Below are 57671 nucleotides of genomic sequence, written 5' to 3' on the forward strand. Positions count from 1 at the left end.
TGATGCAGACTGGTACATCAGGGTGATCAATGCGCAGCGGGAAATCAGCTCGCCCAGCAGTTGAGCCAGCACCTCGTTGCCCATGAGCTCGGCCATGCGCACGTGGAAGTCGCCCAGCAGTTCGGTGCGCTGGCCCACGTCATTGGCTTCCATGGCCTTTTTCTCGGCAGCCACATGCTGCTTGAGGGCGCGAATCTTGGCAGCGCTGCTTTGCTTGACAAAGCTGCGCACCATCTCGGCTTCGAGCATGCGGCGCACGGCAAACACCTGGCGCGCCTCGTCCACCGAAGGCGTGGCCACAAAGGCGCCGCGGGCGGGCTCGAGCCGGATGAGACGGTTTTGTGAAAGCTGAAACAAGGCCTGGCGCACCAGGGTGCGGGAAACTCCAAAGTGGTCGGCCAGCTTTTGCTCGGCCAGCTTGGTGCCGGGCATCAGGCGATGCTCGACGATGGCCTTGGTCAGGCTTTCGACAATGAAACTGGTGGTGGAAGTTTCCATAAATCCATCATAGCGGTTGAAGACAAGTTTTGTATACAGTTTCTGTTCACCAAACATGGTGTTTGTATCGATGTTCAGGCGCAGAAAGCTGTGCGCAAGCGCGCAAACCCAATGGGAGCAAGGGCTTGCAACATTGGTATTGCAAAGATCAGCAGTGTTGTGACTGGGGGGCCTCTGTAAGGGAAAAAAGCCCGAATGCACAATGCGCAGCTATGCAAGCACAGAATACATCCTCGCGCGCGCAGGCCGCGGCAACGCCTGTTCCCCAGCAAGACCCGGCTGGATTTCTGCGTCATCTGTATGACGTGGCAGTGCGCAATGCCCTGCCCATCGAGGGTCTGGCGCGTCATCTGCCCAAGCCGCCCAAGGGCCGCACGCTGGTCCTGGGCGCCGGCAAGGCCGGTGGCTCCATGGCGCAGGCGCTGGAAGCTCTGTGGCCGCAGGATGCCCCGCTGTCGGGTCTGGTGGTGACGCGCTACGCGCACATTCCCCCACGCCCCGAAGGGCTGGCCCAGCGCCTGGAGGTGGTGGAAGCTGCCCATCCGGTGCCGGACGCGGCCGGTCTGGCTGCGGCCGAGCGCATTCTGGCGCTGACCGAGGGGCTGACCGCCGACGATCTGGTGATCTGCCTCATCTCCGGCGGCGGCTCTTCCCTGTTGACATTGCCCGCCGAAGGCATCGACCTGGCCGAGAAGCAGCGCATCAACAAGGCGCTGCTGGAGAGCGGCGCGGCGATTGGCGAGATGAACTGCGTGCGCAAGCATCTCTCGCGCATCAAGGGCGGCCGTCTGGCCGCTGCCTGCCATCCCGCCAAGGTGGTGACGCTGACCATCAGCGATGTGCCCGGCGACGATCCTTCGGTGATCGCCAGCGGACCCACGGTGCCGGACGCGTCGACCTGTGCCGACGCACTGGCCATCCTGGACCGCTACCAGATCGGCATTCCCGAGTCCGTGCGCGCTGCGCTTCAAGCCGGCGAGCTGGAGACGCCCAAGCCCGGCGACGCCCGCTTTGAAGGCCATGAAGTGCATCTGATCGCCACACCCCAGCAGTCGCTGGAAGCCGCGGCCGCCGCAGCCCGCGCGGCAGGCATTGCCGTGCATGTGCTGTCCGATGAGATGGAAGGCGAGTCGCGCGAGGTGGGCAAGGTCCATGCGGCGCTGGCTCGTGCCGTGGCCAGGCATGACCAGCCTTTTGCCAAGCCCTGCGTGATTCTCTCGGGTGGCGAAACCACGGTGACCATCCGTCCGCGCCAACCCGGTGCGGCCAAGGGGCGCGGCGGCCGTGCCGGCGAGTTCTGCCTGGGTCTGGCCCAGGCCCTGCAAGGTCAGGAAAAGGTCTGGGCGCTGGCCGCGGACACCGACGGTATCGACGGTGTCGAGGACAACGCGGGAGCCCGTGTCTCGCCCTGCACGCTCAAGCGCGCGGCAGAGCTGAACCTGCGCATCAGCGATCACCTGGATCGCAACGATGCCTATGGCTATTTCTCGGCGCTGGGCGATCTGGTGATCACCGGCCCCACGCACACCAATGTCAACGACTTCCGCGCCATTCTGATTCTTTGAAATCATCAAATTGAATAGCTGCTTGCGCAGGCTATTCAACGGTTTTAAGTGGAAAAATATCTGCAGCTACCGCTTATAAAGCGGTAGCTGCTATTTTTTTTATATAGCTGTAGTGTAAAACTAGCGCTACCTATCCCAGTGCTCCGAGCAAGAGCTGCCTTGCGGCGAAGGAGCAGTCCCCCTCCGTTAGCGCGCAGCGCGTACAGAGAGGGGGAAGGCGCGAAGCGCCTCAGGGGGAGCTAGCCCCCTCTTGGCAGATCCTCCCACCAGGCATCGTCGAACTTGCCCTGAAGGAAGGCGATGAAGGACTGCACCTTCTGCGGCACCAGGCGTGGCGAGGGGTAGACGGCGTGGATCTCCTGCTCGGGCAGGCGGCAGGTCTTGAGCACTTCCACCACGCGGCCGTCCTTGAGCGAGTCCTGGGCCACATAGCGCGGCAGGGCCGCAATGCCCATGTGCGAGCGGGCAGCGGCCAGCAGGGCCGAGAGGTTGTTGGAGCGCAGCCGCCCCGTGACGGGAATCGACACCGGCTCGCCGCTGGCATTGCGCAGGCGCCAGATATCGTTGCCCTGCACGCTGCTGTAGATCAGCGTGGAATGCTCCTTGAGGTCCGAGGGGCGGCGCGGCGTGCCGTGCTTGCGCAGATAGGTGTTGGAGGCCACCAGCACCCAGGGATTGACGCCCAGCATGCGCGCGCCTAATGAGGAGTCGGCCAGCTTGCCCAGGCGCAGCGCCACGTCGATGCCGTTGGCTACCAGATCGGTGTAGCGGTCCTCGAAGCTCAGATCGACCTGCACCTGCGGGTTGTGCTTCATGAAATCCATGGCCAGCGGAATGAGTACACGGCGCCCGAAGGCCACCGAGCTGCCGATGCGCAGCTGACCCTGCACCTGGGTCTGGCGCACCTTGACCACGTTCTCCGCCTCGGCCACGTCGCTGACGATGATCTTGCATTTTTCGTAGTACAGCGCGCCGGCTTCGGTCAGGCTCACGCCGCGTGTATTGCGGTTGAGCAGGCGCACCTTGAGGCGCGCTTCCATGGCCGCGACCTGTTTGGTGACGGTGGGCTGGGTGGTGGCGAATTCCTGTGCGACCTTGGTGAAACTGCCGGTCTCCACCACGCGCACAAACATGTGCATCGCGTCGAGTCTGTCCATGGGTTTGTCTCCTATTTATTCTTGGGTGGAATAAATTTTATGGTCTGAGAGCGGCTTCCAGCAAGCAAGGGTCTTGACTAAAGTTCAACCAAGTTTTTAGGAGACCCTCATGGCCAAAATGAAAGCAATCGACGCCGCAGTCCTGGTGCTCGAAAAAGAAGGTGTAACCGTGACGTTTGGTGTGCCCGGCGCGGCCATCAACCCGCTGTACGCTGCAATGAAGAACCACGGCGGCATCGGTCACATTCTGGCCCGTCACGTGGAAGGCGCGAGCCACATGGCCGAAGGCTACACCCGCGCGGTGGCCGGCAATATCGGCGTGTGTATCGGCACCAGCGGCCCCGCCGGCACCGACATGATCACCGGTCTGTACTCGGCCAGCGCCGACTCCATTCCAATCCTGTGCATTACCGGTCAGGCTCCCCGCTCGCGTCTGCACAAGGAAGACTTCCAGGCCGTGGACATTGCCTCCATTGCCAAGCCCGTGACCAAGTGGGCCACCACCGTGCTGGAACCCGCCCAGGTGCCACGAGCCTTCCAGCAGGCTTTCCACCTGATGCGCTCCGGTCGTCCCGGCCCCGTGCTGATCGATCTGCCCATCGACGTGCAACTGGCCGAGATCGAATTCGACATCGACACCTACGAGCCCCTGCCTGCCTACAAGCCAGCTGCTTCGCGCAAGCAGGCCGAGAAGGCCATCGAGATGCTCAACGAATCCGAGCGTCCCCTGCTGGTCTCCGGCGGCGGTGTGATCAACGCCGATGCCTCCGATCTGATGGTCGAGCTGGCCGAGATCCTGAACGTGCCCGTGATCCCCACCCTGATGGGCTGGGGCACCATCCCTGACGACCACCCCCTGATGGTCGGCATGTGCGGTCTGCAGACCAGCCACCGCTACGGCAATGCCAACATGCTGGCTTCGGACTTCGTGTTCGGCATCGGCAACCGCTGGGCCAACCGCCACACCGGCTCGGTCGAGGTCTACACCAAGGGCCGCAAGTTCATCCACGTGGACATCGAGCCCACGCAGATCGGCCGCGTGTTCGCCCCCGACTACGGCATCGTCTCCGACGCCAAGGCGGCTCTGGAGCAATTCGTTGCCGTCGCCAAGGAGTGGAAGGCTGCCGGCAAGCTCAAGTGCCGCAAGGCCTGGGTGGCCGAGTGCCAGGGTCGCAAGAACAGCGTCGAGTACCTGCGCAAGACCAACTTCGACAACGTGCCGATGAAGCCCCAGCGCGTCTACCAGTGCATGAACCGCACCCTGGACCGCGACACCACCTATGTGTCCACCATCGGTCTGTCGCAGATCGCCGGCGCCCAGTTCCTGCACGTGTACAAGCCCCGCAACTGGATCAACTGCGGCCAGGCCGGTCCTCTGGGCTGGACCACTCCCGCCGCCCTGGGCGTGCGCGTGGCCGACCCCCAGCGCAAGATCGTGGCCCTGTCCGGCGACTACGACTTCCAGTTCATGATCGAAGAGCTGGCCGTGGGCGCGCAGTTCAAGCTGCCCTATGTTCACGTGCTGGTGAACAACAGCTATCTGGGTCTGATCCGTCAGGCACAGCGCGCTTTCTCGATCGACTATTGCGTGCAATTGGCGTTCGACAATATCAACATGGATGAGGGTGATGCGACCCGCGGCTACGGTGTTGACCATGTTAAGGTCGTTGAAGGTCTGGGTTGCAAGGCGATCCGCGTTCATCGCGCCGAAGACTTTGCCCCCGCCATGCAGCAGGCCGAAGCCTGGATGGCCGAGCACAAGACCCCTGTGGTGATCGAGTGCATCCTGGAGCGTGTGACCAACATCTCCATGGGCGCCGAAATCGACAACGTGGTCGAGTTCGAAGACCTGGCGACCGAAAAGGCCGACGCGCCCAGCGCACTGGCCCTGCTGGACTGATAGGAAAACTCCCCCGGAGCGGCTTTGCCGCTTCCCCCTCTCTGCGCGGGAGGGGGACGACGCCTTCGCTGCGGGGCAGCGCGGCCGGCTTAGGCCCTTGCTTGGCGTCTAGCGCCTGCAACTATTAACGATTACCGGAGACTTTTATCATGCCCCGTTTTGCAGCCAACCTGAGCATGTTGTTCACCGAGGTGCCTTTCCTCGAGCGTTTTGAGCGTGCCGCAAACGCAGGCTTTGAAGCCGTGGAGTTTCTCTTTCCCTACGCTCATACCGTGGAAGAGATCAAGGAGCGTCTGGACGCCACCGGCCTGAAGATTGTTCTGCACAACCTGCCCGCCGGCGACTGGGACGCGGGCGAACGTGGCATTGCCTGCGACCCCAAGCGCGTGGACGAGTTCCGCGCTGGCGTGGCCAAGGCCGTGACCTATGCCCACGCCCTGGGTGTGCCCCAGCTCAACTGCCTGGCCGGCAAGGTTCCTGCCGGTGTTGACGCTGCCGTGGTGCGCCGCACTTTCGTGGAAAACCTGCGTTTTGCTGCCGCCGCCCTGAGCGCCGCCAACATCCGCCTGCTGATCGAGCCGATCAACCCCTTCGACATCCCCGGCTTCTACCTGAACCGCACTGACGATGCCCTGTCCATCCTGGACGAAGTGGGTGCGCCCAACGCCTTTGTGCAGTACGACATCTACCACGCCCAGCGCGTGGAAGGCGAGCTGGCAGCCACCATGCAAAAGCAGCTGGGCCGCATCGGTCACATCCAGCTGGCCGACAACCCCGGTCGCAACGAACCCGGCACGGGCGAGATCAACTACCCCTTCCTGTTCGCACACCTGGATCGCATCGGCTACGACGGCTGGATCGGTTGCGAATACAAGCCCGCCAACGGCACCGAGTCCGGCCTGGGCTGGCTGCAGAAGATCGGCGGCTGGAACAAGGTTGCCGTGGCTGCATGAATGGATGACCCGGTCTGTGGCGCCGGCTCGCAAAGCGCCATTGGCCATCGAATTTGAGTATCAAGAAAACTGAGGAGTACAACCATGAACGCATCGTCTCTCAAGCTGGGCTTTATCGGTCTGGGCATCATGGGCGCGCCCATGTGCGGCCACCTGATTGCGGCCGGCCACCAACTGTTCGTCAACACCGTGGGCAAGGTGCCTGCCAACATCGCCGAAACCAGCGCCACCCAGTGCACCACTGCTCGCGGTGTGGCCGAGCGCGCCGACATCATCTTCATCATGGTGCCCGACACTCCCGACGTGGAGAAGGTGCTGTTCGGTGAAGACGGCGTGGCAGCCGGCCTCAAGGGCAGCTCCGGCAAGATCGTGGTCGACATGTCCTCCATCTCGCCCGTGGCCACCAAGGACTTTGCCAAGCGCATCGAAGCCGCTGGCGCCCAGTACCTGGACGCTCCCGTCTCCGGCGGTGAAGTCGGTGCCAAGAACGGCACCCTGTCCATCATGGTCGGCGGCCCCGATGCAGCCTTCGAACGCGTCAAGCCCCTGTTCGACAAGATGGGCAAGAACATCACCCTGGTGGGCGGCAACGGCGACGGCCAGACCGCCAAGGTGGCCAACCAGATCATCGTGGCTCTGAACATCGAAGCCGTGGCCGAAGCCCTGCTGTTTGCATCGCGCGCCGGTGCCGATCCAGCACGTGTGCGTGAAGCCCTGCTGGGCGGTTTTGCCTCTTCCAAGATCTTGGAAGTGCATGCCGAACGCATGATCAAGCGCACATTCGACCCTGGCTTCCGCATTGCCTTGCACCAGAAGGACCTGAATCTGGCCCTGTCCAGCGCTCGTCAGCTGGGCGTGTCCCTGCCCAACACCGCTCAGGCTCAAGAGCTGTTCAACAGCTGCGTGGCCCACGGCGGCGCTGCCTGGGATCACTCGGGCATGGTGCGCGCCCTGGAAATCCAGGCCAACTTCGAAATCGGTCAGAAGGCTGAATAAAGAGAGGTGGGGAGGGCGGCCACTGGCCAAGCGTACGGCCAGCAGCCGCCTCAAGTGAAAGCCGCGCTCGGGGGAGCGCGGCTTTTTTGTTCAGCGTCAGTAACCCATGGTCTTTCCGTCAGGGTTGCGCGGGTCCGAAGCGCCGCGCAGCAGGCCGTCGCGGATCTCGATGGTCTGCGTGCGGCCCATGGATGCCTTCAGTGCCACCTTGTGGCCCCATTGTCTGAGCAGGGCCAGCGTATCGGGGCTGAAGCCTTTTTCAACGCGCAACTCGTCTGGCGTCCACTGGTGATGAAAGCGCGGCGTGGCAGCCGCTTCGGCCGGGTTCATGCCGAAGTCGATGTGATTCACGACTTGCTGCAGCACCGTGGTGATGATGCGCGCTCCGCCCGGGCTGCCGGTGACGAGAACCGGCTTGCCGTCCTTGAGTACCAGGGTCGGTGTCATGGATGACAGCGGCCGCTTGCCGGCCTGCACGGCATTCGCGTCGCCGCCCACCAGACCATAGGCATTGGCCACGCCGGGCTTGGCCGAGAAATCGTCCATCTCGTTGTTGAGCAAAATCCCCGTGCCCCTGGCGACGATGCCGCTGCCGAAATTGGTGTTCAGCGTATAGGTCACGGCCACCGCGTTGCCGGCCTTGTCCACCACGGAGTAATGGGTGGTCTGGTCGCTTTCATAAGGCTGGGGCCTGCCGGGCCGGATGTCCTTGCCGGGCCTGGCCTGCTGGGGCTTGATGCTGGCGGCCAGCTCGCTGGCATAGCTCTTGGAGATCAGCCCCTTGAGCGGAATCTTCACAAAGTCCGGGTCGCCCAGATACTCGGAGCGGTCGGCATAGGCGAGCTTCATGGCCTCGGTCATGTAGTGCACGCTTTGCGCGCTGTCGGCACCCCATTGATTCATGGGCCAGCGCTCCATCATGTTCAGGATCTGAATCAGATGCGCGCCGCCCGAAGAGGGCGGAGGCATGGTCACGATCTGGTAGCCGCGATAGCTGCCGCGCACGGGCTCGCGCTCTGCAACCTTGTAGTCGCGCAGGTCCTGCAGGCTGAGGGCATTGGCGTGCGGTGCCATCTCCGTCACGATCTTCTGCGCGATCGCACCTTCGTAGAAGGCCTTGGCACCCTGCTGGCTGATCAGGCGCAGGGACTGCGCCAGATCCTTTTGCACCAGCCTCTCGCCGCTTTGCAGCGGAGCGCCGTTCTTCCAGAAAACGGCCTGGGTGGCGGGCCAGCGGCCCATGTTCTTTTTTTCCTGATCCAGAGTCTTGGCCAGGGTGACGCTGACGGGATAGCCCTTGTCCGCCAGCGCAATCGCCGGAGCCATGACCCTGGCCAGCGGCATGCTGCCCCAGCGCGAGAGCGCATGCGTCATGCCCGCCACGGTGCCGGGCACGCCTACGGCGTAATGCGTGTAGAGCGATTTGCCGTCGATGACCTTGCCGGCGGCATCCAGATACATATTGCGTGACGCGCCTTTGGGTGCCACTTCGCGGAAGTCCAGCGCAATGTCCTTGCCGCTCCGCGCGTCGTGCACCATCATGAAGCCGCCGCCGCCGATATTGCCGGCATTGGGCAAGGCCACGGCCAGTGCAAAACCCACGGCCACGGCGGCATCGACGGCATTGCCGCCCGCCTTGAGAATATCCACGCCGATCTGCGTGGCCAGCTCCTGCTCAGAGGCCACCATGCCGTTCTTGGCGATGACGGGGTGAAAGACATCCAGTTCGAAGTCATAGGCAGCAGCGGCTGCCTGGGCGGCGGCGGTCTGGGTGACGGCTGGCGCTGCGGCCTGAGCGGTGGCGTCGTTACGGATGGCCGCGCGTTCGTTGCTGGCGGGCTCTAGCGTGGCCGTGCTGCTGCAGGCGCTCAGGCCGGCCAGGGCGATGAGCAGGCTGGCTGCCAGGGCGGTGGTGCGCAATTGCATGCGTTGTCTCCTGTTCGCTTGATGAATCGGACCAGTGTATAGAGGCTTGCACAGATGCCAACCGGACAGAGCTGGCTATGTGCCTGAAAGTCAAGGCAGAAAAGCCTTTGATGGAGTACAGGAACTGTATACACTTTAGAGATCAAAGCGCTGCGCTCATGCGCGAGCAGACTTTGTGATGGCATAGATGTTTCAGGGCTTACGCAAACAGGAATGCAACAACGGTCTGCCTGAACCCGTTTTGCGTAAGTCGTGTGTTTGATACAACCAAGGGCAGTGGCAAACTGCCTGTGAGGAGATTTCCATGGGCCTGAGCACCCACGTTCTCGACACTATGAATGGCTGCCCCGCCGCAGGCATGGCTGTCGAGCTGTTTTCCACCGAAGGCGACAAGGCCACGTTGATCAAGAGCCTGGTGCTCAATCATGACGGCCGCACCGACGCGCCGCTGTTCGACAACAACACGCTCAAGGTCGGCACTTACCGCCTGACCTTTGATGTTGCGGCCTACTTCAAGGCCCGTGGCGTGCAACTGCCAGAACCCAGCTTTCTGAACAAGGTGAGCCTGGACTTCGGCGTGGCCAATGTGGAGCAGCACTACCACGTGCCTTTGCTGGTCAGCCCCTGGAGCTACTCCACCTATCGCGGCTCCTGAGCGGGACGTGAGTCTCTCGAAGCGGGAGACATGGCAAAAACAAGAGCGGCTTGCGCAGGTCATTTCAAGGTTTCAGCATTAAAAGGCATTGAAACCAAGATATGACAGGCGCAAGCCGCTCCTGTTTTTAAGGACTTATTTGCCCTTGGAATACGCCATGGCCACGACCAGGGCGCTCACGAAATAAAAGGCCTGCAGCTCCAGCGCCCAGCCGCCGGTGTTGTTGAGCATCAGAATCTGCCGGGTGTGCATCAGCGCAAATGCCACCACCATATTCACCGCAATCACCAGTGCGGCAGGCACCACCCACAGGCCCACCAGCAAAAGCAAAGGCGCGACCACTTCGCCCAGATAGACGGCATAGGCCAGAAATCCCGGCGCACCCAGGCTCTCGACCTTCGCCTCAATGCTGCCTATGCCATAACGAATCTTGGCCCAGCCGTGCAGCAGCATGAGCAAGGCCAGGGTGACACGCAGCACAACCAGAGCTGCCTTGGGGTGGTGAAAGTAATTCCAGAACTTCATGAACTTCCTGTCGTCCGCGCGATGCTTATATCAACAATGCTAGCGCCTGTTTCAGACAATTCGTCGGATTGCCTATGGATGGGGCCAAGTCTTGTCTTATGTTCATGTTGTAGGTCTTTTTCGACAACTGCTCTTGCCTTCTGTAGGCCAATGGCGCAAGCTGTAACCGCTGAGTTTTATCGGCAACGCTGCGCACTAGCATCGTGCCAACCCTGTTTCTGACAGCTTTGCATCGGGGGGATGTGCAAAAGCGACTCAATGTCGGACTGCAGGACCTTCTACCTCTGAAATGTGTCTGCACATTCATCCCATGAAAGGATATAGGTATGCGTCAAATTTCTCTGCGTTCTGTTGCGATGGCTGCTGCACTGGCTGCCGGTGCCATGACCATGACGGCCTGCACCACGACCAAGCCTGACACGGCATCGGCTCCCCGTGCCGATTCCACAACGGTCAATACCCGTGCCAATGCAGCTCTGGAGCGCCTGTACCAGACCGCACCAGGATCCAAGGAAATGGTGCAACGCGCCAAGGGGGTGCTGATCTTCCCGTCGGTGATTGGCGGCAGCTTTGTGGTCGGGGTGGAGCATGGCCGCGGCGTACTGCGCGTGGGCGGTCAAAACCGTGGTTTCTACAGCACGACAGCGGCCTCTATCGGATGGCAAGCTGGTGGTCAGTCCAAGGCTGTGATCTATGTGTTCAACACACAGGAGGCGCTGGACAAGTTCCTCAAGAGCGACGGCTGGTCCGTGGGGGCTGATGCCACCGTGGCAGCTGGCAAGATCGGTGCCAATGGCAGCGTGGACACCACGACCGCTCAGGCTCCGGTCACCAGCTATGTGCTGACCAACGCGGGCCTGGAGGCCGGCGTATCGCTGCAGGGCACGAAGATCACCAAAGTGGTCGAATAAGCCTCGCCTGGCTTGTGACAACAAAAAACCGGCCTTGGCCGGTTTTTTGTTGTCCGATGCAGCGGGTTGCATCGCTGTGCGCTTTTACTGGCCCAACTGACCTTCGGTCAAGGTGTCGAGCTGGAAGCGTCCCGACTTGTCCCAAAGCCAGGTGTCGGTATAGGTCACGCTGCGACCCGGGGCCGGGAAGGGGGCGGCGGAGCGCACGGCTCGCTCGATCTCGGCCACCACTTCGGGGGCATGGCCTGGCTTGCGCATCCAGTGCAGGTTTTTCACGCGGCCCTGGCCGTCGAGTTGAACCTGCAGCACGCCGATCGCATACAGCATAGGCGGCAGCATACCCTGGTAGATGCGGCCGGAGTTGCGTTCATATAGATGCTGGGCGGCCTGCTTGCGATAACTGGGGCTGGCCTTGTCGGCGGGCGTCGTGCCGATGGATGGGCTTTGAGGTGCGATCTGACAGGCGGTCAGCACCGCTGCAACGGCAGCCATCATCCCGGTCCGCAGCCAGTTCAGGGGGCGGCGGGCTGGTGTGTTGCGGGTGGGGTTGTGGGTTTCAGACATGACGCCAAGCGTAGCCGCAAATGGATGGAGGCAGCAGCCTGGGGACGCAATTCTGAAGCCACCTCGTGAAAAATCTGCAACGACTCGTCAAATCCGGTCCGGATATGCATCCGATTAATGTGCTCATACGCTTGTCTGTCTATTGCGACTCGCAAAATGCATGAACATCGGTCATCAAAGCAATCGGCGTTCAGTCATGTGGAGCGAAACACAGCAAGGAATCTTGAACCGTCTGGCGCAGCAGCCGCTGTGCTGGGTGCAGGTACAGGCCACTCGTGGCTCCGTGCCCCGCGAGGAGGGGGCCTGGATGGCAGTGTTCGCCGATGAGGTGATGGGGACGATCGGCGGTGGTCATCTGGAGTGGCAGGCCATTGCCCAGGCGCGCCAGCTGCTGGCGCAGTGGGACGCAGACCCCTCAGCCTTGCGTGAGCATATCCAGCGGTATGCGCTTGGCCCCAGTCTGGGGCAATGTTGCGGCGGTGCGCTGGAGCTGCACTTTGCATGGTTTGACGCCCGCGATGCGCTACGTCTGCGGGCCTTGATGCCCGAGCCGTCGCAATGTGTGGCCTTGTTCGGCGCTGGCCATGTGGGGCATGCGCTGGTGCGCATTTTGCGCAGCTTGCCGTACCGCGTGGTCTGGGTGGACAGCCGTGATGCAGTCTTTCCCGTGGAGGAGCAGATAGGGGTGCAGTGCGAGCACTCCGATCCGGTGCAGGCCGCGGTGGCAGAGCTGCCGCCGCAGTCGCAGGTGCTCATCATGAGCTTCAGCCATGCCGAAGACCTGGAGGTGGTGGCGCAATGCCTGCTGCGCCAGCGCGAGCGAGGAGATCTGCCTTTTGTGGGGTTGATTGGCAGCAAGACCAAATGGGCCAGTTTCAGCAGCCGCTTGCGCAGGCGAGGGTTCAGCGATGCAGAGCTGGCTCACGTCACCTGCCCGATCGGTGTGCCGGGCATTACCGGCAAGGAGCCCGAGGTGATCGCTGTGGCGGTGGCGGCACAGCTTCTGCAGCGCTTGTCTGCGAGCTGATGGTGCAATGAATGCCCTGATCTGGTGCGGGTGGCCGCAAACATGCGGTTACCTGCCCTAAAAATCAGGCCCGATCCTTGCATATCGCACTTGTATTAGGGAAATCTCTAGGGTGGTTTATCCCTGATTCGAGAGTTGCGGCAGCAAAAATTGCATACACTTTCGGTCGACAGAATGGTCGCAGCGGTGCCCCGTGTGTAACGTCCGGGAGCGCGGCCTTTTCTTCTGCTCAGAGCGCCCGCAGTGGTGAGCAGGTTGTTCGGCAGCCCCACGCTGCCAAGGTTGAGAGCTATGGAAAGCTACATTCTCGACTGGGCCGGCCTGCTGTTGCGGTGGCTCCACGTCATTACCGCGATCGCCTGGGTCGGTTCCTCCTTCTACTTTGTGTTCCTGGACAGCAGCTTGACGCCGCCCGTGGATGACGACCTGAAGAAGCAGGGCGTTAACGGCGAACTCTGGGCTGTGCACGGTGGCGGTTTCTACCACCCCGTCAAGTTCAATGTGTCTCCTCCCAAGATGCCGGATCACCTGCACTGGTTCTACTGGGAAAGCTACACCACGTGGCTGTCCGGCTTTGCCCTGCTGACGGTCTCCTACCTCTGGAACGCCAACATCTATCTGGTCACTCCCGGCGACCCCAATGCAATGAGCACCGGCGCTGCCGTGGCTTCGGCTCTGGGCTTCCTGGTGGTCTTCTGGCTGCTGTATGACTTCATCTGCCGCACTTTCGGCCAGAAGAAGAATGGCGATGCCACCGTCGGTGCCATGGTTCTGGTGCTGGTGTGTATCGCAGCCTATCTGGCCTGCCACATCTTCCCCGGCCAGGCAGCCTTCCTGCTGATGGGCGCGATGATCGCGACGTCCATGAGCGCCAACGTGTTCTTCTGGATCATCCCTGGCCAGCGCAAGGTGGTGGCTTCGCTCAAGGCTGGTGAGCCTGTGGACCCACGTCACGGCCAACGTGCCAAGCAGCGCAGCGTGCACAACACCTATTTCACGCTGCCCGTGCTGTTCGCCATGCTGTCCAATCACTATGGCTGGTTGTACAGCCACAAGCTGAACTGGCTGGTGCTGATCGGCATGATGTTTGCCGGTGCTGCCATTCGCCAGTTCTTCGTGATGCGCCACGGCTACAAGCTGGGTCGCAACAGCCACCCCTGGCCTTACGCTGCTGTCGGCGTAGCTGCTCTGCTTGCCGTGTTTGTCTGGCTCAAGCCTGCTCCTGTGGCTGCAACTGCTCCAGTAGCGGCTGCTCCAGCGGCACCCGCAGCCGGGCAGGTTGCAACTCCCGCGGCCCCTGCAGCTGAAGTCGCAACTCCTGCAGCCGAAGCCGCGTCACCTGCTGCTGCTCCCGCAGCCGCTGGCGGAGAAGGCTTTGCCAAGGTCAATGCGATCTTCCAGCAGCACTGCGTGGTGTGCCACGGCACGGCTATCCAGCAAAAGGCTGTCCGTCTGGACTCCCCCGAAGCGGTGAAATCGCACGCCCAGCAGATCTACCAGCAGGTGGTGCAGCTGAAGAAGATGCCTTTTGGCAACCCTGCGGCTCTGTCCGACGACGAACGCAACCTGATCAAGACCTGGTACGAGTCCGGCGCTGCCGTGAACTGACCATCAGCTGTTCGGGGTAATGAAGTCGTAGGCAGCGATCTGGTCTCCATGCGACCTTCTGTGGAGCTAGATTGCGTCAGCAAAGCCTAGACTCCTTCTCCTCGTAAAAAGCGCTCCTTGTGAGCGCTTTTTTTATTGAGATTCAACACTCAAGCTGCGGTGATGCGGTGTTGAACAAGACGACTGCAGCAAATGAAAGTGTGAAGTCTGCCTCGGGCTGAGGACTCAACTGATCCCTGCTAAACGGCTTTCAAGCGTGATCGATAACATGCTGGCGTTTCACCGAAGGTCCGGCGAAACAGGCTGATGTAAGCGCTGATACTGGCATAACCGAGATCCAGTGCAATGGCTGTAATGCTTATGCCTTCGGCAAGCATTTCAAGTGATCGCAATAGGCGTACGCGCTGGCGCCAGGCAGTGAAATTAAAGCCTGTCTCGCTGACAAATCTGCGACTGAGAGTGCGCGAGCTGATAGCCCCGAAATTTGCCCAGTCATCGATGCTGCGCTCGTCGGCTGGATTGGCTATCAAAGCTTTGGCGATACGTTGCAGACGCGCATCTGCTGGTATGGGCAGACCAAACTCCTCAACCGGCAGGCTTCTGATCTCGTCCAGAACCACAGCGCATATATGTGACTGTGCTTGACTCGATAGATCGGAGGCTTGCGGCATGGAGCTGGCAATACGCAGCACCGCTTCGCGCAGCAGGCCCGATACCCTGATGATGCAGGGCTGTGTCGGCAAATTGGCGCATGCGGCTTCTGCCACATAGGCGCTCCAGCCATGGTAGGGGCCGAAGGAGCGCCCAGCGTGAGCATGATGGGGAGGAAGCCAAACGGCATGTATGGCCGGCACCACCCAGAGACCGCCATCGACCTGCACCGAGATCAGGCCTTTGATTGAACCAAACAATTGACCGCGTGCATGCTGATGCATCTCGGAAGATAGCTCACTTTCCAACATTCGAGTGGCCGCTACAACACTGGGCCCGTCAGGGGAGTCCATATAGGAGCCCAACAGATGCATGAGATCAGGCATGGCGGATTTGAGTTATCTAATGGCCGATAAATTCTACAGCCGCCATATCACCTAGGCCTACGCTTGCAACTTTCCTCAAACACAGGAGTTTCACGTGCCTTTATCAAAAGACTCGGCGGATCAAGGGTTGCACAAGAGCAGTCAGTCAGATGCAGTTGATCTGAATCGGCTATACGCGCGCCCAACGGAGCGAATTCAAAAAGCGGTTCTCGATCATTTGATGGATTTCCACAAGGAATACTTGGCAAAAGCTACGTTTTTCTGTCTTGCCACGGGAGATGAGAATGGCTTGGATGCATCGCCACGCGGAGGTCCTCCCGGCTTCGTGCGGGTACTGGATGCACGCACCTTGGTTTTTGCGGACTGGCCCGGCAACAATCGCATTGCCTCCTTGCGCAATCTTCAGAATGACGACCGGTTGGCGATGCTGTTTCTCTTCCCAGGTCTGGAAACCTTTTTGCGAATCAATGGACGCGGTCGAGTTTCATCCGATGGTGACCTGATGCAAGAGTTGCGAGAAGGGATCAAGGTGCCAAAAACTGCAATAGTGATTCGGATCGATGAAGTGTTGTTCCACTGTGGACGTGCCATCAATCGCGCCCGGTTGTGGCGTGACGAGAGTCATCTGGACCCCAATCATCTGCCTACAGTCGGAGATGTGATGGCTGGCCTGGCCCAATTGCAGGGTGACGCTCAATTCACATCAGAACAGATCGTTCACGCAAATGAGCGCTACTCAAGTGCCGTAAGAACTGAGCTTTATTGAGCGCTCACAGTTTCGCCACATCTCTGCCGCATGCCCCCTGCGGTCTCGCAGGACTCAAATTACTTGTTTATGCGGGCGCCGATCTTGGGGTCTGGCCCTGCTTTCGAGTAGCCCCAGGGCTCCTGCTATCAAGGCATGGGTTCCCTCAAGCAATTCTGCCTCCATCTCTGCCTCTTGCAGTTGCCCGTCCGCTTCGTCAAGCGGCTCCAGGCGGGCTGCGGCATACACCGTGTCGGCCGCAGAGATGCAAAAGAAGGTCACGGTGGAGAGCAGCCAGCGTGATTGTTCCTTGGTGATGCCGTAGGCCTGTGCAATATGGGCCTGATGGGCGCTGATCTTCTCCAGCATGGCCGGTGTGGCCGCCAGGCGGCGAATCACGAAGGGAGTGACGCCGGGGTGCGCTTTTACGAACTGTCGTGTGGACGCAGTGAACCCCATAAGGTATTCCTCCAGCCCGATCTGCTGAGGGCTTGTTGCCTGCGGCAACTCCCAGCGCTTGAAGATTTCCTCTGCAATCAGGTGTTTGAGTGCTTCCAGGCTTGGCACATGCTTGTAGAGCGCCATGTGGCTGACGCCCAGTGCAGCGGCAACGCCGACGAACGTAATGCCAGGAAGGCCGATGGAAATTCCGGCGTCTGCAATTTTCTCTCTGGTGATGGAGCGTGGTCTCCCACGAGTCGAGGGCTTGGGTGTGTGGGGCATACGCTGGTTCTCAGTCTCTGGGCGAGATTGTCGGTGATTCACATCACTCGTCGTAGACCTATTGCTTGAATCGTTTTGAATTAGTTTATCATCATGCAACTAATTCTCGTAAAGCTTCTCGTTCGCATCTTTGTGAGAGATGGCCTTCTTCCATATCGAATGTCTACCTCTGAATCGCTTGCAGTTGCTGCCAGACCCGCGCAGCCGATCGCCCGGATATTCGCGCCTGTTCGCGGGCGCTTGATGCTTGCTGGCCTGAGCGCTGCGGTTGGCACCATGTTCACGCTGGTGCCACTGGCGGTCATCGCGCATATCGTCAAGCAAGCCTTGCTCGATGACTTGGGGGGCATATGGGTCAGCATCGCTGTCGGAGTGCTGTGCATGTTCGTAGGCATGGGTTTGGTGATCGTCGCCGAGCTGATCGCGCACCTGGCAGACAACCGCCTCACTTACGATCTGCGCCTTGCTGTAATCAAGCGGCTGTCGCAAGTGCCTTTGGGCTGGTTTACTGCCCGCGCCTCAGGGGAGGTCAAGCAGGCGCTGCAGGACGATATCGCGACGCTGCACAGTCTGACTGCGCATTTCTATACCGCCGTGGGGCGTGCGGCCGGGGCGATCGTGATTGCAGTGATTTATCTGTTTGTGCTGGATTGGCGCATGGCGATCTTTGCGCTGCTGCCATTTCCCGGATTCTTCGTTTTTCTCAAGCGCGCAATGAAAGCCAGCAATGCGCACATGCAGGAGTTCGTTGCACGACTGGGGCGGATCAACAGCGCTACGGTGGAGTTCGCGGGCGGGATTCCGGTCATCAAGGCCTTTGGCGGAGCGAGCCTGGTCCACGCAGGTTACAGAGATGCCGTGGATGGATTTGCCAGTGCCTTTACGGATTTCACTCGCCCGCTGGTGATCTCCATGGCTCGTGCGCATGCATTGATTGCGCCTGTGACCGTGCTCGGTGTGGTGCTGGCTTCTGGCGCTGCGTTTGTGGCCATGGGCTGGATGCAGCCTCTTGATGTATTGCCGTTCGCACTCGTCGCGCCCGGTATTTGTGCGCCGCTTTTGCTTTTGCATACCTTGCTGCATGACCTGCAGGGTGCAACCGGTGCGGCCCAGCGCGTGCTGGCATTGCTGGACACTCCGGTGCTGCCGCAACCGGCGCCGGGGCAGCCATCGCATCCTGAAGGCAATGCCGTGCGTTTCGAGCAGGTGGGTTATGCGTATGCGGCAGAGCATCAGGTGCTGTCCGGCATCAGCTTCGACATGCATCCCGGCACCGTCACGGCCGTGGTCGGCCCTTCGGGTTCAGGAAAATCCACGCTGGCACGTTTGCTGTTGCGGTTTTTCGATCCCGCACAGGGGCGCATCACTCTGGGTGGAGTCGATTTACGGCAGATCACCAGCACAACCCTGTATCAACGCATTGGCTTTGTGCTGCAGGAAGTGCAGCTGATTCACGCCAGTGTGCGCGAGAACATTGCGCTGGCCCGTCCATCGGCCACTATGGAGGAAATCGAGGCAGCAGCCCGCGCAGCCCACATCCACGATCGCATTCTGGCGTTGCCGCGTGGCTACGACTCCGTGGTTGGCGAGGATGCGCAGCTCTCCGGTGGGGAGCGCCAGCGCCTGAGCATTGCCCGGGCAGTGCTGCTGAATCCGCCCATTCTCGTGCTGGATGAAGCTACCGCATCTGCAGATGTGGAAAGCGAAGCCTTCATTCAGGACGCACTTTCTCGCTTTGCACGTGGGCGCACCTTGCTGGTGATTGCACACCGGCTCGACACCATCGTGCATGCGGATCGCATTCTGGTGCTGCGCGATGGAGAGATTGCCGAGCAAGGCAGACATGCGCAACTGATGGCTGAAGACGGTCTCTATGCGCGGCTGTGGCAGCTTGGTGCTTATGCCAGCCCGATGCCAAAGAGTGAGCTGCCATGCTGAAGACCTTTTTGAAGTTGCTGGGTGATGATGCACGCCTGCTGCACCGCTACACATGGATGGCTGTTGCCTACGGTGTGCTGTGCGGTCTGACGATGGCAGTGCTGCAACCGTTGCTGACGCATTGGTTGCAAGGTGACTGGCGTGCAGCCATGGGCTGGCTATGCGTGCTGCTGCTGGGTGTGCTGCTGTCATGGATTGCCAGACGTGTCGTGGAGCAGGCGGGCATCCGTGTCGGCGTGGCGGTTCTGCAAGGCGGACGACATCGCCTGGGCCTTCATATGGCGAGTCTGCCCATCGGCTGGTATACGCCGAAAAATACCGCGCGCATCGGCCATGTGGTGACGCAGGGGATGATGGGCATCGCGCAATTGCCAGCGCATGTTTTCACTCCACTCATCAGTGGTGCGGCCACGGCCGTGATCGTGTTGGTGGCACTTCTGGTTGTGAGTCCGGTCCTGGGGCTCACTGCGCTGATTGCGCTTCCATTGCTTGCAGGATCGTTCGCATTGACCTCGTCGATGTCGGCGCGCGCCAATGCAGCTTTTCAGCGCGACTTTGCCCAAGCCAGTCAGCGTGTGGTGGAGTTTGCCCAGGCCCAATCCGTGCTGCGCGCGTTCAGCGGCGATGGCCGCAGCACACGCTTTCTGGAGCAGGCCATTACCGAGCAACGTCAATCCGGACTGCGGCTGGTGGTGTTGTCATCGCTGTCCTCCGTATTCTGTGTATGGACCGTGCAGCTGATCTTTGCCGTGCTGCTGGTGGTCGCGATATCCGGTTTGAACGCAGCGTCCGGTGGCTCTTTGTCCACAGCGCAAATCATTGCCTTGACGGTTGCGTTATTGCTTGTGGTGCGTTTTATCGAGCCCTTGCAGGAAATCGCCGGCTACGCGGAAGTGCTTAGGAGTGCAGGCTCGCAGTTGCAAGCAGTACAGGAGCTATTTGCCGTGCAGCCGCTGCCGCAACCGAAGCAGGCAACACTTGTTGGCGATTCTTGCGTGGAGTTGCGTGATGTGCGGTTTCAATATCCCGGGTCTGCTGATGAAGTGCTGCACGGTGTGAGCCTACATGTGCCGCCGCGCAGCATGACGGCGCTGATAGGTGCATCTGGTTCCGGCAAGTCCACGGTGACGCGACTGATCGCCCGTTTCTTCGATGCCACGCAGGGGAAGGTCTTGATCGCAGGCGTGGATGTCCGTGACATTGGCGATGCGCAACTGGCCGGGCAAATCAGCCAGATCTTTCAGGACAGTTACCTGCTTTGCGGCAGCATTGCCGACAACATCCGCATTGGCAAATCGGACGCCAGCGATGCGCAAGTTCTGCAAGCTGCGCATCAGGCCGGGCTTGATGAAGTCATTGCGCGATTGCCAGACGGGGTGCTGACGATGGTGGGCGAAAACGGCGCACGTCTTTCCGGAGGCGAACGCCAGCGCATAGCGATTGCCCGGGCCTTGATCAAGGAGTCCCCCATCCTGCTGGTGGATGAAGCCACTGCTGCGCTGGACGCAGAGAACCAGTCCATCATCGCTCAAACACTTGCACGGCTGAAGGGGCAGCGCACGCTCATCGTGATCGCGCACCAGCTCTCCACCATTGCCATGGCCGATCAGATTGTGGTGCTGGAAGGCGGCGGCGTGGTAGAGAGCGGATCACCGGCGCAGTTAAAGGCAAGGCAGGGTCGCTATGCCCAGTTGCTTGCGCAGAGCCGCGCTGCCAAAGGCTGGCGCATGGACGCAGTGCAAATGTCTGGGGATTCCGTGTGATGCGCAAGCGTTGGTTGCTGGTGTTTGCTGTGCTGTGCGTGGTGTCCGTGCTGCTGGGGGCGCGGCAGATGGTGTGGTCGGACGTGCTTTCATTCTCCGGCGATGCCTGGCTCACCCTGACTGCAAGCCGCTTGCCGCGTTTGGCGGCGCTGGTGCTTACGGGGGCGGGTCTGTCGGTGTGCGGCGTGATCCTGCAGCACATCGTGCGCAACAAGTTTGTGGAGCCGGGCACCACAGGGGGGCTGGATGCGGCCAAGCTCGGTATTTTGGTAGCGCTGACCGTGATGCCTGCTGCGGGAACCCTGAGCCGGATGCTGTTTGCGCTGGTGTTCTGCCTGATGGCAAGTCTGCTGTTCATTGCCGTGATCCGACGCATCCAGTTTCGCAATCTGGTGCTGGTGCCCGTCGTCGGTCTGATGTACGGCAGCGTGCTCACCTCGATTGCCGAGTTCTATGCATACAGCCACAACATTCTGCAAAGCATGCAGGGCTGGTTGCTGGGTGACTTTTCCCGCGTGGTGCAAGGCCATTACGAGATTCTCTACATTATTTTTCCGGTAGTGATGCTGGCCTATCTGTATGCGCACCGCTTCACTGTGCTGGGCATGGGCGAAGACATCGCCACGAGTCTGGGCCTGGGTTATGCAGCCACGGCCATCATCGGTTTGGTGCTGGTGGCATTGACGATTTCTGCCACGGTGATTGCCGTGGGGGCGATTCCTTTTGTGGGCCTTGTCGTGCCCCAGCTGGTTGCCATGCGCTGTGGTGAGAACTTGCGACGCACATTGCCACTGGTGGCTTTGGGTGGTGCATCACTGCTGCTGGCCTGCGACATTGCAGGCCGCCTGGTGATGTACCCGTTCGAGGTGCCTATCGGCCTTACTGCCGGTGCGGTGGGCGGTGTGATGTTCCTGGTGCTGATTGTGCGGGGACTTCGCTGATGCGCATGTCGTTGACCAAGACCTGCTGGTTCGCAGCGCTGTCGATTGCACTCCTGGCGCTTGCTTTTGTGCTGCTGGGCTCCGGACTGGATACGGATTATGTGATCCCCAAGCGCCTTGTACGCCTTGCGTCGATTGTCATCGGCGGCATCTGCGTGGCAGTGTCGGCCATAGTGTTTCAGGCGCTGGTGAACAACCGCATTCTGACGCCTTCCATCATGGGTTACGAGGCCGTGTATCTGCTGTGGCAGGCCATGCTGCTGTTGCTGCTGGGTACACATGGCTTGAGCATGCTTGGCGTACACGGGAATTTCCTCGTCTCCGTGCTGTTGATGCTGACCTATTCATGGGCACTTCAATGGTGGCTGTTGCGCCGCGGCCGCAATGATGTCTATGTGCTGCTGCTGCTCGGTCTGGTGCTGACCATGGTGATCGGCACGTTCACCCAGTTTGTGCAACTGCGCATCAGCCCCGGCGAGTTTGCAGTGTTTCAGGGCGTGAGCTACACATCCTTCAATCGTGCCAAGCCGCAGACTTTGCTCTATGCAGCCATTGCGGTAGCGGTCGCCTGTGCCGTGGTCCGCAAGACGCTGGCGGTGCTGGATGTGCTGGCTCTGGGGCGTGAGCAGGCCATTTCTCTGGGCGTGCCGCATGGCCGGTATTTGCAGCTCTACCTGGCGCTGATCGCCATTTTGGTGGCGCTGTCCACCAGCCTTGTGGGACCCACAGCCTTCATGGGCATCTTTGTGGCCAACATCGTCTACGCCCTGGTTCCGCATGCACGCCACCGCGTCATGCTGCCGCTGGGGTGTGCGGTTGCCATTGCCATTTTTCTTGCCGCTCAACTGCTGGTTGAGCATGTTTTCAACTACAAGACCACCGTCAGCATCCTGGTGAATCTGGTGTGCGGTGTGTATTTCCTGGCACTGATTGTGCGCAAACGGGGTGCAGCATGATGGGTGTCAACCATCTTTCCAAGCAATATGGCGGCAGGACGGTGTTGTCAGACGTGAGCGTGGAGTTTCCTGCTCAGCGCGTCACATCGCTGATCGGCCCCAATGGTGCGGGCAAGTCCACGCTGCTCATGCTGATGGCGCGCTTGCTGGAGCCCCGCAGCGGTGCGATTCATTGGCAGGCACGTGACGTCAGCCGAATTCCCGTTGCCGAATACGCACGACATGTTGCCACGCTGCGTCAGGCCCCCGGCTTCAATATGCGCCTGACGGTGGAAGAGCTGGTCGCTTTTGGACGTTTCCCGCATAGCCGTGGCGCGCTGACTGTTCAGGATCGCCGAGCCATGGATGAGGCAATCGCCTTTCTGTCTTTGGAGTCGCTGCGTCACGCTTTCATCGATGAGATCAGCGGCGGCCAGCGGCAGATGGCATTTCTCGCAATGACGATTGCGCAGCAGACAGATGTGCTGCTGCTCGACGAGCCACTCAACAACCTCGACATGAGGCATGCCGTACAGATCATGCGCGCACTGCGTCGCCTCTGCGACGAGCAGGGCCGCACCGTGATTTTGGTGATTCACGACATCAACTTTGCGGTCAATTACTCGGACCACATAGTCGCGCTCAAGAACGGATCCCTGCGCTTTCACGGCCCGGCTCAGGACGTGGTGACCGAGACGCGCATGGCCGATCTGTACGAGCTGGATTTCGAGATCACGCGCAATCAGCGTGGCTGTTTCTGCAATTACTTCACATCCAGGGAAGATCACTCATGAATTCGTTGCGCAGGCAAATCCTGCTCTCTGTTGCCGGCATGGCGGCTTTGTCCTCCGCGCCAGGCATGGCCCACGCCTATGAGCCTATTTCCATCCGTCACAAACTGGGCACCACGCTTATCAAGCGTCTGCCGCAGCGTGTGGCGGCGCTGGAGATGAACGAGGTGGACTTCCTCGATCAGCTTGGCGTGCCCGTTGCGGGCATGGTGAAGGACTACGTTCCCCATTTCCTCGCCAAGTACAAGGGCGACGCCAAGGTGCAGGACCTCGGCGCCATCGTTCAGCCCAATCTGGAGCGTGTGCACGCACTGCGGCCGGATCTCATCCTGATGACATCGCTGCAGGCCGGCAAATACGAGGAGCTGGCTGAAATTGCCCCCGCCTTGTACTACGAGGTGGACTTCAAGAACAGCGAGAAGGGACATATCGAAGTCGTCAAGAACCATCTGCTGACCCTGGGCCGCATATTCAACAAGGAAGGGCTTGCCAGCGCCAAGGCTGCAGAGCTGGATGCACAGGTTCAACAGGTGCGGCGCATCACGCAAGGTCGGCCGGAGCGGGCCATGATCGTGTTGCACAACAACGGAGCTTTCAGCTCCTTCGGCCTGCAATCGCGTTACGGCTTTGTGTTCAGCGCGCTGGGCGTGAAGCCCGCAAGCTCTGCGCTGGAAGCCAGTCTGCATGGGCAACCCATCTCCAGCGAATTCATCCAGCAGGCGGATCCGGAGATCCTTTATGTGGTGGATCGCACTGCGGTGATGGAGCGCCGCCCCGTCATCAATGCCGATGGCATTGCTAATCCCTTGCTGCGCCAGACCAAGGCCTGGAAGAACGGGCACGTGGTGTTTGTCGATGCAGATGCCTGGTACACCACAGGTGCCAGCCCAAGCTCACTGAAGCTGTTGTTTAGCGATGTGCTCAAGGGCTATTCGCGCTGATTGCTTCTTTATTTGTCATAGCCAGGTCCATACCCAGCCAGCAGTTCTATTAAGCATGCGGTGCAAAAACGTCATGCATGTATCGACAGGAATCGGGTATGCCCAAGAGCCCAGGTCTCATTTCACAAAATTCTCTGAAGACTCCTCCATTTGCGCGCCGGCGTAGCGTGATGTGCCCCTATGTGCTGCTGGGACTTGCCATGGGCAGTCAGCTGGCGGGAGCGGCGCACGCCCAAGTGCAAACCAGCGAGGTCGAGGCCACTCTGCCACAGGTCACCGTGCAAGAAAAAGTCGCTCCCGTCACCGCTCCCTATGCGGGGGGGCAGGTCAATTCCGGCGGTCGTGTCGGCCTGTTGGGAGACAAGGACTTCATGGAGACGCCCTTCAACACCATCAGCTATACGGAAAAGTTCACGCAGGATCGTCAGGCACAGACCATTACCGATGTGATCTCTGCCACCGATCCCACGGTGTTCAGCAATGGGGTTGCCGCGTCATGGAGCGAGAACTACTCGATTCGCGGTTTCTCTTCGAGCAGCTCGGACATGACGCTGGGCGGTCTCTACGGCATGGCTCCTTACTACCGCACCACGCCGGAGATGTTCGAGCGCATCGAAGTCCTCAAAGGACCGTCCGCATTGCTCAATGGCATGCCCCCTGGAGGATCAGTAGGGGGATCCGTCAACCTGGTTCCCAAACGCGCTGCCAGCGATCCCATCACGCGGCTGACTACCACCTATATGTCGGATTCGCAGTTTGGCGGCCATATTGATCTGGGGCGCAGATTTGGCGCAGACAAGCAGTTCGGCATCCGCTTCAATGGTGTTTACCGTGGAGGTGAAGGGGCGGTAAACCAGCAGGACAAGAAATCCAGGCTTGCATCACTGGGCCTTGACTGGCGCGGCGACCGAGCCCGGATCTTCGCCGACTTCTACACCAGCGATGACCGCGTGAACGGCGTGACACGCGGCATCAGTCTGGCTCCGGGCGTGGCCATTCCCAGGCCGCCCAAGCCTGAGACCTTGCTGAACCCCAACTGGTCGCATGTGCACAACCAGGACAAGGCTGCGATGGTGCGCGGTGAATTCGATGTGAGCGATCAGGTAATGGCCTACGCGGCCTTCGGCGTCAGCAAAACCGACTATGAATACAACGGTGCGATGTCGGCTCAGGTGCTCAACGCTGCGGGCGATTTCAAGACCGCCATGGGACAACTGGCCTTCGAGCAGAAAAAGCGTTCGGCAGAAATGGGTCTCAAGGGAAGGCTCCAAACCGGAGCCATCAAGCATCAATGGGCGCTCAATGCAACGCACTATGCTCACAAGCAGGACGACTATGGTCGCCGCAGCGTGCCGGGTGCCGACTGGACTACCAACCTCTACAACCCGGTCTGGGGACCGGAAGCCCCCTTTGTTGCGCCGCACATCTCGCACACCGAGGTGCGCCTGAGCAGCTATGGCCTGGCGGACACCATGTCATTTGCCGAAGATCGTGTGCAACTCACCCTGGGTGTGCGCCGCCAGCAAGTGGTCAGCGACGCCTTCAGTATCACCACGGGGGCGCGCACTTCGCGATATGACCAAAGCGCCACATCGCCTGCTGCAGCATTGCTGTTCAGGGCGACAGAACATGTTTCGGCCTATGCCAATTACATTGAAGGCCTGAGCCAGGGCGCAACCGCACCAATGACCGCGGCGAATGCGGGCGAAGTATTTGCGCCTTACAAGACCAAGCAGAAAGAAGTGGGTGTCAAACTTGATCTTGGGGAATTCGCGCACACGCTCAGTCTGTTCGAGATCACACGCCCCAGCAGCTATACGGACCCGGTCACCAATATCTTCTCGTTCGGCGGCGAGCAGCGCAATCGCGGCATTGAATGGGGCTTCTGGGGATCGCCGCTGCGTGGCGTACGCCTGATGGGCGGGATCGCTTACACCACGCCCAAGCTGACGCAGACCGCAGGCGGCGTCAATCAGGGCAAAGTCGCCACGGGTGTACCCAAGCTGCAAGGAAAACTGGGGGCTGAATGGGATGTTCCTGCCATTGCCGGGCTGACTGTTACGGGTAATGCCACGGCGGTGTCCAGGCAATACATCAGTGCGGACAACAGCCTTTGGGCGGCAGGGCGTGTGACCTACGACCTCGGTGCACGCTATGCAACCAAGGTCGCCGGCAACCCAGTCACGTTTCGTGCGACGGTGCTGAACGTTACCAACAAGGCCTATTGGGGCATGCCACTGCTGTCCAGCTTGGCACTGGGGGCGCCGCGTACGCTTGCACTGTCGGCAACGGTTGACTTCTGACGCGGGTGTGCTGAAGTTTGCAGTTCGGTCTCTGGCCTCCAGGTCGACGATGCTCTTGCTAATTCCGAGCAGATATGGATCCGAGATCCTTTGACGACGGCCGCGCATTTGATGCATCTGCGCGGCTGCTATGACTCTTGGCCGGACCGGGTCTGGCTTGGTGGAGGGCTGTGGGGCTTTTGCATAGGTGAGAATGGGTATCATTTATGTAAAATCGTTGCATTTCCAATGCACGAGAGACTTCGGTGCCTACCCACGCCAACAGCATCGCCAGTGAAGCACTTGGCAGCATGTACACACTGCACAACCGCTGGCTGATCTCCTGGCTGCAGCGCAAGCTTGGTAATCGTTGTGATGCGGCAGACATTGCGCAGGACACATTCACGCGCATTTGGACAACTGCCAGAACGCAAGCAATCGAAGACATCAGAGAGCCCAGGGCTTATCTGACAACCGTTGCCAGGCGATTGATGATCAATCACCTGGAACGCCGCTCGCTCGAACAGGCATATCTTGCCTCCTTGCAGCTATTGCCTGAAGCCACCGCGCTCTCCGCAGAGGCCCGAGCCATCTTGCTGGAGACCCTGGAGGAGCTGGATGCATTGCTGGGAGAGCTTCCAACGAAAGTTCGCACCGCATTCCTGCTTTCGCAGCTCGAAGGGCTTGCTTATGAGGAGATCGCCACGCAGATGCAAGTAAGCGTGCGTACGGTCACCCGCTATATGACGCAGGGCTTCCGGCAATGCCTGCGCGTGATGCTGGACGCCTGAAATGAGTGCAATCGATGCAAGCATTCTCGATGAGGCCGCTCAATGGCTGGCTCGTCGGCATGCATCGGATTTCAGCGAGGCAGAGCAGGCCGAGCTTGCTCGATGGCGCAGCCTCAGTGCAACCCACGAGGAAGTCTGGCAACGCATAGAGCAACTGAAGTTCCGAATGGATGGTGTTCCCTCGGCAGTCGGCATGGCCGTTCTGGATCGTCCACGTGCTGCGGGAAATCGCCGGCAGATTCTGCGTGCATCGGCACTCGCTCTGGCAACTCCAATGCTTGGCTGGTTCTCCTACCGCTATCTGCCATGGCACATCTGGAATGCAGACTTCAGAACAGCAACAGGCGAAAGACGCGAACTGACATTGGCTGACAACAGTCAGGTGCTGTTGAATACGGCTTCCGCAATAAGCGTTCAGTTCGATGGCAAAGAACGTCTGATCCAGCATCTTGCTGGTGAGATTCTGGTGGAAACCGCACACCTGAGCGAATACAAGACCTTGCCCTTTGTTGTCCAGACTGCCGATGGGCGGCTGCAGGCACTGGGCACCAAATTCATCGTTCGAAAGCATGCACGAAGCACGACGCTGTCGGTGCTGCAAGGCGCGGTGCAGGTAATGCCTGCGCATTCCAGGCAATCGCTTGTCGTGCAGGCTGGCGAGCAAGTGAACTTCGATGCTCACAAGGCGGGGGCCTTCACCTCGCTGCCATCCCACGCCGATGCCTGGACTCGGGGTGTGCTGTATGCCGAGAATATGCGCTTGGCTGACTTCCTGGAGGAGTTGCAGCGCTATCGCGAAGGAATCCTGCGCTGCGATCCAAGTGCTGCTGAGCTGCTTGTGTCCGGCACATTCCATTTGCGCGACACAGATCGTATTCTCGAGCTGCTGGCTCGGACCCTGCCAATCCATAGGCAGCAACGCACCCGTTACTGGATAAGCATCACGCGTTCCTGACGTTTCTCAGGATCAGGTTCTCGCATGCTGCCCTCGGAAATTCAGGTTGCAGCGATGACTCTTTTAAATCGCTGTCCTGTTTTTCAATCTCGCCTGTCAAGTGCATCAAGACCCGTTTATTGACAGCCAAGAGGATTGAGCAGATGCCCGAAAATTACGTCCGAAAACCCAACAGGAACGCCAATGCGATGCGACTGCGCCCGGTCGCAACGGCAGTCAGAGGAATTTTTGTTGCCATTGTCGGCGCAGCCGCTATCGGTTTGCACATGCCAGAGGCTTTTGCTGCAGATCCGGTTACCAGTCCTGCGCAGAAGTCCTATCAGGTGGCCGCTGGCCCAATTGGCCCCGCGCTGATGGACTTTGCAGCTCAGGCAGGTATCAATCTCAGCATGGATCTGAGCAAGCTCAAGGACAAGCGTACTCCTGGCCTGTCTGGTTTCCACACCGTCGATAGCGGTTTTGCACATTTGCTGGAAAGTTCGGGGCTGAGTGCACGTCGTCTAAGTGAAGGCAACTATGCACTGGAAGTCCCGGGGACCACCAAGGCATCCATCGAGCAAAAGAGCAGTGCTTCCGTGCCCGTCAGCGGCCAAGGCTCTCCGGAGCTTGCCGCCGTGACGGTGACGGCACGTACCCAGAATAATCTCGTTGCGCCGTCTAGGCAGGTCAGTATTCTCGAAGCTGAAGAAGTTCAGCAACTTCGGCAAGGCTCCGACAGTCTGGCAACCATGCTCAGCAAAGTCGTCCCAGGGATGGCCGATTCCAGCCACACAATCACCGACTATGGGCAGACTCTGCGTGGCCGGAACATGCTGATCCTTGTGGACGGGGTTCCGCTGAACACCAATCGCGACTCATCCAGAAACCTCGCCAACATCAATCCTGCAGACATCGAACAGATCGAGGTGCTTCGCGGCAGCAGTGCCATCTACGGCAGCGGCGCAGCAGGCGGCATCATCTCTGTGCGTACCAAACGCCCCTCGGGTGAGACCAAAGCAGAGACCATCGTGACGGGATCTGCACCGCTGTCCAAGCTCAGAGGCGCCGGGCTTGGAGCCGAAGTCCAGCACTATCTTTCTGGCGGCGGCGATGTGGTCGACTATTCCGTCAGCCTGGGCGCAAAGCATGTCGGAGGCTCATTCGACGCCAAGGGGCGCCGCATTGCACCAGAGCCCAGCCAGGGAGACTTGTTCGACTCCAATATCTACAACGTGTCGGCCAAGATCGGCTTCAAGCTGGACGCAAATCAACGGTTTCAATTCTCCGCGAGCCACTACAACGCCAGCCAGGACACTGACTATGCATCCGATCCGTCAGTGGCCCGCTTGCCCGCAGGTACGGCAGCCGCCAGGCCTATCAAGGGCTTGGTACTTGCAGATCAAAACCAGATCAAGAACACCATGCTGGGTCTTGACTATGAGAACCGCGATCTCGCAGGCAGCGCCGTGGCGGCTCAACTCTATTACCGGGATTTTTATACGCGCTTTGCGCCCTTCGATGCACGAGCCGTTCCTGTGCGAGGCGCCAACGTCGATCAGTCCATGCAGAACTCCGATGTGTTCGGTGGTCGCCTGACCATCAAAACACCTCTCGGACAAGAGAAGAACACCTTGCTGATCTGGGGGGCGGACTTCAATCACGAGCGCACCGACATGCCGATCGATATCTTTGATCCCAAGGCCTATGACGCCAGTGGAGGTCTGGTGTTCAACAAGATTGGCCGCTTGATCTATATGCCTCAGGTCACGACCCGAAGCATTGGCGCCTTTGCCCAGTTGCAACACAAATTCAACGATCAGTGGTCTGTGGAAGGCGGAGCGCGCTACGACCGAGCTCAGGCCAGCTTCAACGACTTCACCCCTTTGTCGCAATCGAAACTGCCCAGTCCCCAGTCCGTGGCTGGCGGTACCGTTAAATATGGCTCATGGTCTTACAACCTGGGCACGGTTTTTGCACCTATCAAGGGACACGAGTTCTATGCGTCCTACAGCCAGGGCTTTGAGCTGCCGGATATCGGGGTCGTGGTACGCAATGCCACAGCGGGCTTCAACATCGGCAACTCCAACCTGCAGGCCGTCAAAACAGATACCGTAGAAGTCGGTTGGCGCGGGAAGTTTTCCAACGTCATTGCCAACCTGGGAGCCTTTCATTCGAGCTCCGACCTCGGTGCCGTGCAGAGCTTCAACAACGGACTCACGCTGCTGCGAACCAAAGAAAAAATCCGGGGGATTGAAGGTGGCCTCGACTACTTCAGCGACGATGACCGCTGGAGCAGCGGTGGGAGCATTACCTGGATGAAGGGTCGTGAACTCCCGCAGGGCTCAAGCCTTTATCAGGGCATGACGGGCTATCGTATTCCGCCCCTCAAACTGACTGCCTATGTGGAATACCGTCCCAATGCCAGCTGGAGCCACCGTATCCAGGCAAGCGCATATGCCTCCAAGGATTACCGCCTGGATGGCAAGACCAGCTTTGGGCGCCATGACACCAAAGGCTACACCACAGTGGACTTGATCAGCCAATGGAAAATCGATTCCAAGAACCGCGTATCGCTCGGTGTGGAAAACCTGCTCAACCGCAACTACTTCCCGCTATACAGCCAGCTGCTTCGCAATAACAACAACACCAGCCGCCTCCCTGCAGCGGGCACTGTGTTGCGAGTCAGCTATGCACACACTTGGTAGGTGCGCGTCATACAAGCCGGTCGAAGGTTGGCGGTGATTTGCGCGCCTGATCTGCTTGAACTGCCTTGACGTTGGGGCACTTCGGCGACTGCTTGCCGTTTTTTGTCAGTGTTCCCTGAGAGTCTGCTGCCTTAGCTGGCTTCCTGTGTCCGGTAAGGAATGACAGCCATCGGCAATCCATGGTCGACGGGCAAAAAGATGCAGTGATATGAGGCGCCTGGACGAGTCTGTTTCCGGGGCTGAGTTGTGTTTACGAAGTTGTCGATCTGGAATATCGACTTGTCAGGTCCAAAGGGTCGCAGTTTCGACTAAGGCCCTTTTTGCTGCTCGGCCCGGCTTGTTGACTTGGCTCAATATGAGCCGGGGCAAAGCCCGGCACAGTGTGGCGCATATGTTCACCATGCCCTCCATGTCGCAAATCGCTTCCACGTTTGGGCAGCCTGAGAGCTTTGCTCCAGGCTCTTGGCTCAGGCAACGTCGCCAACCCCTCGATTCGGTGCTGTATCTGGAAAGCGGCAGCGTGATGCTCGGGGTCGGGCAGGATTCGGCCATGCGCCATCAACTGGGGCAGGTGGAAGGGCCGACCTGGCTGGATGCCGCTTTTGCACTGCAAGAGCGTCCTTCCTGCCTCGATATGCAGGCGCAGACGGCTGGGCGCATCTACATCATTCCTCTGGCGCGCTTTCTAAGTTCGGTGGCGGAGCTTGCACCCGCCGTGCAGCACTTGCTCAAAGATCTGGCCAGAGCCTATTGCTCGCAGACCGAGCTGGCGGTCAGCCGCCTGGCTCAGGACGCCGAAGCTCGCTGCGCCCAGTGGCTGCTGAACCATGCGAGCCCGGGAGGAAATGGCAATGCCTTGCATGTCACCCTCAAGGCACGCAAACGCCTGATTGCAGCGCAACTGGGTATTGCGCCGGAAACATTCTCGCGTGTGCTCCGGCAGTTGCGAGAGCATGGGCTGATTGCCGGGCGAGGCAATGTCATTGAATTGCCCAAGCCCGGCGCACTGGAGGTGCTGGCGCTGGGGTAAATACCGGGCCGGGTTGCAGGCCATGCAGCGCTTGGCTTCTGCTCTGAGCAGGAGCTTGCGGCGTAGCATTTGTCGACAATCTCCGGGGTTTCCTCTCGTTGGGTTGCAGACATCGGCTCTCTATATTGAGGCCCATGTCAGATGCTGTCTTCTCCCTGCAAGCAGAGCCGCCATGGGTTGCGCCGTCGCAGCCAGAGGAGGTTGCTGCCGCGCCACAGTCTGGGCGGATACGCAGAGGCCCAGGCCCCATGCTGCGCAGCATGGTGCTTGTTGCCATGATTGCAGTGCTGCTGGCTGGAGCTGGCGCTGCGGGCTGGGTGGCTTATTCACTGCGCCGGGCGGTCATGGACGGAGCACTGCCGGCGCAGACCAAGGCGTTGGAATACGCGGCTCGTTCGCTGGCCTTCAGAGTCGAGCAGCAGCAAAAGCCCCTGCATAGTCTGTCCTCTGTGCTAGCGGGCCATATGCATGATTCTCCGGAGTCACTGCAGGCCATGCTCAAGCAGCCCACATCCATGGCACAGCAGTATGAGCAACTTCAACTGGCTGATGGAAAAGGGCAGTTGCTGGTCAATCTGCATCAGGAGCAGGCGCTGGCCGCAGAACAGCTTGAAGAGCCGCTGCGTGAAGTGCTCAAGCGTTCGTTGGCTGAGGGCAAGCCGATCACCCAAGCCTGGGTGCGTGCCGGTGATGCGGGCCTGCAGCTGGAGTTTCAGAATGTCGTGCCGGTGCGTGATCTGCAAGGCAAGTTGCAAGGCGTTCTTGGCGGCAGCTACCGGACGCCTTTGTCGGTGTTGTTTTCGCTGGAGGCTGCCTCTGCCGAAGCGGGTAGCCAGTTGCTGCTGATCGACCGTGATCTGCGTCCGCTGGCTCTCAGCAGCAAAGGGCAGTGGCAATTGCCCCCTGCCTTGGGAGATGCTGCGCTACCTCGCGGGCTGGATCAAGCCTGGCTCAAGACGGCACAGACCGGTGCGGTCAGTGAACAGAGAAATAACCAGCTCTGGAGCGCCATGCCGCTGCCTTGGGCGCAATGGACTCTGCTGAAGGTCAGCAACGTTCAGGAATGGGTGCCGGGAGTCTCGGTCAAGATGATGGGCTGGCTGGCCACGGCCTTGCTGGCATTGGCCGGACTGCTGGGTGTGGTGCTTTGCCTGATCGCCTATCCGCTGACGGCCTTGTTCCGCTCGGCAGAGCAGGCTTCTCGACGCGGGCTGATGTTGGAAGTGGACTTGGGCAGCCGGGGGGACAACTGGTGGCATGGCCTGTCCGATCATGACTGGGGAGAGGCCCAGACCCTGCGCACTGCCCTGCAGGCCCTGGGCGGTGGATATGAGGCGCATGGCGAGCTGGAGCGTGATTTGCAAATGCAGTTGCAGACCTTGATGGACTATGCCCCCGTAGGTTTGATCGTGACGCATGGCTCCAAGGTGCAGCGTGTGGGCATGCAGGCCGCCAGGGTATTGGGCTATCAGCCTCAGGAAATGCAGGGCCTGGCTGTGCGTGATCTGTGTGCCAGCGATGCCGACTATGAGGATCTGATGGGGCGGGTCCGGCGGGCTCTGGATACTTACGGACAATTTGATAGCGAAGTCTGCTTGGTACGCAAGGATTCAAGGCCGATATGGGTGCGAATTCACGGTCAGAGCATGCAGCGCATGCACAGGGCCTGGGAGCAGTCGGGCAAGGCGCTGGATGGTCAATATCTGGTCTGGGAGCTGGAGGATGTGACCACGCAGCGGCAGTTGCGCGAGCAATCGAGCTGGAAAGCCATGCACGATCCCTTGACCCGTCTGCCCAACCGAACGGCGTTTGCTCTGCGGCTCAAGGAATGGCTGCGCGAATATACGACTCCAGACTATCTGGAGAGCCTGGGCGGCGCGAATGTGATCGCCCGTTCGCAGAGCGAGCCCAAGGCGCATGGCATTGTGCTGTATGTGGACCTGGACCACTTCTCCCAGGTCAATCGCCAGGGCGGGCGTGAAGTGGGTGACGAGGTGCTGGGCCATATCGCCCGGTTGATCGAATCAACGGTACGCCCTCATGGCTGGGTGGCCAGGGTGGGGGGCGATGAATTTGCCATTCTCATGGCCGGAATCAGCCGGGAAGAGGGAATGCGCCATGCGCAGCTGCTGTGCATGGCCATCCAGGACTGGGAGGGCTCCTACCAGGGGCAGCGCTATATGCTGAGTGCCAGCATCGGCATGTTGCTGCTGGATGCCAGCTACCACACGGCGGCCAGCGCCTTCAAGGGGGCCGATATGGCCTGCTACGCCGCCAAGCGCAAAGGGCGCAATCGTGTGGAAGTGATGACTGCTGCGGTCTGAGCCGGATTGCGCATGCTGAATTCAAGGCAGATATGACAGCCTAGAGGGCAATCCCTTGGCTGCTCAAAGGGGCTGACTGAGTTACGCTCTGCGGCTGCTTTGTATACAAAATGGATGAGGCTGGCCGTGCCAAAGCGCCCGGATGGCCGTGACCTATGCGTGACCAGACCTTGTTCGACAAGATAGATTTGCACCTGATCAGGGTGCTGCACACGGTGCTGACGGAGCGCAGCGTTTCCAGGGCAGCGCTGCGACTGGGCATGCACCAGCCGGCGGTGTCTGCAGCACTGCGGCGTCTGCGCGAGCTCGCTGGCGACCCTTTGCTGGTGCGCTCCGGGGCACAGATGCAGCCTACCGATGTGGGGCTGCGCATGGTGCAACCCTCGGCAGACATTCTGCGTGCGGCCGAGGGGCTGTTCAGCGATGCGCGGCAGTTTGACCCGCGCACCTCGACTCGTACCTTCCGCATTGCGGCCAGCGACTATCTGGACCCCCAGTTCCTGCCGCGGCTGATGTCGGCCATGAAGGCGCAGGCTCCGCATTGCCCGGTGGATTTTCTGCCGCTGAGCGCCGAAGCGCATTACGAGGGGCAACTGGCCGATGGCGAGATCGACGTCGTCATCGGAAACTGGCCGCAGCCACCGGAAGGCCTGCACATGGCCAAGCTGTTCGAGGACGAGGTGGTCTGTCTGGTCAGTCCCAAGCATCCGGCAGTGCGCAGGGGCTGGGATGTACAGCAATGGCTGCAGGCCGAGCATATTGCGCCAACCCCGGCCTATCCGGGTGCCCTGGGCGTGATAGACGAACAATTGGCAGGCATGGGCTTGAGCCGCCAGGTGGTGGCACGCTGCGCGCATTTCAGTCTGATTCCCGACATGGTGGCATCAAGCTTGCTTGTCATGACCTCGGGCAGATTGTTCTGCGAGCGTTTCAGCGAACGTCTGTCCCTGGCCATACTGCCTTGCCCCGTGGAATTCCCTCCGCTGGTCTATTACCAGCTCTGGCATGCGCGTTCGCATGCCGGAGCCGCCACACGCTGGCTGCGAGAGGTGGTTCGCAACGTTGCACTAACGCTGCGAAATCAATAGCTTGTATCGTATTCCTGTTCAGCGCATAGAGCCTGTTTGAGTCAATTTGTTATTTGAATTGAGAGACAATCCAGCGATGAATCCCCCCCCGACACATTCCCCATCTGCGAGTGCGCCTGCGCGTTTGCAGCTGGAGGGTATTACCAAGCGGTACCCGGCTGTGGTTGCAAACAGCAAGGTATCGCTGAAAGTTAAGCCCGGCGAGATCCACGCCATCCTGGGCGAAAACGGCGCTGGCAAGTCCACGCTGATGAAGATCATCTACGGTGCGGTCAAGCCTGACGAGGGAGCCATCCTGGTCGACGGCAAGCCGGTGCAGATCCGCAATCCGCAGGAAGCCCGGGCACTGGGCATTGCCATGGTGTTCCAGCATTTCAGCCTGTTCGACACGCTGACCGTGGCCGAGAACGTCTGGCTGGGCCTGGACAAGAGCATTGCACTGGCCAAGGTGATCGAGAACATTCAGGCCACGGCCCGCGATTACGGGCTGGAGGTGGACCCGCATCGTCCCGTACACACGCTTTCCGTCGGCGAAATGCAGCGTGTGGAAATCATCCGCGCCCTGCTGACCAATCCCCGCGTGCTGATTCTGGACGAGCCCACCTCGGTGCTCACGCCCCAGGCCGTGGAGATGCTGTTTGTGGTGCTGCGCCGCCTGGCCGCGGAAGGTTGCTCCATCCTCTATATCAGCCACAAGCTGCATGAAATCCGCTCGCTGTGCACGGCCTGTACGGTGCTGCGCGGCGGTGTGGTGACGGGGGAGTGCAACCCGGCCAACGAGACCAATGCTTCTCTGTCGCGCATGATGATCGGCTCGGAGCCGCCGGAGCTGGAGCACCGCACGGCGAATACCGGCGACACCGTGCTGCGTGTACAGGGCCTGTCGCTCAAAAGCCAGGACCCTTTCGGTGTCGATCTGCAGAGCATTGCGCTGCAGGTGCGTGCGGGCGAAGTCGTCGGTATTGCAGGCGTTTCCGGCAACGGCCAGAAGGAGCTGATGTATGCGCTGTCCGGAGAGGACACACGCTCCGAGGCAGAGGCCGTGCAGTTGCTGGGCAAGGGCGTGGGACGCATGGGCCCGGGCAGGCGCCGTGGCATGGGCCTGCATTTCGTGCCTGAAGAGAGGCTGGGGCGCGGTGCCGTGCCCAGCATGGGCCTGGCCCACAACCTGTTGCTGACGCGCAAGACCGCAGTTGGCAAGGGCGGCTGGATTCGCATGGCGGCGCTGCAGGCGCAGGCGCGGGACATCATCGGTCGCTTCAACGTCAAGGCTGGCGGCCCGAATTCGGCCGCGCAGTCGCTGTCGGGCGGCAATCTGCAGAAGTTCATCGTGGGTCGTGAAATTGATGCCAAACCACGTCTGCTCATCATCTCTCAGCCCACCTGGGGGGTGGATGTGGGAGCTGCTGCGCAGATTCGGGGCGAGATTCTCAAGCTGCGCGACCAGGGTTGCGCCGTGCTGGTGGTCAGTGAGGAGTTGGACGAGTTGTTTGAGATTTGTGACCGCCTGCATGTGGTGGCAAAGGGCCGCCTGAGTCCTTCGGTGGATAGAGCGGCTGCCACGGTGCAGCAGATCGGTGAATGGATGAGCGGCCTGTGGGATGCGGCAGTCGTGCAGGGAGGTGCCCGTGCTTAAGCTGGAACAACGCCCCCAGGCATCGAAGTTCTGGACCTATGGCTCGCCGATTCTGGCGTTGCTGATCACAGTGCTGGTAGGGGTCTGCCTGTTTGCCCTGCTGGGCAAGGATCCGGTCAAGGGCTTGCAGGCCTTTTTCTGGGAACCCATCAAATCCGGCTATGCCCTGGGCGAGCTGGCCGTGAAGGCCACGCCTTTGCTGCTGATTGCGCTGGGGCTGGCCGTGTGCTTTCGCTCCAATGTCTGGAATATCGGTGCCGAAGGCCAGTTCGTCATAGGGGCGGTGGCTGCGGGCGGCATTGCCTTGCTGGCCGACAAGACCACCGGTCCCTGGATCGTGCCTGCCATCCTGATCGCCGGCATGCTGGGCGGCATGCTCTGGGCGGGCATCGTGGCCTTGCTGCGCGACCGCTTCAACGCCAACGAAATTCTGGTCAGCCTGATGCTGGTCTATGTGGGCACGCTGGTGCTGGGCTATCTGGTCTATGGTCCCTGGAAGGACCCCATGGGATACAACTTCCCGCAGACCAAGAGCTTTGAGCGCGTCACGCAGATTCCTCGGCTGGTGCAGGGCATGCGCATGAATATCGGCGTCATCATCTCGTTGGTGGGAGCCGGTCTGCTGTGGGCATTTCTGTTTCGCACGCGTGCGGGTTTTGCCTTGCAAGTCGGCGGTCTGGCGCCGTCGGCGGCACGCTATGCCGGCTTTTCATCGCGCAAGGCGCTGTGGACGGCGCTGCTGATTTCCGGTGCCACAGCCGGTCTGGCGGGGGCGTTGGAAGTCGCTGGCCCTCTGGGTCAGCTCACTCCCTATGTGCCCGCCGGCTACGGCTTTGCGGCCATCATCGTGGCCTTTGTGGGGCGCCTGCATCCTGTGGGCATGATTTTCTCGGCCATTCTCATGAGCATGTTTTATATCGGTGGCGAGCTGGCGCAGTCGCGTCTGGGCCTGCCCAAGGCGCTGACCGGCGTCTTCCAGGGACTGCTGCTGTTCGCGCTGCTGGCCTGCGACACGCTGGTGGCCTATCGCATCCGCTGGGTGGCAAAAAAAGCCGGCAGCGCCATTTCTGCAGTGAAGGGAGCCTGATCCATGGAATCCTATGCACTGCTGCTGGGCTCCACCCTCAGCGCCGGCACTGTTCTGGCGCTGGCGGCCCTGGGCCTGCTGATCAATGAAAAATCGGGCATAGTCAATCTCGGCGCCGAAGGCATGATGCTCTGCGCAGCCATTGCAGGTTTTGCCGCTACCGTGCACACCGGCAATACCTGGATGGGCTTTGGCGCGGGCATGTTGGCAGGGGCCTTGCTGGCCGCCATCTTCGGAGGACTGGTGATCTGGTTCAACACCAACCAGTACGCAACCGGTCTTGCGTTGTCACTGTTCGGCGCGGGCTTCTCGGCTTTTGTGGGCCTGGGCTATGTGCAGGCCAAGCTGCCCGAGCTGCCCAAGTACTCCATCCCGGGCCTGGCAGATCTGCCGGTCGTGGGCCCGGCCTTGTTCACGTTGCATCCGCTGGTCTACGGCGCCATCGTGCTGGCCGCCTTGATGGTCTGGTTTCTGTACCGCACGCGTGCGGGCCTGGTGTTGCGTTCGGTTGGCGAGTCGCCCTCGTCAGCCCATGCTCTGGGCTACCCCGTGCGCCGCATCCGTCTGATGGCCGTGATGTTTGGCGGTGCCATGTGCGGTCTGGCGGGCGCCTTCATCTCGGTGGTCTACACGCCGCTGTGGGTGGAGAACATGGTGTCGGGCCGAGGCTGGATCGCTCTGGCGCTGACGACTTTCGCGACCTGGCGACCGGCCCGCGTCCTGCTGGGCGCCTATCTGTTTGGCGGCGTGACCATGTTGCAGTTCCATCTGCAGGCCACGGGGGTCCAGGTGCCCAGCCAGATTCTGTCCATGCTGCCATATCTGGCCACCATCGTGGTGCTGGTACTGATCTCGCGTAATCCGACCTGGATTCGAGCCAATATGCCGGCCTCCCTGGGAAAACCCTTCTACCCTGGAGCGTGATGCCCAAATGTGGTGCAATCCGCTTTTCAAAAATAACGAGAGGACAACTTCGATGACAACTCTGGGCAAACGCGCTCTGATCAAGATGATCGGCCTGACGGCTGTTTCCATGGCTGTGCTGACCGCTTGCGGCAAGAAGGAAGAAGCACCAGCGGCTCCTGCCGCCGCACCTGCGGCTGCTCCTGCTGCCGACAAGCTCAAGATCGGCTTCATGTATGTGAGCCCCATCGGCGACGGCGGCTGGACCTACCAGCACGAGCTGGGCCGCAAGGCCATCCAGGAGAAGTTCGGCGACAAGATCGAGACCTCCATGGTCGAGAGCGTGCCAGAGTCTGCCGACGCCGAGCGCGTGATGCGCGACATGATCGGTCAGGGCAACAAGCTGGTCTTCGCCACCAGCTTCGGCTATCAGGACTTTGTGCAGAAAGTCGCCGCCGACGTCAAGGATGTGAAGTTCGAGCACGCCACCGGCTACAAGACGGCCGACAACGCAGCCGTGTACGACACCAAGACCTTTGAAGGTGCTTATCTGGCTGGCATCGTGGCGGGTGCCATGACCAAGACCAAGACCGTGGGCGTGGTGGCTTCGGTGCCAATCCCCGAAGTGGTGCGCAACATCAACAGCTTTGTGCTGGGCGCCCAGAGCATCGACCCCTCCATCAAGGCCAAGGTGGTCTGGGTGAACGAGTGGTTCGCTCCTCCCAAGGAATCCGAAGCCGCCAACAGCCTGATCAACGGCGGCGTGGATGTGATGTACCAGAACACCAATTCTCCAGCCGTGCTGAAGACGGCCGAGGAGCGCGGTGCCCGTGCCTTCGGCAAGGACGGCGACATGAGCGGCTTCGCGCCCAAGGCCCACCTGGGCTCGGCCGTGATCGACTGGACTCCTTACTACAGCAAGGTGGTGGAAGACACGCTGGCAGGCAAGTGGCAGACCGGCAACTTCTGGTGGGGTGTGAAGGAAGGCGCCATCGACCTGAAGAAGATCGCTGACGACGTGCCCCAGGAAATCAAGGACAAGGTTGAGAAGGCTCGCGCCGGCCTGAAGGACGGCTCCTTCGCCGTCTGGACCGGTCCCATCAAGGACAACACCGGCAAGGAACTGCTGGAAGCCGGCAAGGTTGCCGATGACGCCTGGCTGCGCAGCATCAACTTCTATGTGAACGGTATCGAGGGCAAGGTGCCCGGTGCCAAATAAGCACTGTTTGCGGGGCGCCTGAGCTGCGTCCGATCAAAGGCCCCTAGGGGGCCTTTCTTTTTGCGCTGTCGTTTTCAGGATACCTATCTGCAATTTGGCGCAGTTTATGCATATATTGCCCAAGGTGTAACCGGTATCCATGGGCTTGCGCTCCTGTCGGTTTCAAACCTCACTCTTTGTTCCAAGGAAACTTTAATGACTGATTTGCACAAGCGTTCATTGATCAAGGTCGCCGCACTGACGGCTATTGCCTCGGCCGCTCTCGTGGGCTGCGGCAAGAAGGAAGAAGCAGCTGCGCCGGCAGCAGCCCCCGCTGCCGCTCCTGCGGCCGCTGCTCCCGAACCTCTGAAGATTGCTTTTGCTTATGTCGGCCCGGTGGGCGACGGTGGTTGGTCCTTTGCCCATGACCAGGCCCGCAAAGCCCTGGAAAAAGAGTTCGGTGACAAGATCAAGACCAGCTATGTGGAGAGCGTGCCCGAAGGTGCCGATGCCGAGCGCGTGCTGCGCGACATGGCCTCGCAGGGCAACAAGCTGGTGTTCGGCACCACCTTCGGCTATATGGACGTGATCCAGAAGCTGGCCCCCGAATTCGCCGACGTGAAGTGGGAACACGCCACCGGCTACAAGACCGCCGCCAATGTCAGCACCTATGACAGCCGCACTTACGAAGGTGCCTATCTGGCCGGCATCATTGCCGGTGGCATGACCAAGTCCAACACCCTGGGCGTGGTGGGCTCGGTGCCTATTCCCGAAGTGATCCGCAATATCAACAGCTTCACCCTGGGCGCCCAGTCCGTGAATCCCAAGATCAAGACCAAGGTGGTCTGGGTCAACGAATGGTTCAGCCCTCCCAAGGAGACCGAAGCTGCGACCAGCCTGATCAACGGCGGCGCCGACATCCTGTTCCAGAACACCGATTCGCCGGCGGTGCTGAAGACGGCCGAGGAAAAGGGCAAGCGTGCCTTCGGCTGGGATTCGGACATGACGGCCTATGGTCCCAAGGCTCATCTGGGCTCGTCCATCATCAACTGGGCGCCTTACTACATCGACTCCACGCGCAGCGCGCTGGAAGGAAAGTGGAGCAGCCGCCAGACCTGGTGGGGCGTCAAGGAAGGCGTGATCGACATCGTTTCACTGGCTGACGACATTCCAGCCGACCTCAAGGCAAAGGTTGAGGACGTGAAAAAGGGACTGAAGGAAGGTACATTCACCATCTGGAAGGGCCCTATCACCGGCCAGGACGGCAAGGAACTGATCGCTGCCGACAAGGTTGCCGATGACGGTTTCCTCAAAGGCATCAATTTCTACGTCAAGGGCGTGGAAGGCAAAGTGCCCGGCGGCGACGCCAAGTAAGCACTGCTGATCAGGCATCGCGCCGCCTCGTCGCACCGATTGCGGCCGGTGGCGCATGTCTTCACGGCAGACCCCGGGTTTGCCGGGTAGTGTTGGCTGTTAGCAGTCGTCCAGACACGACTTGCAGCGACAGGGCCGCCGCAGAGCGGCCCTTTGTATTTCGATAATGACGAGTATCCCCATGACTGAACGTACCCTCTGGCATCCTGTTGCCCAATCCTCCGAGGTGGTGAGCGCGCCGTTTTCCGTGCTGCTGCTGGAACAGCCGCTGGTGCTGTGGCGCAATGCAGAGGGACTGGTTCAGTCCTTTGTGGACCGCTGCCCGCATCGCGGTGCACGCCTGTCCATGGGGCGCGTGGAGAACGGGCATCTGGAATGCCCCTATCACGGCTGGCAATTCTCCTCCGGTGGTCAATGCGTGAAAGTGCCCGCCGTACCCGATTTCACACCTCCGGCATCGCAGCGCGTACAGGCCTTCGAGGTGCAGGAGGCCTACGGACTGATCTGGGTGCGCCTGGAGTCTTCCGACAGCCAGCTGCCCGTGTTCGCAGCCGAGACGGACGAGCATCTGCGCAAGGTGAACTGCGGGCCCTACGACGTGGCGGCCAGTGCACCGCGCATCATCGAGAACTTCCTCGACATGTCCCACTTCGGCTTTGTGCACGAAGGCTGGCTGGGCAGCCGTGACGCCACGGCCATTGCCACCTACAAGGTCGAGACCACGCCCACCGGCGTGCTGGCAACAGGCTGCAAGGCCGTGCAACCCCAGTCCAATCTGCACTCCACCCAGGCGGCCGAGGTGGAGTACACCTACGAGGTGACCGCTGCCTATACCGCCGTACTGACCAAGATTCCCGAAGAGGGCAGCTCCAAACAGGGCTGGCGTGAGCAGATCGGCCTGTTCATCTGCCCTGTCACTCCCGAAACCAGCCGCGTCTGGTTCCGTCTGGCGGTCGCGGACTTCGAATCGACCGATGAGCAGTTGCAGACCTTCCAGCACACCATCTTTGTGCAGGACCAGCCTGTGCTGGAGTCGCAGCTGCCCAAGGCCCTGCCGCTGGATCCGCGCACAGAAATGCACTCGGCGGCCGATCGCATGTCATCGGCTTATCGCCGTTTCCTGAAGGCCCAGGAGATCGCCTTCGGAACCTGCTGAGACAGGCCCGGGAGGCTTTGCCGCCTGCCCCGGCCTGGCGTCCATGCGGCTCGCCGGGAGGCCGCGCCAAGGGCTTGTGGCCGCCAGGCCGAAGTCACAGACTCGTCGGGGCTGGCCATATGGCTTGAGCTGCGCCGGTTTGATAGGCTAGACATTGAATGGCGCGTAGCGCCAAGGAGAATAAAGATGAACACCGTGCCTGCCGTAGATGTTTCCCGTCTGCCACAGCTGCTGCGAGCCATGCCCAAGGCCGAGCTGCATATGCATATCGAGGGTTCGCTGGAGCCCGAACTGATTTTTGCGCTGGCGCAGCGCAACAAGGTGGCTCTGGCCTATGACAGCGTGGAAGCTCTGCGCGCGGCCTATGCCTTCACCGATCTGCAGAGCTTTCTGGACATCTATTACGCGGGTGCCAGCGTGCTGCTGCACGAGCAGGACTTCTACGACATGGCGCGTGCCTATCTGGATCGCGCCGTGGCCGACAATGTGGTGCACACGGAAATCTTCTTTGACCCGCAGACCCACACCGAGCGCGGCGTGGCCATGGAGACCGTCATCAACGGTCTTTACCGCGCCTGCCGCGATGCGCAGATCGAGCAGGGCATTTCCTCCTCGCTGATCCTGAGCTTTCTGCGCCATCTGAGCGAAGAAAGCGCCTTGCAGACGCTGGAGGCCGCGCTGCCGCTGCGTGACCGCTTCATCGGCGTGGGGCTGGACAGCAGCGAGCTGGGCAATCCGCCCGAAAAGTTCGCCCGCGTGTTTGCGCGCTGCAAGCAGCTGGGCCTGCACCTGGTGGCCCACGCCGGGGAGGAGGGGCCGCCTGCCTATATCTGGGGTGCTCTTGATGTGCTGAACGTGGAGCGCATCGACCATGGCGTGCAGTCAGAGCAGGATGCGCTGCTGATGCAGAGGCTGATCAAGGAGCAGATTCCGCTGACGGTCTGCCCTTTGTCCAATCTCAAGCTCTGCGTGATCAAGGACCTGGCCGATCACAATTTGCCGCGCCTGCTGGCGGCCGGGCTCAAGGTCATGATCAACTCGGACGACCCTGCCTATTTCGGCGGCTATGTCAACGAAAACTACACCCAGCTATTTGCTGCCACGGGCATGGGCGCGCCCGAGGCCTACCAGCTGGCGCGCAACAGCCTGGAAGCGAGTTTTGCCGCTGAGGCGCAGAAGGCCGAGTGGATTGCAAAGCTGGATGCAATATTCGCGCAATTTGCGGCTTAAAAATAGGAGCTTCCAGCGCTTGCTATATGTGGATTTCAGATGGTTTTTTATCTGAATTCAATGAATATCAAGTGCTGGCAGCTCTTTTTTTATCAGTGGCTTGCTTCAGGAAAACTGGGCCTTGATGCGCTCAGCCAACTCTCCCAGTGCCGCAAAGCCCGGCTCCTCGCGCTTCCAGACCACGGACAGGCCATCGCCCTCGAAACGCGGCAGCACATGCAGATGAAAGTGGAACACCGTCTGCCCCGCTGGCGCGCCATTGGCCTGGAAAATGTTGATGCCATCTGGATCGAAAGCATTGTTCACCGCAGCCGCCACGCGCTGGGCCGTCTGCATCACGGCGCCGGCTTCCTCGGGCGTCAGCTCCAGCAGATTGACGGCATGGCGCTTGCTGGCTACCAGCACATGGCCTCGTGTGGCCTGGCCGATGTCCATGAAGGCGATGGTCAGATCGTCCTCATAGACCTTGGCCGATGGAATCTCCCCTTTGACGAGCTTGCAGAAAATGCACTCGCCAGGGGGTGAGTGGTCTACAAACATGGGCATGACGCTCTCCTTTTTTATGGTTCAAGCGTTCTATCTTAGAGGCTGAGCGGTTTCAGGCCCGCGTCGCGCGCAGGCAGCCTGGGGTGATCTCGGCCATGGATGTCGCGCCCAGCATGGCCATATTGCGGTCAACCTCGTCACGCAGCAAGGTGATGGCGTGATGAACGCCCTGCGCACCCCCAACTGCGGCGGCGTACATGAAGGGGCGGCCCAGAAACACCATGCGCGCGCCCAGGGCCACGGCCTTGAGCACATCGCTGCCGCGGCGAATGCCGCTGTCCATCATCACGACCGTGCGGTGGCCCACGCGGTCCACCACATAGGGCAGCATCTGCAGCGGCGCGACCACGCCGTCGAGCTGGCGGCCGCCATGGTTGGAGACCACGATGCCTTGCGCACCGATATCGGTGGCCATCACGGCATCGTCTTCGTTGAGGATACCTTTGATGACCAGGTTGCCCTTCCAGCGCTGGCGAATGCGTTCGATGTTCTTCCAGTTCAGGTGGTCACGGCCCGAGGTGTCGCGGATGGCCGTGCCCGACAGCAAAGGCGCGCCGCGCGTGGCAAACGAATTCTCGAAGTGCGGCATGCCGTGGTTGATCAGCGTGCGCAGCATGGTGCCCACCATCCAGCGCGGGCGGGTGATGCCGTCATAGGCCAGGCGCAGCGAGGGGCGCAGCGGCATGGAGAAACCGGTGCGCACATTGTTTTCGCGATTGGCCCAGACGGGGATGTCCACGGTGATGACCAGGGTGCCGAAGCCGGCGGCCTCGATGCGCTCGATCAGGCCGTCGATGCGCGTGGTGTCGCCGGGCAGATAGGCCTGGAACCAGGTCGACGGTGCGGCCTTGGCTACATCTTCCATGGGGATCAGCGAGGTGCCGCTCATGATGGCGGGAATGCGGTTGGCAGCCGCCGTCTGTGCCAGCACCAGATCGCCACGGTAGGCATTGATGGCGCTGATGCCCACGGGGGCTACGCCGAATGGCGAGTCCCAGGTCTGGCCGAACAGCTCGACCTTCTGGTTGCGCTGCGACACATCCACCATGACCCTGGAGCTGAAGCCGTATTGCTGGAAGCTGTCACGGTTGGCCTGCAGCGAGACGCAGTCTTCAGCCGCGCCGGAGACATAGCCAAACAAGGGACGGGGCAGGTGCTTGCGTGCGGCGGCCTCGAAGTCATGCAGCGACAGAATGTTCTGCAGATGACGGGGAAGCCCTGCGCGTTGGCCGTAGGCGGCTTGCGCTTTGGGGGCGGAGGCTGCGTTTGCAGCAGGGGCTTGTGACGATGCCATGGTAGGGCGCCTCGGGAGCGAAATTCAGGGGTTTAACTGGCTGCGCCCCCGCACACTTGCGGTGCACGGGGGCGTGACAGAAACATCAGGTGTTCAAGGTTTACTGAGCGAATGTACCGCGCTGACGCATCAGCTCGCGGTGCAGTTGCTCGTTACGCTCGAACGGTGCGCGGCCATGCACATAGAAGTAGTTGTTCAGAACCACCAGGTCGCCAGCGGGCAGGCTGACGGTGCGGGTGCCGGGCGAATTTTCCATCGATTCGGACAGGCTCTGCAGATATTCGGCTTCTGCGTCGTTGGCGGGCTGCACGAACTGGTCGATAAAGGAGATCGACAGGCCGAACTCGCCGTGGAAGAACACGGGGCGTTCCACGCGCTCGTTCACGTTCTTGGAGCCCGGGGCCTTGTACAGCAGGGGCTTGGCGCCCAGCGGGTCCTGTACGAAGCAGTCCAGTTCGCTCCAGTCGTCCAGGTGCAGAAAGCGCGACTCGCCGCCCACGGCGTTCTGCTCGTCGAACTTCATCATCAGCAGCCAGTCGGTGGCTTCGGTCACGAAGGTGCCGTCGGTGTGCATGGTGAACAGACGATAGGCCTGGCGCAGATAGGAGTCGCTGGCGTCGGTGTGCTTGACCAGGAAACGTGCGTAGTACTTGTTGGACATGGAGTCGTGGTTGGCCGGGCCCAGGATATGGCCGATGGCGGTGCCGAACTTCACGTAGTCGTCGCTATCCTGGCTCACGCCTTCCAGACCCAGCACAAAGCCGCCATGCTTGCGGTCCTTGATGATGTTCACCAGGGTCTCGCCAAAGTCGGCACCCATGTGGGCCTTCAGGCGGCGTGCCAGATGAAAGCGCATGAAAGGCACGTACTCGAGGTTCTGCACGTCGATATCGCGCACATCGGCCAGGAAGGCGTTCAGGGCTTCGGTGTTCAGGGTCAGCTTCAGCAGGCGGGGATGCTCGGGGTGAGCGGCGATCTCGTAGGCGGCAGGCTGAATCAGTTGCTGGGGGGTAGTAGCGTTCATGGTGGGCGGGTACTTCAATCAGGAATGGTGTGATTGAACACTTCTTGTTTGATACGATCTACGGGGTTAAATGCATTTTTTGATAAGAATTTCAGATTAAATCCATGCTCAGCTACCGCCAACTCGAGCACTTCGTCACCGTGGCCCAGGAGCTGCATTTCTCTCGTGCCGCCGACAAGCTGGGCGTGGCCCAGTCCGCCGTCAGCGTGCAGGTGCAGCAACTGGAGCAGCAGCTGGGCGTGCGCCTGTTGCAGCGCAACAAGCGCAAGCCCATCACGCTGACTGATGCGGGCGAGCTGCTTTATGACGAAGCCGTGGCCGTGCTGCGCCATATGGAGCGGGCCCAGCAGATCGGGCAGCTGGCGGCCCAGGGCATGAGCGGTCATGTCAAGCTGGGCTATATCTCCTCGTCCGTGACCTCGGGTGTGCTGGCGCGCATGCTCACGCAGTTCCGCCCCGGCCATGAGCAGGTGCACATGCAGGTGCTGGCCATGGAGACGCCGCGCCAGCTGCAGGCGCTGCAGCAGGGCGAGATCGATGCCGGTCTGCTGCGGCCGCGCCGTCGCTACCCCGAGGGCGTCAAGGCGGTCATCGTGCACAGCGAGCCCTTCATGGTGGCGCTGGCCGAGAACCACCCGCTGGCACGCCATGAATCCATCAGCGTGGCCGATCTGCGCGGCCAGACCTTTATTGCGCCGCAGTTCATCAACGAAAGCGAAGGCTTTGCCGAGGTGCTGGCGCGGCTGGCCGAGACGGCCGGGTTTTCGGCTCGCGAGGCCTATCGCGTCAACGACTTCGTCACGGCAACCAGCCTGGCGGCCGCGGGCTATGGCATTGTGGTGCTGCCCGAGTCGAACCGCCTGCTCAATCAGCCGGGCGTGGCCTTCAGGCCGCTGCGCGACTTCAAGGAAAACGTGCACATGGCACTGGCCTACCGCGAACGGGAGAACTCACCCGCGGTGCGCGCCTTTCTGGCCGTGGCCAGAAGCTGCGCCGCCTAGTTACGCGGCTGCGGGCAGGGCGGTGTTGCAGCGCCGGGTTTTGGGTGTTTAACTACCTAAAGTAATAGCTGCTATCGCTTGCTGATATTGGTTTATGGATATAAATTGCATTGAAATCAATGCATGAAAAGCGCAACAAGCTTTGTTATTGATAGCGCAAGTCCTGGCCTGCGCGCAGCCGTATAGCCTCTATAAGCGCTGCCGTGTTCCGCAGGCAAGATTGGGCGCGTAAGCTCTGGTCCATGAAAATCTATCGTAGTGCCCTGCTGCGCTTCGCCGATGACGGCCAAGCGGTTTATGACTCCGACGCCTTGCTGGCGATTGCTCCCGATGCCGCGGGTGTGCAGCGCGTGGTGGCTGCGGGCAGCTGGCAGGCGCTGGCCGACCAGTACCTTGAGCGCGAAGGGGTGCAAGTCATTCACCTGCCCGGCAAGCTGCTGGCACCGGGCTTTGTCGACCTGCATATCCACTACCCGCAGACTGATGTGATCGGCGCGCCGGCCCCGGGCCTGCTGCCCTGGCTGGAGAACTACACCTTCCCGCACGAGTCGCGTTTCCATGATCGCGAATATGCCGATGGCGTGGCCGATTTCTTCATGAACGAGCTGCTGCGCAACGGCGTGACCACGGCGCTGGCCTTTGCGACTTCGCATCCGGCATCGGTGGACGCCATCATGACGGCAGCGCAAAAGCGCAGCATGCGCATGATTGCCGGCAAGGTGCTGCAGGACCGCAACAGCCCCGATGGCGTGCGCGACGACACCGAGCAAAGCCTGATCGACACCGAAACCCTGATCCAGCGCTGGCATGGCGTGGACCGCCTGGGCTATGCGATCACGCCGCGCTTTGCGCCCACCAGCACGCCCGAGCAGCTGCGCGGTGCGGGCGAGCTGGCAGCCCGGTATGGCGATGTCTGGATCCAGTCCCATGTGGCCGAGAACCTCGACGAGATTGCCTGGGTCAAGGAGCTGTTCCCCGCCGCGCGCAGCTATCTGGCCGTCTACGACGACTTCGGCCTGATGCGCGAGCGCGCCGTCTATGCGCACAGCATCTGGCTCGATGAAACCGACCGCCAGCTCATGCATGACACGCGCTCGGCTGCGGCCATCAGCCCGACCAGCAACCAGTTTCTGGCCAGCGGCTATTTCGACTACCTCAAGGCCGACAAGGCGGGCATGCTCTACGGGCTGGCCAGCGATGTGGGCGGCGGCATGAGCTTCTCGCCGTTTCGCACCATGCAGGCCGCCTATGTGGTGGGGCGCGAGAGCCATGCCAAGCAGGGCCAGAGCCTGTCGCCGCAAAACCTGTGGTGGCAGCACACGGCAGGCGCTGCGCGTGCGCTGGGCCTGCAGGGCGTGATCGGCAATCTGCAGCCCGGCTGCGAGGCCGACCTGGTCGTCATCAACCCTGGCTGCACGCCACTGCTGGCGCGCAAGACGGCCCAGGCGCGCAATCTGGACGAGCTGCTGTTTGCCATGATCATCCTCGGAGATGACCGCCTGATTGAGCAAACCATTGTTTCTCAAGCAAAATAGCGGTCTTGCGCTTGATTTGTGAGCGCACAACGCTATGAAAAATCAAGCGATACAGGATTTCTAATGAGCATCAAGAGCGACAAATGGATCCGTCAGATGGCGGAGCAGCACGGCATGATCGAGCCTTTCGAGCCTGGCCAGGTGCGCCAGGTCGACGGCAAGAAGATCATCAGCTACGGCACCTCGAGCTATGGTTACGACATCCGCTGCGCCCGCGAATTCAAGGTCTTCACGAATATCCACAGCACGGTGGTGGACCCCAAGAATTTTGACGAGAAGAGCTTTGTCGACTTCGAGGGTGACTATTGCATCATCCCGCCCAACAGCTTTGCACTGGCCCGCACGGTGGAGTACTTCCGCATCCCGCGCGACGTGCTGACCGTCTGCCTGGGCAAGAGCACTTATGCGCGCTGCGGCATCATCGTCAACGTGACGCCCTTCGAGCCCGAGTGGGAGGGCTATGTGACGCTGGAGTTCTCCAACACCACGCCGCTGCCGGCCAAGATCTATGCGGGCGAAGGCTGCGCCCAGGTGCTGTTCTTCCAGGGCGACGAGCAATGCGAAGTCAGCTACAAGGACCGCAACGGCAAGTACCAGGGCCAGCATGGCGTGACCCTGCCCAAGGCCTGAGGCCTGTTGCTTCGCCAAAAAAGCCCGCTGCGGATACAGCGGGCTTTTGCTTTCCAGGGAGGCTGCTGGGCGGGATCAGGCGGCTGCCGCTTCGAGGGCCGGCCAGTCCAGATTGCAGTGCGCGCCCACGCTGGCATGGCGCTGCAGCGCCGCGTCCACCATCAGGCTGCACAGCGCCAGCTGGTTGCGCAGTGCAGGGTCGGCACCGCGCCATTGGGCACGCCACAGCACCAGTTGCTTGGCCGCCGCAATCAGGCTGTGGTTGCTGCGCACAATGCCCACGTTGTGCAGCATGAGTTGCTGCAGCAATTGGCGCATCTCCTGCTGGCTTTCAGCGCTCAGGCTCTTGCCGGGTTTGCGCTGCCTGCCAGGAATGGCCGCGGGCTTGTGCAAGGGCTGCTCGGCCATGCGCAGCGCGGCAGACCTGCCCATGACCACGCACTCCAGCAAGGAGTTGCTGGCCAGACGGTTGGCGCCATGCAGGCCGGTGCGGGCCACCTCGCCAATCGCCCATAGCCCGGCCACGGCAGTGCGGCCGTCCACATGGGCCTGTACACCGCCGCAGGCATAGTGGGCACAGGGCGCAACGGGGATGGGCTGGGTGGCAATGTCTATGCCGTACGCAGCACACAGTGCCATGACGCCGGGGAAATGCTGCTCCAGCCAGTCGCGGCTGCGGTGTGTGATGTCCAGCAGCACATGAGGCAGCTGGTGGGCACGCATCTCGCGGTCGATGGCGCGGGCCACGATGTCGCGTGGCGCCAGTTCAGCGCGTGGGTCGTGACGCAGCATGAAGCGCTCGCCGGGCTGGCCTTGTCGGTCCGGCAGGCAAAGCAAGGCTCCTTCGCCGCGCAGCGCTTCCGAGACCAGGCCCACGGACCGGCCGCCCACCTGCAAGGCCGTGGGGTGGAACTGCATGAATTCCAGGTCACGCACGACACAGCCCGCGCGCCAGGCCATGGCAATGCCGTCGCCGGTCGCCGTGGCCGGGTTGGTGGTGCTGGGGTAGATCTGGCCCATGCCGCCCGTGGCCAGCACGGTATGGCTGGCCAGCATAGGCTGCTGCTGGCCATCGGCATTGCGCACGTTGGCACCCACGCAGCGCTGCTGCACGTCCAGCAGCAGTTCCATGGCGGTGCAATGCTGCAGCAAGGTGATGTGCTTCAGATGCCGGCAGGCTTGTAGCAGGGTCTGGTGCACGGCCTGCCCGGTGCGGTCGGCCGCATGCACAATGCGCCGGGCGCTGTGACCGCCTTCGCGCGTCAGGTGCAGGCTGCCGTCTGCATCGGTGCTGAAGGGCACACCCAGGGCCTGCAGCCAGGCGATAGCCTGGGGGCCTTGCTCCAGGATGCGGCGCACGGCGCCTTCGTCGCAGAGGCCGGCGCCGGCGATCAGCGTGTCCTGAACATGGGCTTCCAGGCTGTCGACGGGGGCCAGCACAGCGGCAACGCCGCCTTGGGCCCAGGCGCTGGCGCATTCGTCGGCACTGCTTTTGCTGAGCACGGTGATGCGCAGTGTGTTGGGCAGGCTGAGTGCCAGCGTCAGGCCGGCAAGTCCAGAGCCGATGATGAGTACATCGCTGCAAGTCTGAGATTGGGGCATGGTGCTTGTCCTCTCTCAGGCCGGACCGAAGTTCTGGAACAGGGCTGCATCGCGTTCCAGCTCGCCACTGGCGCGTACCGGCTGGCGCTGGGCAGCGGCAAAATCCAGCATGCGCTGTATGGGCTTGCGGGCGGCCAGGCCCAGCGTCGCATCAAGCTCGATGGCACCGCTGCCTTGCAGCAGGGTCCGCTCCACGCCCGGCAGGCTGTTCATGGCCATCCAGGGGCAGAAGGCGCAGCTTTTGCAACTGCCGCCCGTGCCCGCCGTCGGGGCAGGCAGAAAGCGCTTGCCCGGATAGCGCTGGCGCATGTCGTGAAGAATGCCCTGGTCGGTGGCGACGATAAAGGTGTCGGTGGGCAGCCTGCCCACGGCGGCGATCAGCTGGGTGGTGGAGCCCACCACATCGGCCAGCGCAGTGACGGCGGCCGGCGATTCGGGGTGAACCAGAATCGCGGCCTCGGGGTGGGCATTGGCCAGGGCCTGCAGCTCGTCGGCCTTGAATTCGTCATGGACCACGCAACTGCCCTGCCACAGCAGCATGTCGGCACCGGTCTGTTGCTGGATGTGGCTGCCCAGATGGCGGTCGGGTGCCCAGAGGATTTTCTCGCCGCGCGCGTGCAGGGCGGCTACGATGTCCTGTCCTACCGACGAGGTGACCACCCAGTCGGCCCGGGCTTTGACGGCAGCGCTGGTGTTGGCATAGACGACCACGGTGCGGTCGGGGTGGGCGTCGCAGAAGCGGCTGAACTCGTCGGCCGGGCAGCCCAGGTCCAGAGAGCAGGTGGCATCGCCGTCGGGCATGAGCACGGTCTTCTCGGGGCTGAGGATTTTTGCGGTCTCGCCCATGAAGCGCACGCCGGCCACGATCAAGGTCTTGGCGGGATGGTTGGCACCAAAGCGCGCCATCTCCAGCGAGTCGCCCACGCAGCCGCCGGTATCGCGCGCCAGATCCTGCAGCGCACCGTCCACATAGTAGTGGGCGACCATGACGGCATTGCGTTCCTTGAGAAGAGCCTTGATGCGCTGCGCCGTCTCGCGCTGCTGCTGGCGGTCTTGCTGCGGCAGCACCCTGGCCCAGGCCTGGCCTGTGCTGCACTGGCTGCTGCTGCCCGGTGCGGGCTGGTCGAATTCCACGGTTCTGATCGTCATCATCTCCATCCTGAGTTGCGCTGTTAAATATTTATACTCAATCTGAGTATTATTAAAACCGCTTTTTTTGAATTTGTCACCAGGGAGACAAATTAGGCTGGATGGCGTTGCTTTTCAGCGCAGTCAGTGCTCGGGAAGACAATCCAGAGCATGGATGGATCGCTTATTCAGCAATGACTTGATGCTTCTGAAAAATGAGCAAGTGGAGGATGTTCAGGCGGGTTGCCTGAGCAGGTGCTGGCGCAGGGCCAGGCGGGTGGCGGCCAGATCCCAGCCGCCCCAGCCGCAGGATTTGAAGAGTACAGGCTTCGTGGAGCGCGACCAGTCCTGATACACCACGGCGGCCAGCGTGGGCAGGGTGTCGACCTCGATGCCGGCCTGCAGCAGGTCGCCGGCCTCGTGCGCAGCATCGGCGGTGTCGACGACGATCTGGCCCTGGTGCAGAAAGCGCCGGCACAACTCGGGATCCAGCTCCACCATTTGCGGCGTGAAGGCGCCGACAGCGCAGACAAAGGCATCGGGTCTTGCCGCCTCATGCAGCACCACGGCCTGCGCGGGCGTGCAGGTCACAATCAGCGGGCAGTGCCGGGCGGCTTCCTCCAGGTCGTCGGTGATGCGCGCATGCAGACCCAGGTCGCGGGCCTGGTCTGCAAGCCGCTGCGCGCTGCTGGCACTGCGCGAGTGAATCCAGACCTCCTGCGTGCCAAGGCCCTGAGCAAAAGCCTGCATATGGGCGCTGCCCTGCACGCCGGCGCCGACGATGAGCAGGGCGCCTTGAGGCCTGGGGGCCAGGCGGCGCGCTGCCAGCAGCGATGCGGCTGCGGTGCGTCTGGCCGTGACGGTGGGGCCGTCCAGAATCAGTTGACGCACTCCGGTCGCTGCATCAAAAACCACGATATCGCCCTGAATGGTAGGTCTGCCCATCCGGGCATTGCCTGGCGTGAAACTGATGAGCTTGGTCATGACCACCTGGCCATCGGTGGCCGGCATGCAGAACAGGCAATTGCCCGCAGCCGTCGGCATGACGATGCGTGGCGGAACCGAGACACTGCAACTGTTTTGCAGCTGGCGCAAAAGTGCTTCGATCTCATCGGCCAGGGCGGACCATGGCAGCAGTGCGGCAGTGGCGCGGGCGTCCAGAGACGCTGTCGAGGGCTGGGTCTGGGCATTCATGGGCAGTCGTATGAGGGCAGCGGACAAGCTTCTGAGCTTACAGAATTGCAAGCCCGGCCCGGTGTTGACCGACAGAATCTCGCTGCACGAACGCTTCTGGCGAAGGCTGCCAGCGCGCACAATAGCCACTGTCTTATCCATCGATTCTGTCGTACACATGTTTGGCTTTTCTCCCCGCTCCGGGCAACGCAAGGACCCTACCTGGACACAAGCGCCTTCCAGCCGTGGTCATGTCGAGCCTGTCTGGCGGGATGGCGGCTCGGCTGCAAGCTATGAGCCGACCCAGCAGCAGGCGGCAGCACCGCGCAAATCCTCTTCGGCCAAGCTCTGGGTATCGGCGGCCCTGGCGGTGGTGGGCCTGCTGGCAGTGGCCTTTCTGTTTCTGAGCATGGTCGATGTGGTGGAGGAACAGGTAGCCCGCAACCAGCCTCAGTCCATGCCTGGCGCGCCGGGCGTGCCCTTGATCTCCACGCCTGCCGGCCGCTGAACACCAGGCCAAACGTCAACAATGCTGCGCTGCAGCTTGACTGAGGTGGCAAAAGCACAGCTTGATACCTGCATTCGGAGCCGCAGCCCTTAATATCGCCACCCGGCGCAGGCCGCGTGCAACACAGCTAAGGAGTAAGCACCATGAGATGGGAAGGTAACCGCGAGTCGGACAACGTCGAGGATCGCCGTGGAGACGGTGGTGGTGGTGGCGGTGGTTTTCCCATTGGTGGTCGCAGCATCGGCATCGGCACCGTGGTGCTGGCGCTGATTGGCTGGGGCGTGTTCGGCATCAACCCACTGACCACGATTGGCGTTCTCTCCGGAGGGGGCTCGCCCCAGGTGCAGCAGGCTCCGGCGCATCGCCCGGCTGGCGATGACCAGGGGGCCAAGTTTGTCTCCACGGTGCTGGCTTCAACCGAGGATGTCTGGACCCAGATCTTCCGTGAAGGCGGTGCTCAGTATCAGAACCCCAAGCTGGTGCTGTTCACTGGCGTGACGCGCACGGCCTGCGGCACGGGGCAGTCGGCCATGGGGCCGTTTTACTGCCCGGGTGACTACAAGGTCTATCTGGACATGGACTTCTTCAACACCATGAGCCGTCAGCTTGGTGCTCCCGGTGAGTTCGCGCGCGCTTATGTGGTTGCCCATGAAGTGGGCCATCATGTGCAGAACCTGCTCGGCATCTCGGGCAAGGTGGACAGCATGCGTGGCCGTGTCAGCGAACGCGAGCAAAATGCCATGTCCGTGCGCCTGGAGCTGCAGGCCGACTGCCTGGCCGGCATCTGGGCCAACAAGTCGCAGCAGGCCAAGAGCTGGCTGGAGCAGGGCGATATCGAGTCGGCGATGAATGCCGCACAGCAGATCGGCGACGACAAGCTGCAGCGCGAAGCCACGGGCACGGTGCGTCCCGACAGCTTTACCCATGGCTCCAGCGCCCAGCGTGTGCGCTGGTTCACCCAGGGCTACAAGAGCGGCAGCGTCAAGGCCTGCGATACCTTCGCAGCTCAGTCGCTTTGAGCCACAAGCTGGCCTGAACCAGGCGTGTGCACTGTCACACGCCTTTGTTTTTGGGGCGGCAGAATGTGAAAATCCGGGTTATCCCGATAGATTGCACGGGATATTGGCAAGGCTTTTTACGCGTGAAAACAGAGGGGGCGAAGGCTTTTCATCTGCAGAAAATCACAAAGCCAACGCGAAAAACCCACTCGGTGCGACAATAACGCCCTCAATGACAAGCTCTTTCTCCAATCTTCACTTGGCTGAGCCCCTGGCACGCGCAGTGGCCGACATGGGCTATGAGTCCATGACTCCGATTCAGGCGCAGGCCATTCCGGTGGTATTGACCGGCAAGGACGTCATGGGCGCAGCCCAGACCGGCACAGGCAAGACGGCGGCTTTCTCCCTGCCCCTGCTGCAGCGCCTGATGCGCCATGAAAACGCCTCGGCATCGCCTGCCCGCCATCCGGTGCGTGCCCTGGTGCTGCTGCCCACGCGTGAGCTGGCCGACCAGGTGGCACAACAGATTGCCCTGTACGCCAAGCACACCAAGCTGCGCAGCACCGTGGTGTTTGGTGGCATGGATATGAAGCCCCAGACCATCGAGCTGAAAAAAGGCGTCGAGGTGCTGGTGGCCACGCCCGGTCGTCTGCTGGACCACATCGAGGCCAAGAATGTGGTGCTCAATCAGGTGGAGTATGTGGTGCTGGACGAGGCCGACCGCATGCTGGATATCGGCTTTCTGCCCGATTTGCAGCGCATCCTCTCCTATCTGCCCAAGAGTCGCACCACGCTGCTGTTCTCGGCCACGTTCTCGCCCGAGATCAAGCGTCTGGCCGGCAGCTATCTGCAGGATCCGGTGACCATCGAGGTGGCTCGTCCCAACGAGACTGCATCCACCGTGGAGCAGCGCTTCTACAAGGTCACGGATGACGACAAGCGTTATGCGATTCGTTCCGTGCTCAAGGAGCGCGACATTCGCCAGGCCTTCATCTTCTCCAACAGCAAGCTGGGTTGTGCGCGTCTGACGCGTGCCCTGGAGCGTGACGGTCTGCGTGCCGCCGCACTGCATGGAGACAAGAGCCAGGACGAGCGCCTGAAGGCGCTGGAAGCCTTCAAAGCCGGCGAGGTGGATCTGCTGGTCTGTACCGATGTGGCCGCGCGAGGTCTGGACATCAAGGATGTGCCCGCAGTCTTCAACTACGACGTGCCTTTCAATGCGGAAGACTATGTGCACCGCATCGGCCGTACCGGCCGAGCCGGCGCATCGGGCCTGGCAGTGACTCTGGTGACCGATCATGACAGCCGCAATGTGGCCGACATCGAAAAGCTCACCAAGAAGAAGATCGAAGTCGAGCCCGCGCCCATGCTGGATTTCCGTCCGGCACGCCGCAGCCGCAGCGACGAGGAGTATCGTCCGCGTCGCGAGCGCGAATTCGATGCAGCATCGCGTGGCGGTCATGCGCATCGTCCATCGCGCATGGCCCAGCGTCCTGTCAATCTGGATCCGTTCTTTGACAAGCCCTATGAGGCCAGCAGCGTCAGCGAGACCGCATCCTGGGACAGCAAGCATGCAGCCCCGGTCAAGAGCACAAGCATCAAGCCCAAGCGCAAGATTGCCGCTTTGTTCAAGGCTCCCGTCGTGGCTTCCTGAACACGGGGTCATCGCGCCACAAGAAACGCCTGCGGATGCAGGCGTTTCTTTTTTTGAAGCTTCAGCCCTTGCTGCCAGGCACCTGAGCCTGCGGACACTGCAGCTGTATCAGCTCTCGTTCGTCCATGCGCTCCCCGATTCTCATCATGCTGAGGCAGCCGCCCCAGACGCAACCGGTGTCCATGGCCATCAGATCGGGCCGGTTGACATGGCCCAGCGTGGACCAATGCCCAACAGCCATGGGTGTATCGGCAGTGAGCCGGCCCGGCACATCGAACCAGGGCATCAGTCCTTCGGGTGCGTGATCGGCGGATTCCGCGCTCTCAAAATCCATGACGCCGCCGGCACTGCAAAAACGCAGACGGGTAAAGGCGTTGACGATGCAGCGCAGTCTGTCATCGCCTTGCAGGTCGGCGGACCAGCGATCGGGCTGGTTGCCGTACATATTCTGCAAAAAACGCGCATGGTCGGCATGCTGAAGCACGGCCTGAACTTCGGTGCTCAAGGCCACGGCATCCTGCACATTCCATTGAGGAAGCACGCCGGCATGCACCATGAGAAGGTTCTCACCCAGCGCATTGGTGTGCAGGCGAGCCAGAGGCTGCTGGCGCAGCCAGTGCAGCAGGGCATCGCAATCGGGTGCGCTCAGAACCTGGGCCAGAGTGTCGCGCTTGCTTTGACGGCGAAGACCCCGGGCTGCGGCCAGCAGGTGCAGGTCGTGATTGCCGAGCAGAGGGCGAA

At 61.0% G+C, this 57671-nt stretch carries 49 protein-coding genes (1 of these 49 running past the window's edge); 35 read left to right on the forward strand and 14 right to left on the reverse strand.

The window, feature by feature from the left end; all coding sequences use genetic code 11:
* Positions 1-498, reverse strand: a 498-nt coding sequence (locus AAIL67_RS20055) for a GntR family transcriptional regulator (RefSeq protein WP_343484669.1), incomplete at its 3' end; no start/stop codon positions are given.
* 212 nt (positions 499-710) lie between these two features.
* Here AAIL67_RS20055 and AAIL67_RS20060 point away from each other — a divergent pair.
* Positions 711-2063, forward strand: coding sequence for a glycerate kinase (locus AAIL67_RS20060; RefSeq protein WP_043008764.1), 1353 nt, complete (start codon positions 711-713; stop codon positions 2061-2063).
* Between the two features lie 239 nt (positions 2064-2302).
* Here the strand turns inward: AAIL67_RS20060 and AAIL67_RS20065 are convergent, their stop codons facing one another.
* Positions 2303-3220 (reverse strand): LysR family transcriptional regulator, encoded by a 918-nt coding sequence (locus tag AAIL67_RS20065; RefSeq protein ID WP_003052436.1) that lies wholly within the window; start codon positions 3218-3220, stop codon positions 2303-2305.
* A gap of 109 nt (positions 3221-3329) precedes the next feature.
* On the opposite strand from AAIL67_RS20065, the gene gcl reads away from it, so the two are divergent.
* The 3 genes from gcl (at position 3330) to glxR (ending at position 7069) form a co-directional block, all read left to right on the forward strand.
* Positions 3330-5120, forward strand: coding sequence for a glyoxylate carboligase (gene gcl / locus AAIL67_RS20070; protein WP_034383047.1), 1791 nt, complete (start codon positions 3330-3332; stop codon positions 5118-5120).
* A gap of 149 nt (positions 5121-5269) precedes the next feature.
* Positions 5270-6073 (forward strand): hydroxypyruvate isomerase, encoded by an 804-nt coding sequence (gene hyi / locus AAIL67_RS20075; RefSeq protein ID WP_003063993.1) that lies wholly within the window; start codon positions 5270-5272, stop codon positions 6071-6073.
* An 84-nt stretch (positions 6074-6157) separates the two neighbouring features.
* Positions 6158-7069: a 2-hydroxy-3-oxopropionate reductase gene (glxR, locus tag AAIL67_RS20080; protein ID WP_003063991.1), complete on the forward strand. Its 912-nt coding sequence runs from the start codon at positions 6158-6160 to the stop codon at positions 7067-7069.
* 96 nt (positions 7070-7165) lie between these two features.
* On the opposite strand, the gene ggt is transcribed toward glxR, so the two are convergent.
* Complete coding sequence (gene ggt, locus AAIL67_RS20085) at positions 7166-8995, reverse strand: gamma-glutamyltransferase (protein ID WP_343484670.1); 1830 nt, start codon at positions 8993-8995, stop codon at positions 7166-7168.
* Between the two features lie 304 nt (positions 8996-9299).
* Here ggt and uraH point away from each other — a divergent pair, with 304 nt between their 5' ends.
* The gene (gene uraH, locus AAIL67_RS20090; RefSeq protein WP_003070903.1) at positions 9300-9650 is read left to right on the forward strand and encodes a hydroxyisourate hydrolase; all 351 of its coding nucleotides are present in this window, start codon (positions 9300-9302) and stop codon (positions 9648-9650) included.
* Positions 9651-9785: 135 nt separating this feature from the next.
* Here uraH and AAIL67_RS20095 read toward each other — a convergent pair whose 3' ends face one another.
* Positions 9786-10175 carry a DoxX family protein gene (locus AAIL67_RS20095; protein ID WP_034353709.1) on the reverse strand — a complete coding sequence of 130 codons (390 nt, stop codon included), beginning with the start codon at positions 10173-10175 and terminating at the stop codon, positions 9786-9788.
* Positions 10176-10501: 326 nt separating this feature from the next.
* Here AAIL67_RS20095 and AAIL67_RS20100 point away from each other — a divergent pair, with 326 nt between their 5' ends.
* Entirely contained in the window at positions 10502-11086 is a 585-nt protein-coding gene (locus tag AAIL67_RS20100) for a YSC84-related protein (protein ID WP_034353706.1), read from the forward strand.
* An 84-nt stretch (positions 11087-11170) separates the two neighbouring features.
* Here AAIL67_RS20100 and AAIL67_RS20105 read toward each other — a convergent pair whose 3' ends face one another.
* The gene (locus tag AAIL67_RS20105; RefSeq protein ID WP_080746093.1) at positions 11171-11581 is read right to left on the reverse strand and encodes a hypothetical protein; all 411 of its coding nucleotides are present in this window, start codon (positions 11579-11581) and stop codon (positions 11171-11173) included.
* Positions 11582-11846: 265 nt separating this feature from the next.
* Here AAIL67_RS20105 and xdhC point away from each other — a divergent pair, with 265 nt between their 5' ends.
* Positions 11847-12677 carry a xanthine dehydrogenase accessory protein XdhC gene (xdhC, locus tag AAIL67_RS20110; protein WP_063664156.1) on the forward strand — a complete coding sequence of 277 codons (831 nt, stop codon included), beginning with the start codon at positions 11847-11849 and terminating at the stop codon, positions 12675-12677.
* 291 nt (positions 12678-12968) lie between these two features.
* On the forward strand, positions 12969-14285 hold the full coding sequence (locus AAIL67_RS20115; protein WP_063664154.1) for a urate hydroxylase PuuD: 1317 nt from the start codon (positions 12969-12971) through the stop codon (positions 14283-14285).
* 239 nt (positions 14286-14524) lie between these two features.
* Here the strand turns inward: AAIL67_RS20115 and AAIL67_RS20120 are convergent, their stop codons facing one another.
* Entirely contained in the window at positions 14525-15322 is a 798-nt protein-coding gene (locus AAIL67_RS20120) for a helix-turn-helix transcriptional regulator (RefSeq protein ID WP_063664152.1), read from the reverse strand.
* A gap of 94 nt (positions 15323-15416) precedes the next feature.
* Here AAIL67_RS20120 and AAIL67_RS20125 point away from each other — a divergent pair, with 94 nt between their 5' ends.
* Positions 15417-16088, forward strand: coding sequence for an MSMEG_1061 family FMN-dependent PPOX-type flavoprotein (locus AAIL67_RS20125; protein ID WP_224648666.1), 672 nt, complete (start codon positions 15417-15419; stop codon positions 16086-16088).
* A gap of 54 nt (positions 16089-16142) precedes the next feature.
* Here the strand turns inward: AAIL67_RS20125 and AAIL67_RS20130 are convergent, their stop codons facing one another.
* Positions 16143-16790 carry a TetR/AcrR family transcriptional regulator gene (locus tag AAIL67_RS20130; RefSeq protein ID WP_063664148.1) on the reverse strand — a complete coding sequence of 216 codons (648 nt, stop codon included), beginning with the start codon at positions 16788-16790 and terminating at the stop codon, positions 16143-16145.
* Between the two features lie 159 nt (positions 16791-16949).
* On the opposite strand from AAIL67_RS20130, the gene AAIL67_RS20135 reads away from it, so the two are divergent.
* The 20 genes from AAIL67_RS20135 to AAIL67_RS20230 all read left to right on the forward strand — a co-directional run bounded on the left by AAIL67_RS20135 (position 16950) and on the right by AAIL67_RS20230 (position 43837).
* On the forward strand, positions 16950-18728 hold the full coding sequence (locus AAIL67_RS20135) for an ABC transporter ATP-binding protein (RefSeq protein ID WP_034353678.1): 1779 nt from the start codon (positions 16950-16952) through the stop codon (positions 18726-18728).
* Entirely contained in the window at positions 18722-20491 is a 1770-nt protein-coding gene (locus AAIL67_RS20140; protein ID WP_343484672.1) for an ABC transporter ATP-binding protein, read from the forward strand. The genes AAIL67_RS20135 and AAIL67_RS20140 overlap by 7 nt, the downstream gene beginning before the upstream one ends.
* The gene (locus tag AAIL67_RS20145; RefSeq protein WP_034353672.1) at positions 20491-21432 is read left to right on the forward strand and encodes an iron chelate uptake ABC transporter family permease subunit; all 942 of its coding nucleotides are present in this window, start codon (positions 20491-20493) and stop codon (positions 21430-21432) included. Before AAIL67_RS20140 ends, AAIL67_RS20145 begins: the two co-directional genes overlap by 1 nt.
* Entirely contained in the window at positions 21432-22388 is a 957-nt protein-coding gene (locus AAIL67_RS20150) for an iron chelate uptake ABC transporter family permease subunit (protein WP_343484673.1), read from the forward strand. The genes AAIL67_RS20145 and AAIL67_RS20150 overlap by 1 nt, the downstream gene beginning before the upstream one ends.
* On the forward strand, positions 22385-23161 hold the full coding sequence (locus AAIL67_RS20155) for an ATP-binding cassette domain-containing protein (RefSeq protein ID WP_343484674.1): 777 nt from the start codon (positions 22385-22387) through the stop codon (positions 23159-23161). Before AAIL67_RS20150 ends, AAIL67_RS20155 begins: the two co-directional genes overlap by 4 nt.
* Complete coding sequence (locus tag AAIL67_RS20160) at positions 23158-24099, forward strand: siderophore ABC transporter substrate-binding protein (protein ID WP_343484675.1); 942 nt, start codon at positions 23158-23160, stop codon at positions 24097-24099. The genes AAIL67_RS20155 and AAIL67_RS20160 overlap by 4 nt, the downstream gene beginning before the upstream one ends.
* 98 nt (positions 24100-24197) lie before the next feature.
* The gene (locus tag AAIL67_RS20165) at positions 24198-26402 is read left to right on the forward strand and encodes a TonB-dependent siderophore receptor (RefSeq protein ID WP_343484676.1); all 2205 of its coding nucleotides are present in this window, start codon (positions 24198-24200) and stop codon (positions 26400-26402) included.
* Positions 26403-26692: 290 nt separating this feature from the next.
* Positions 26693-27172, forward strand: coding sequence for a sigma-70 family RNA polymerase sigma factor (locus AAIL67_RS20170; protein ID WP_343484677.1), 480 nt, complete (start codon positions 26693-26695; stop codon positions 27170-27172).
* 1 nt (position 27173) lies between these two features.
* A complete protein-coding gene (locus tag AAIL67_RS20175; protein ID WP_034380531.1) occupies positions 27174-28127 on the forward strand; it encodes a FecR family protein in 954 nt (317 codons plus the stop codon).
* 266 nt (positions 28128-28393) lie between these two features.
* Entirely contained in the window at positions 28394-30811 is a 2418-nt protein-coding gene (locus tag AAIL67_RS20180; protein WP_343484678.1) for a TonB-dependent receptor, read from the forward strand.
* 391 nt (positions 30812-31202) lie between these two features.
* Positions 31203-31841 carry a Crp/Fnr family transcriptional regulator gene (locus AAIL67_RS20185; protein WP_039049055.1) on the forward strand — a complete coding sequence of 213 codons (639 nt, stop codon included), beginning with the start codon at positions 31203-31205 and terminating at the stop codon, positions 31839-31841.
* A gap of 275 nt (positions 31842-32116) precedes the next feature.
* On the forward strand, positions 32117-34165 hold the full coding sequence (locus AAIL67_RS20190; protein WP_343484679.1) for a diguanylate cyclase: 2049 nt from the start codon (positions 32117-32119) through the stop codon (positions 34163-34165).
* A 155-nt stretch (positions 34166-34320) separates the two neighbouring features.
* On the forward strand, positions 34321-35253 hold the full coding sequence (locus AAIL67_RS20195) for a LysR family transcriptional regulator (protein WP_003067150.1): 933 nt from the start codon (positions 34321-34323) through the stop codon (positions 35251-35253).
* A 76-nt stretch (positions 35254-35329) separates the two neighbouring features.
* The gene (locus AAIL67_RS20200) at positions 35330-36889 is read left to right on the forward strand and encodes an ABC transporter ATP-binding protein (RefSeq protein WP_343484680.1); all 1560 of its coding nucleotides are present in this window, start codon (positions 35330-35332) and stop codon (positions 36887-36889) included.
* Positions 36882-37976, forward strand: coding sequence for an ABC transporter permease (locus tag AAIL67_RS20205; RefSeq protein ID WP_034409601.1), 1095 nt, complete (start codon positions 36882-36884; stop codon positions 37974-37976). The genes AAIL67_RS20200 and AAIL67_RS20205 overlap by 8 nt, the downstream gene beginning before the upstream one ends.
* Before the next feature lie 3 nt (positions 37977-37979).
* Positions 37980-38900, forward strand: coding sequence for an ABC transporter permease (locus AAIL67_RS20210; RefSeq protein WP_003052482.1), 921 nt, complete (start codon positions 37980-37982; stop codon positions 38898-38900).
* A gap of 52 nt (positions 38901-38952) precedes the next feature.
* Complete coding sequence (locus AAIL67_RS20215; RefSeq protein ID WP_003067155.1) at positions 38953-40098, forward strand: BMP family ABC transporter substrate-binding protein; 1146 nt, start codon at positions 38953-38955, stop codon at positions 40096-40098.
* A gap of 195 nt (positions 40099-40293) precedes the next feature.
* Entirely contained in the window at positions 40294-41451 is a 1158-nt protein-coding gene (locus AAIL67_RS20220; protein WP_003067156.1) for a BMP family ABC transporter substrate-binding protein, read from the forward strand.
* Positions 41452-41632: 181 nt separating this feature from the next.
* Positions 41633-42607 (forward strand): aromatic ring-hydroxylating dioxygenase subunit alpha, encoded by a 975-nt coding sequence (locus tag AAIL67_RS20225; protein WP_343484682.1) that lies wholly within the window; start codon positions 41633-41635, stop codon positions 42605-42607.
* Positions 42608-42793: 186 nt separating this feature from the next.
* Positions 42794-43837, forward strand: coding sequence for an adenosine deaminase (locus tag AAIL67_RS20230; RefSeq protein ID WP_343484683.1), 1044 nt, complete (start codon positions 42794-42796; stop codon positions 43835-43837).
* Positions 43838-43942: 105 nt separating this feature from the next.
* On the opposite strand, the gene AAIL67_RS20235 is transcribed toward AAIL67_RS20230, so the two are convergent.
* From AAIL67_RS20235 to glaH, 3 genes are all read right to left on the reverse strand, one after another.
* A complete protein-coding gene (locus tag AAIL67_RS20235; RefSeq protein WP_343484684.1) occupies positions 43943-44383 on the reverse strand; it encodes an HIT family protein in 441 nt (146 codons plus the stop codon).
* Between the two features lie 52 nt (positions 44384-44435).
* Entirely contained in the window at positions 44436-45677 is a 1242-nt protein-coding gene (locus AAIL67_RS20240; protein WP_343484685.1) for an alpha-hydroxy acid oxidase, read from the reverse strand.
* 100 nt (positions 45678-45777) lie between these two features.
* Complete coding sequence (gene glaH, locus AAIL67_RS20245; protein ID WP_343484686.1) at positions 45778-46701, reverse strand: glutarate dioxygenase GlaH; 924 nt, start codon at positions 46699-46701, stop codon at positions 45778-45780.
* A gap of 104 nt (positions 46702-46805) precedes the next feature.
* Here glaH and AAIL67_RS20250 point away from each other — a divergent pair, with 104 nt between their 5' ends.
* From AAIL67_RS20250 to dcd, 3 genes are all read left to right on the forward strand, one after another.
* The gene (locus tag AAIL67_RS20250; protein ID WP_012839484.1) at positions 46806-47702 is read left to right on the forward strand and encodes a LysR family transcriptional regulator; all 897 of its coding nucleotides are present in this window, start codon (positions 46806-46808) and stop codon (positions 47700-47702) included.
* A gap of 242 nt (positions 47703-47944) precedes the next feature.
* The gene (gene guaD / locus AAIL67_RS20255; RefSeq protein WP_253233358.1) at positions 47945-49237 is read left to right on the forward strand and encodes a guanine deaminase; all 1293 of its coding nucleotides are present in this window, start codon (positions 47945-47947) and stop codon (positions 49235-49237) included.
* Between the two features lie 63 nt (positions 49238-49300).
* On the forward strand, positions 49301-49867 hold the full coding sequence (dcd, locus tag AAIL67_RS20260; RefSeq protein WP_003052512.1) for a dCTP deaminase: 567 nt from the start codon (positions 49301-49303) through the stop codon (positions 49865-49867).
* 75 nt (positions 49868-49942) lie between these two features.
* Here dcd and nadB read toward each other — a convergent pair whose 3' ends face one another.
* The 3 genes from nadB to AAIL67_RS20275 form a co-directional block, all read right to left on the reverse strand.
* The gene (gene nadB / locus AAIL67_RS20265) at positions 49943-51469 is read right to left on the reverse strand and encodes an L-aspartate oxidase (protein WP_343484689.1); all 1527 of its coding nucleotides are present in this window, start codon (positions 51467-51469) and stop codon (positions 49943-49945) included.
* Positions 51470-51484: 15 nt separating this feature from the next.
* Complete coding sequence (gene nadA, locus AAIL67_RS20270) at positions 51485-52618, reverse strand: quinolinate synthase NadA (RefSeq protein WP_343484691.1); 1134 nt, start codon at positions 52616-52618, stop codon at positions 51485-51487.
* Between the two features lie 213 nt (positions 52619-52831).
* On the reverse strand, positions 52832-53791 hold the full coding sequence (locus tag AAIL67_RS20275) for a delta(1)-pyrroline-2-carboxylate reductase family protein (RefSeq protein ID WP_343484693.1): 960 nt from the start codon (positions 53789-53791) through the stop codon (positions 52832-52834).
* A gap of 157 nt (positions 53792-53948) precedes the next feature.
* On the opposite strand from AAIL67_RS20275, the gene AAIL67_RS20280 reads away from it, so the two are divergent.
* The 3 genes from AAIL67_RS20280 (at position 53949) to AAIL67_RS20290 (ending at position 56930) form a co-directional block, all read left to right on the forward strand.
* Positions 53949-54278 carry a hypothetical protein gene (locus AAIL67_RS20280; protein WP_034380505.1) on the forward strand — a complete coding sequence of 110 codons (330 nt, stop codon included), beginning with the start codon at positions 53949-53951 and terminating at the stop codon, positions 54276-54278.
* A 143-nt stretch (positions 54279-54421) separates the two neighbouring features.
* Positions 54422-55297, forward strand: coding sequence for a neutral zinc metallopeptidase (locus tag AAIL67_RS20285; protein ID WP_034353614.1), 876 nt, complete (start codon positions 54422-54424; stop codon positions 55295-55297).
* 211 nt (positions 55298-55508) lie between these two features.
* Complete coding sequence (locus AAIL67_RS20290) at positions 55509-56930, forward strand: DEAD/DEAH box helicase (protein WP_034353612.1); 1422 nt, start codon at positions 55509-55511, stop codon at positions 56928-56930.
* A gap of 61 nt (positions 56931-56991) precedes the next feature.
* Here AAIL67_RS20290 and AAIL67_RS20295 read toward each other — a convergent pair whose 3' ends face one another.
* Positions 56992-57671 carry the 3' portion of a symmetrical bis(5'-nucleosyl)-tetraphosphatase gene (locus AAIL67_RS20295; RefSeq protein WP_343484694.1) on the reverse strand. Its footprint extends 175 nt past the window's final position, so only the last 680 of its 855 coding nucleotides appear in the window; the start codon falls outside the window, past its right edge; the stop codon is at positions 56992-56994.

The organism is Comamonas sp. A7-5 (assembly GCF_039581385.1).
In the GTDB taxonomy this organism is placed as follows: Bacteria; Pseudomonadota; Gammaproteobacteria; order Burkholderiales; family Burkholderiaceae_C; genus Comamonas; species Comamonas thiooxydans.

Excerpts from the sequence above, each read along its gene's own strand:
- AAIL67_RS20060 (WP_043008764.1), top strand. The coding sequence starts at position 711 with ATGCAAGCACAGAATACATCCTCGCGCGCGCAGGCCGCGGCAACGCCT.
- AAIL67_RS20065 (WP_003052436.1), bottom strand. The coding sequence starts at position 3,220 with ATGGACAGACTCGACGCGATGCACATGTTTGTGCGCGTGGTGGAGACC.
- gcl (WP_034383047.1), top strand. The coding sequence starts at position 3,330 with ATGGCCAAAATGAAAGCAATCGACGCCGCAGTCCTGGTGCTCGAAAAA.
- hyi (WP_003063993.1), top strand. The coding sequence starts at position 5,270 with ATGCCCCGTTTTGCAGCCAACCTGAGCATGTTGTTCACCGAGGTGCCT.
- glxR (WP_003063991.1), top strand. The coding sequence starts at position 6,158 with ATGAACGCATCGTCTCTCAAGCTGGGCTTTATCGGTCTGGGCATCATG.
- ggt (WP_343484670.1), bottom strand. The coding sequence starts at position 8,995 with ATGCAATTGCGCACCACCGCCCTGGCAGCCAGCCTGCTCATCGCCCTG.
- uraH (WP_003070903.1), top strand. The coding sequence starts at position 9,300 with ATGGGCCTGAGCACCCACGTTCTCGACACTATGAATGGCTGCCCCGCC.
- AAIL67_RS20095 (WP_034353709.1), bottom strand. The coding sequence starts at position 10,175 with ATGAAGTTCTGGAATTACTTTCACCACCCCAAGGCAGCTCTGGTTGTG.
- AAIL67_RS20100 (WP_034353706.1), top strand. The coding sequence starts at position 10,502 with ATGCGTCAAATTTCTCTGCGTTCTGTTGCGATGGCTGCTGCACTGGCT.
- AAIL67_RS20105 (WP_080746093.1), bottom strand. The coding sequence starts at position 11,581 with ATGATGGCTGCCGTTGCAGCGGTGCTGACCGCCTGTCAGATCGCACCT.
- xdhC (WP_063664156.1), top strand. The coding sequence starts at position 11,847 with ATGTGGAGCGAAACACAGCAAGGAATCTTGAACCGTCTGGCGCAGCAG.
- AAIL67_RS20115 (WP_063664154.1), top strand. The coding sequence starts at position 12,969 with ATGGAAAGCTACATTCTCGACTGGGCCGGCCTGCTGTTGCGGTGGCTC.
- AAIL67_RS20120 (WP_063664152.1), bottom strand. The coding sequence starts at position 15,322 with ATGCCTGATCTCATGCATCTGTTGGGCTCCTATATGGACTCCCCTGAC.
- AAIL67_RS20130 (WP_063664148.1), bottom strand. The coding sequence starts at position 16,790 with ATGCCCCACACACCCAAGCCCTCGACTCGTGGGAGACCACGCTCCATC.
- AAIL67_RS20135 (WP_034353678.1), top strand. The coding sequence starts at position 16,950 with ATGTCTACCTCTGAATCGCTTGCAGTTGCTGCCAGACCCGCGCAGCCG.
- AAIL67_RS20140 (WP_343484672.1), top strand. The coding sequence starts at position 18,722 with ATGCTGAAGACCTTTTTGAAGTTGCTGGGTGATGATGCACGCCTGCTG.
- AAIL67_RS20145 (WP_034353672.1), top strand. The coding sequence starts at position 20,491 with ATGCGCAAGCGTTGGTTGCTGGTGTTTGCTGTGCTGTGCGTGGTGTCC.
- AAIL67_RS20150 (WP_343484673.1), top strand. The coding sequence starts at position 21,432 with ATGCGCATGTCGTTGACCAAGACCTGCTGGTTCGCAGCGCTGTCGATT.
- AAIL67_RS20155 (WP_343484674.1), top strand. The coding sequence starts at position 22,385 with ATGATGGGTGTCAACCATCTTTCCAAGCAATATGGCGGCAGGACGGTG.
- AAIL67_RS20160 (WP_343484675.1), top strand. The coding sequence starts at position 23,158 with ATGAATTCGTTGCGCAGGCAAATCCTGCTCTCTGTTGCCGGCATGGCG.
- AAIL67_RS20165 (WP_343484676.1), top strand. The coding sequence starts at position 24,198 with ATGCCCAAGAGCCCAGGTCTCATTTCACAAAATTCTCTGAAGACTCCT.
- AAIL67_RS20170 (WP_343484677.1), top strand. The coding sequence starts at position 26,693 with ATGTACACACTGCACAACCGCTGGCTGATCTCCTGGCTGCAGCGCAAG.
- AAIL67_RS20175 (WP_034380531.1), top strand. The coding sequence starts at position 27,174 with ATGAGTGCAATCGATGCAAGCATTCTCGATGAGGCCGCTCAATGGCTG.
- AAIL67_RS20180 (WP_343484678.1), top strand. The coding sequence starts at position 28,394 with ATGCCAGAGGCTTTTGCTGCAGATCCGGTTACCAGTCCTGCGCAGAAG.
- AAIL67_RS20185 (WP_039049055.1), top strand. The coding sequence starts at position 31,203 with ATGTTCACCATGCCCTCCATGTCGCAAATCGCTTCCACGTTTGGGCAG.
- AAIL67_RS20190 (WP_343484679.1), top strand. The coding sequence starts at position 32,117 with ATGATTGCAGTGCTGCTGGCTGGAGCTGGCGCTGCGGGCTGGGTGGCT.
- AAIL67_RS20195 (WP_003067150.1), top strand. The coding sequence starts at position 34,321 with ATGCGTGACCAGACCTTGTTCGACAAGATAGATTTGCACCTGATCAGG.
- AAIL67_RS20200 (WP_343484680.1), top strand. The coding sequence starts at position 35,330 with ATGAATCCCCCCCCGACACATTCCCCATCTGCGAGTGCGCCTGCGCGT.
- AAIL67_RS20210 (WP_003052482.1), top strand. The coding sequence starts at position 37,980 with ATGGAATCCTATGCACTGCTGCTGGGCTCCACCCTCAGCGCCGGCACT.
- AAIL67_RS20215 (WP_003067155.1), top strand. The coding sequence starts at position 38,953 with ATGACAACTCTGGGCAAACGCGCTCTGATCAAGATGATCGGCCTGACG.
- AAIL67_RS20220 (WP_003067156.1), top strand. The coding sequence starts at position 40,294 with ATGACTGATTTGCACAAGCGTTCATTGATCAAGGTCGCCGCACTGACG.
- AAIL67_RS20225 (WP_343484682.1), top strand. The coding sequence starts at position 41,633 with ATGACTGAACGTACCCTCTGGCATCCTGTTGCCCAATCCTCCGAGGTG.
- AAIL67_RS20230 (WP_343484683.1), top strand. The coding sequence starts at position 42,794 with ATGAACACCGTGCCTGCCGTAGATGTTTCCCGTCTGCCACAGCTGCTG.
- AAIL67_RS20235 (WP_343484684.1), bottom strand. The coding sequence starts at position 44,383 with ATGCCCATGTTTGTAGACCACTCACCCCCTGGCGAGTGCATTTTCTGC.
- AAIL67_RS20240 (WP_343484685.1), bottom strand. The coding sequence starts at position 45,677 with ATGGCATCGTCACAAGCCCCTGCTGCAAACGCAGCCTCCGCCCCCAAA.
- glaH (WP_343484686.1), bottom strand. The coding sequence starts at position 46,701 with ATGAACGCTACTACCCCCCAGCAACTGATTCAGCCTGCCGCCTACGAG.
- AAIL67_RS20250 (WP_012839484.1), top strand. The coding sequence starts at position 46,806 with ATGCTCAGCTACCGCCAACTCGAGCACTTCGTCACCGTGGCCCAGGAG.
- guaD (WP_253233358.1), top strand. The coding sequence starts at position 47,945 with ATGAAAATCTATCGTAGTGCCCTGCTGCGCTTCGCCGATGACGGCCAA.
- dcd (WP_003052512.1), top strand. The coding sequence starts at position 49,301 with ATGAGCATCAAGAGCGACAAATGGATCCGTCAGATGGCGGAGCAGCAC.
- nadB (WP_343484689.1), bottom strand. The coding sequence starts at position 51,469 with ATGCCCCAATCTCAGACTTGCAGCGATGTACTCATCATCGGCTCTGGA.
- nadA (WP_343484691.1), bottom strand. The coding sequence starts at position 52,618 with ATGACGATCAGAACCGTGGAATTCGACCAGCCCGCACCGGGCAGCAGC.
- AAIL67_RS20275 (WP_343484693.1), bottom strand. The coding sequence starts at position 53,791 with ATGAATGCCCAGACCCAGCCCTCGACAGCGTCTCTGGACGCCCGCGCC.
- AAIL67_RS20280 (WP_034380505.1), top strand. The coding sequence starts at position 53,949 with ATGTTTGGCTTTTCTCCCCGCTCCGGGCAACGCAAGGACCCTACCTGG.
- AAIL67_RS20285 (WP_034353614.1), top strand. The coding sequence starts at position 54,422 with ATGAGATGGGAAGGTAACCGCGAGTCGGACAACGTCGAGGATCGCCGT.
- AAIL67_RS20290 (WP_034353612.1), top strand. The coding sequence starts at position 55,509 with ATGACAAGCTCTTTCTCCAATCTTCACTTGGCTGAGCCCCTGGCACGC.